The organism is Aquimarina sp. AD1 (genome assembly GCF_003443695.1).
GTDB classification, from domain to species: Bacteria; Bacteroidota; Bacteroidia; order Flavobacteriales; family Flavobacteriaceae; genus Aquimarina; species Aquimarina latercula.
The window spans coordinates 5,342,375-5,400,045 of sequence record NZ_CP031966.1 but is presented as its reverse complement, the minus strand read 5'-3'; the positions used below and the strand labels follow the sequence as shown (position 1 = coordinate 5,400,045).

Genomic DNA, 57,671 nt, shown 5'->3' with positions numbered 1-57,671 from the left:
ATAGTCCAGTCCGGAACGTTAGCCTTTACCATAACACCAGAATCTAGTAGTACTGGTGAAGATTATGATTTTGCTGTTTACGGGCCCAATGTTACCTGTAATGCACTCGGTACTTCTATTAGATGCTCATCTACTAATCCTCCAGCGGCTGGAGTATCTACTTTAACAGGACTTAATGACACTGAAACAGAAACTAGTGAGGGACCTGGTAGTGAAGGAAATGGATTTGTAAGATCTATAGATGCTCTTGCAGGAGAAGAATATTACATATTAATCGATAACTATTCGCAAAATGGTGGTTTTGATTTAGAATTTACAGGAACAGCACTTCTGCCTGATAGCCCTCAAAATGATTCTGGTACTTCTACTAGTTTAGACCTTACAGAATGTGATATCGCTACAGATCCTAATGACGGAATGACAAATTTTGATTTAGAAAGTAATACTGCAGCAATTCTTGGAACTCAAATAAATACCATTATTACGTATCACGCTTCTGAAGAAGATGCCAGCCTAGGAAATGGGGCATTAACAAGTCCTTATCTCAGTACACAAAACAATCAAACCATTTATGTAAGAATAGAAAATACAATCACAGAATGCTTTGTAGTAGACACCTTTCTTTTAATAACAGATCCTGGTCCCCCTATAGCTATTCCTACTCCATTTATAGTATGTGATACTAATGATGATGGTAATGACACAAATGGATTTGTTTCTTTCTTATTAGGTAATAAGGATTCAGAAATTCTTAATGGATTAAATCCAACGGATTATACATTAACCTATCATCTATCTCAATCTGACGCTGATGCAGGAACAAATATTATTGATAAAACAACGCCATATATTAACATTTCTAATCCACAAACACTTTTTGTTAGAGTTCAAGAAAATACTTCCTTACTTTGTTTAAGTACCACTAGTTTTGAGTTACAAGTTGATCCACTTCCTGTTGCAAATGCTTCTACACTTACACAATGTGATGAATATAATAATCCAACCGATGGTATTACTCTATTTAATCTCAATCAATCAATTGATCAAATCACTAATGGCAACCCTAATCGAACAGTTACATTTTTTGAAGACCTAACAGCAGCTAATATGGGAGCACCCTCAATTACGAATACAGATGCTTATCAGAATTCAACAACAAATCAACAACTATTTGTTCGAGTTACTGATGACACCAATAACTGTTTTAGAATTGTTACTTTAGATCTTCAGGTAAGTATCACTACTGCCAATAATGCTTCTATAGCTGCATGTGACGATGATGGTATTGAAGATGGTTTTACAGAATTCGATTTAACACTTGCCAATGCTCAAGTACTTTTTGGAATCAATAATCCTAATTTATCAGTTGTCTACTACCAAAATATTGATGACGCTTTAAGTGAAACTAATCTTATAACCGTATATACAAACACTACCTCAGGAACCCAAGGAACGGATATAGTTTATGCTCGTATAGAAGACAATTTAAATCAATGTTATGGTATTAATCAGGTAACACTTTTTGTAAACCCCTTACCTGATATTGAGGAGTTAGCAGAAGCTTTTTTGTGTGAAGGTAGTAATGTAACTATCGATTCAGGATTACAATCTGGAACCTCTAATAACTTCGATTATTTATGGTCTCCAAATGGCGAGACTACAGAAAGTATCAGTGTATCGCAAGAAGGAACATATACAGTTTCGATTACCAATCAAATCACAGGATGTTCTAAGGATAGAATAGTTTCTGTTACGAGCTCTTCTCCAGCGACTATTATACAACCTATTGAAATTAATGATGCTTTGGATAACAACACGGTAGCTATTAATGTTTTAGGATCGGGAGACTACGAATATGCAATTGCTTTTAATGATGCTAATATCCGAACGTATCAAGATAGTCCAATCTTTACAGATGTCCCTCCAGGATTCCATACAGTATACGTAAGAGACAAAAATGGTTGCGGACCAGAAGCCTCTCAAGCTATTTCCGTAGTTGGTTTTCCTAAATATTTTACTCCAAATGGAGATGGTTTCCATGAAACTTGGAACGTGGGCGGAATTTCATCGCAGGTTTTAGGTAATTCGATTATTTATATTTTTGATCGAAGTGGCAAGTTGTTAAAACAGCTAGTCCCATCTGGAAATGGCTGGGACGGAACTTATGGAGGAACACTTATGCCATCAAGTGAATATTGGTATAGGGTAGAACTTAGTGATGGAAGAGTACGAAAAGGCAGTTTTTCATTAATACGATAAACTTTCCCTAAAACTTCGATTCATCATAAAAAATCATAGTAGTATTCTTTATCTTTATTCAGAAAAGACAGTCTATATATAATGAAGTTCGAACTCAAGTCAGATTTTAAACCAACAGGAGATCAACCTGGAGCTATAAAGCAGCTTGTTAATGCCTTAGAAGCAGGAGAAAGATACCAAACATTACTAGGAGTAACAGGTTCTGGTAAAACATTTACAGCGGCTAACGTTATTTCTGAAGTACAACGCCCAACATTGGTATTAGCACATAACAAAACATTAGCAGCTCAATTATATTCTGAGTTTAAACAGTTTTTTCCAGAAAATGCTATAGAGTATTTTGTTTCTTATTATGATTATTATCAACCAGAAGCATATATCCCAACAACAGGTACCTATATCGAAAAAGATTTATCAATTAATGATGAAATTGAAAAGTTAAGATTAAGTGCTACTTCTTCCCTGCTTTCTGGGCGAAGAGATGTACTAGTAGTTGCTTCAGTTTCTTGCTTATATGGTATTGGAAATCCTGTTGAATTTCAAAAGAATGTAATCTCTATACAACAAGGGCAATTTGTATCGAGAACTGCCTTGTTACATAAACTAGTTCAAAGTTTATACTCTAGAACTGAAGGAGAATTTAATCACGGTAATTTTAGAATTAAAGGAGATACTGTAGATATTTATCCTAGTTATGCTGATGATGCATTTAGAGTCCATTTTTTTGGTGATGAAATAGAAGAAATAGAAGCTTTTGATGTACAAACTAATGAAATTATAGAAAAATATGATCGCCTAAATATATATCCTGCTAATATGTTTGTTACCTCTCCAGATATATTACACGGAGCAATCGATCAAATCGCATTAGATCTGGGTAAACAAGTAGAATATTTTAAAGAGATTGGAAAGTTTCTTGAAGCTAAAAGACTAGAAGAACGCACTAATTTTGATTTAGAAATGATCAAAGAATTAGGATATTGTTCAGGAATCGAAAACTATTCTCGCTACCTGGATGGTAGAGAGCCTGGAACCAGACCATTCTGTTTATTAGATTATTTCCCAGATGATTATTTAATGATCGTAGACGAAAGTCATGTAACGATACCACAAACACATGCGATGTATGGAGGAGATCGGTCAAGAAAAGAAAACCTTGTAGAGTATGGTTTTAGATTACCAGCTGCGATGGATAATCGTCCTTTAAAATTTGAGGAGTTTGAAGCTCTTCAGAATCAAATAATTTATATCAGTGCAACACCGGCAGATTATGAATTACAAAAAAGTGAAGGTACATATGTAGAACAAATTATTCGTCCGACAGGATTATTAGATCCAATTATAGAAGTACGTCCAAGCCTTAATCAAATTGATGATTTAATTGAAGAAATGCATAAGCGTATTGAAAAAGACGAACGTATATTGGTTACTACTCTTACCAAAAGAATGGCCGAAGAGTTAACAAAGTATCTTACCAGAATTGATATTCGTTGTAGATATATCCATAGTGATGTAGATACATTAGAACGGGTAGAAATCATGCAGGATTTACGAAAAGGGCTGTTTGATGTATTGATTGGGGTTAACCTACTTCGTGAGGGATTAGATCTTCCCGAAGTATCCTTAGTTGCTATTTTAGATGCTGATAAAGAAGGCTTTCTACGTAATAATAGATCGCTAACGCAAACCATAGGGAGAGCTGCTAGAAATGTCAACGGATTAGCTATCATGTATGCGGATAAAATTACAAAAAGTATGCAAGACACTATTGATCAAACTAATTATCGTCGAGAAAAGCAAATTGCTTATAACACCAAACACGGTATTACTCCTAAAGCAATAAAAAAATCACTGGATAATGCGCTTGCTGGTAAAAAAGTAGAACCGTATCAATTCGAGACAGCTCCATCATTGCAAGCAGCAGAAGAAGAAACTGCTTATTTCACAAAAGAACAGTTAGAAGCTCGAATTCGTAATGTGCGTAAAGAAATGGAAAAATCTGCGAAGGAACTGGATTTTATGACTGCTGCAAGATTACGAGATGAAATAAAAATGTTACAAGCTAAAATTCAGGATCAAAAAGTATAATGCAGTTGGCAATATTCTTAGAATTAGATAACTGTTATTTACTTAAACAATAAACTAAAAAAATAGAACGAATATGGTTTCCATAGAAAGATTCATAGAAGGCATTCCGAAAACAGAATTGCATTTACATATAGAAGGAACTTTTGAACCAGAATTAATGTTCGAAATAGCAAAAAGAAATCAAAAGAAGATTCCTTATGATTCTGTTGCAGCTTTAAAAAATGCTTACAAGTTTAATAATCTACAAGAGTTTCTGGACATCTATTATGCCGGAGCTAATGTATTGATTGAAGAGCAAGATTTTTATGATCTCACTTGGGCCTATCTTACTAAAGTTAGCGAACAAAATGTGGTTCATGTAGAAATATTTTTTGATCCTCAAACTCATACAGATCGTGGAATTTCTTTTGATACTGTTATCAAAGGAATTCGCTCAGCTCTCGAAGACGGAAAAAAGAAACTAGGTATTACCTATCAGTTGATTTTATCTTTCCTAAGACATCTGGACGAAACTTCAGCCTTTAAAACTTTGGACCAAGCCTTACCTTACAAAGATTGGATAAGTGGTGTTGGATTAGATTCATCTGAAGTAGGCAATCCTCCTTCAAAATTCGAAAGAGTATTTGAGAAATCTCGAAAAGAAGGTTTTCTTACCGTAGCACATGCTGGAGAAGAAGGGCCTGCATCATACATTTGGGAGGCATTAGAACTATTAAAAGTCACTCGAATTGATCATGGTAATCGTTGTTTAGATGATGACAAATTAGTAGACAAATTAGCTACTTCTCAAATACCTTTAACGTTATGCCCTCTTTCTAATTTAGAACTAAAAGTAGTCTCTGACTTGAAGCAACATCCAATAGTCAAAATGATGGACAAAAATTTACTTGTAACTGTAAACTCTGATGATCCTGCTTATTTTGGGGGGTATATGAATGAAAATTACATCGATATTGCAAATGCTTTAAATCTTTCAAAAAAGCAAATAGCTGATTTAGTCAAAAATAGTTTTAAAGCGAGTTGGTTACCTGATCAAGAAAAAGAAAAAAGAATATCAGAAGTTGAACACTATTTGATAAAAAACTCATGAATATAGATCCTTTCCAATTATTTACTAAGTGGTATGCCGAAGAGCTTGAAAAAAGCACAAACAGTCTTCCTGCTGCTTGTTGTATATCTACCATTGGATTAGATGAGTATCCTAATGCTCGATTTGTATCTCTAAAAGAGCTTAAAAATGACGCCTTTATAATTACTGGACCACTTCAATCCAGAAAAGGAATGGAAATCGAAAAATCTCCAAAAATAGCAATTACTTTTTGGTGGGAAACTACTCAAAGACAGATACGAATTCAAGGGAATGCTTCTAAAATAAGTAATAGTGAAGCTATATCTTATTTTAAACCAAGAGCTAAAGACTCTAAAATTATATCGACAATTAGTGAACAAGGGAATATTGTTGAAAGTATAGACACTTTTAAACAAAAGTTTTATGAAGCTGAATCAATTTATAAAAATAACGATGTTGTAAAACCTGAAAACTGGGGAGGATATGCTATACAGCCTATTAGAATCGAGTTTATGGAATTCAAGACGAATAGATTTCATCATAGAACTCTTTTTCAATTGAACAATAAGGAATGGACAACAACAATATTGCAACCATAATTATTAATAAACATATAATATCTAACAATAATATAAGTCTATAATAAAATCATACATAAAAAGTATAGACTGGATATTTTTGGAATTACTAATAGCTATCAAAAAAATGGATAAAATTCAACATATAGAAAATGAAATTTCTGAATTGAGAAATCAGTTGCAGAATCATCAACTGTACAAAAACTTGAGAACAATAAATGACATTAAAACCTTTATGGAAAATCATGTATTTGCAGTTTGGGATTTTATGTCACTTTTAAAAAGCCTTCAAATAAACTTAACGAATGTTCAAATTCCTTGGACGCCTTCAAATAATCCAACACTTTCAAGGTTTATAAATGAAATTGTCCATGGAGAAGAAAGTGACATCAATGAAATGGGAGAACCAAAAAGTCACTTTGAAATGTATTTGGACGCTATGAATCAAGTAAAAGCTAATACAAATGAGATTAATGAATTTATAACAAAAATTGAATCTGGACATTCGGTTTTATATTCATTAAATGAAATTAACATTGATAAAAGAGTAGCAGATTTTGTAAAGTTTTCATTTTCTATTATTGAAACTAACAAACCTCACTTAGTCGCTTCTTCTTTTACATTCGGACGAGAAGACCTCATCCCAGATATGTTTATAGAAATATTGAAACAGTCTGATTCCGAAAACAATACATACAACAAGCTTAAATACTATCTAGAAAGACATATCGAACTTGATGGCGATGAACACGGCCCTCTGTCACTTAAAATGGTAGAAGAACTATGTGGAAAGGATGAGCAAAAATGGAATGAAACATTACTAGTGGCAAAACAATCCCTAGAAAAAAGAATCTCACTTTGGGATGCTATAAATGATTTAATTACTCAAGAAAAACCTGTTTATACAATTTGAAAAATGGAGATCATAATTGCAAAAGGTAAAAACAGAAATATGCTGACTTGCATAAGAGAAGATGGGACTTCTACAACTATAAATCTCGGACCAGATATTCCAAATCACGATATTGCCCATTATGTCGTTGAAAAAAAATTCCATTTAAGAAATGGATTTTATGGAAAAATTCAATCAGGAATGACTATACAAGAGTTATCTGACAAAGAGGTTATTAAGAATCTTGGCGCAGAAACCTGGTTATCTGAAATTATGGCTAGAAACTTACAGTCAATAGGCTCTGGAGCTGCAAAAACAGAAGAATTCATTGAATTAATAAACTGGGAAGCTAAAAAAATTGATGGAATTAAAGTCCCAAAAATGAATCTAACAGATATTGAAAAAATAAAAGAAAATTTTGATCAACTCTGTAAAAAATGGAATCTGATTCCTGAAAGTGATGAGCTAATACTATTATTCTAATAAAAGATGATTCACTAAGAAACTGCAATTTTTAGAGAAAGAAATTACAACAGTATTGTTTATCAAATTAAATGGTTCTCAAAACCAAAAAAAAGCTGGTAAAAAACCAAACAAAGACCATATTATCATATAGTTATAACAAAAAATAACAATTTAAAATTTCGCAAATATTCCCTACCTTTAACAGTAACGAAAATACTCACACATCTTTTGTTAGGCACTCTACTCAAAAAGGTTCCATACAAATCAAACACTTCGTTGGTATGAAAAAGGCTTTTTTTTTAATATTACCTATCGCAATTATCTTTAATGTAAACGCTCAAGAATACTTAAGTGCAGAAAAATCTGATCCTATCAGAATGGGATGGATGCAAGGGTATCCTCCTCCTAAAGAAAAAACAATCTCGGCCTCTGACGGGAGTTTTTTTAAATTTCCAGCACTTAGATATAGTGTTTGTCATATGCGAAAATTTCTGCCTACTACAACAGTAAAAGCAGCTGCATCCGATAGGTATCAATTCGAAACAAAATTAGACCCTAAAATAGATTCAATAGAGTTCACTCCTTTAAACAGTAATAAAAAAATGAGTTGGTTGATATCTTTGAATGAGAATTATACCGATGGAATCTTAATAGTACATAAAGGCATTATTGTCTATGAAAAATATTTTGGAGCACTAAAAGAAGATGGTTTACATGCTGCTATGTCCGTGAGCAAAACATTCACAGGAACACTTGGCGCAATGCTAGTTACGGATGGTGTTTTAAATGAAGATACTACCGCTGTAAATTATATTTCAGAATTTAAAAATTCTGCGTTTGAGACCGCGACGATCAGAGAAATACTAGATATGCGCACTAATCTTAAATATAGCGAAGACTACTCGGATCCCAATGCTGAGATTTGGGCTTTTTCTGCTGCTGGAAATCCATTACCCAAACCAAAATCATATACTGGTCCAACAAATTATTACGAATACTTACGAACCGTAAAAAAAAATGGTGAACACGGAGAAATATTTGGTTACAAAACAATTAACACAGATGCTATGGGATGGATTATTTCTAGAGTGACTGGTAAAAGTATTCCACAATTATTATCAGATAAAATCTGGAAACCATTAGGAACTCATTACGATGGCTATTTTCAGGTTGATGGTTCCGGAATCGCATTTGCTGGAGGAGGGTTTAGTGCTAATATGAGAGATCTGGGCATGTTCGGAGAAATGATTCGCAATAAAGGATATTTTAATAACAAACAAATATTATCTCGCGAAACGATAGAAAATATTATGAAAGGTGGTAACCAGGAATCCTTTAAAAAATCAGCGTATAGTTCTTTGACTAATTGGAGTTATCGAGATATGTGGTGGATAACTCATAATGAACATGGAGCATTCGCAGCTAGAGGAGTTCACGGACAAACCATTTATATCGATCCTAAAGCGCAAATGGTTCTAGTCAGATTCTCATCTCATCCTGAAGCAAAAAATTCGAAAATAGATCCAACTTCGTTACCAGCGTATCATGCAGTTGCAAAATATTTATTGCAGAAATGAGGATATTTAACTTTAAATTCTTAAGCTCTAAATCTATATTTTTTTATTTGATTTTATCTGCTTCAATGTCAATAATAGCTCAAAAAAATAATGCACTTCATTTTTTAAATAAAGAACATCTTGACATTCAAGGATATCTACAGTCAGGAATAAATGCCGTTGCAGAAACTAATTTATTTTGGAATTTAGCTGATGTTCCTGAATTAGATTTTAACTCAGATACGGAATGGTTAGAATTATATATGAAACCTGGAATTGGTTTAGAATACAAAACCGAATCAAGTAATATCCTTTATACTAAAGTATCCGCAGTAGGCTCTTATACTTGGGGGATTGATGCATTCGACGCACAGAATACCGGACGCATTACATTAGAGGACGCATATTTAGGCTATCGTTTTAATATATTAGATAGTATATCATTTGATGTTTCAGTTGGATCTAGGCCTCTGAAGTTAGGAACTGGAATGTTAATTTCTAATGGTGCTTCAAGCGGTTTTGAAAGAGGAGCATTAAAACTTGGACCAAGAAAAGCATGGGAGAAATCTGCTATTATAGAGGTTATCAAAAATCAATTAAATAGTAAAATATTTTATATAGCACCTAATGAATTACCTTCTAATGATACTAACAATGAATTAATTGGATTAGACTTCAATTATTCCTCTTCTAAAAACAAATATCTAGGTATATCTTACATTAACGTATTACAATCCGACGCCCCATACCCCAAAGCTGCTTTAAATGGAGATGGCCCTCCCATAATTACAATTGGGGACAGGAAAGGATTAAACGCCTTAAATCTATATGGAAAAACAAATCCTGTTAAGAATTATGTAGAGAATCTATATATAGCAATGGATTTGGCATATCAATGGAATACAGCAATAGACTTAATAGCTTGGGGAGGAAGAATACAATTAGGATATAGTATCGCCAAATTACCTTGGAAACCAACATTTATGTATTCTTATCAAGTATTTTCGGGTGATGATCCAGACACCTTTAATCAAGAACGATTTGATCCTTTATATTTTGAAGGTTCTCCAAGCGCTTGGTCAACAGGTTCAAAATCTTCTATGGTATTTATTAACTCTAATGTACAATCTAACGGAATTACTGTCAGGTTACAACCGTTTTCAAAAGATATAATTACATTAAGGTATGCACATATTACTGCACAACAATCACGTAGTCCAATTCAATTTGGACAAGCTGCTCGTATTGAATTTTCTGACGAAATTCCTACCGTTATAGCTGGTGTTACCAACAATAAATTAGCAGATGATATATTTATTGAATACAATAAAATAATTGGTAAAAATCTATTTATCAATGCTGGTTTTAGCATTTCTTTTCCCGGTAAAGGAATTCGCTTAATAACAAACAACACTTCTAATTGGACTGGAGGTTTTATTAATTTTGTGTTTAATTATTAAAAAGAAACATAGTAACGTTTGAAATTTTTCAAAAACATATCCGCAATTTTCAATAGAAAGCTATTCGCAAAAAATCTATTTTGTGGAATAGGAAATTCTGAAATACAGGAAAATGCTATCTGGTTTTATAAATATCCATTTGAGCCTTCAATCATCTATCCAGAAAGATTAGTGCACGCTAGTGAAATTGAATCTATAGGTATGGAATTTGGAGCTATTAAAATCTTTCTAAAAGATGATATAGTTTTTATATCTGCAGAAAAAAAGGAAACATTAAAAGCATTTGCAGAAAGAAATGCCATTCCTTTGTCCCCTTATAGCTGGAATTGGGATTGGATCTTAGAACCTTACCTAGATACTGAGTTAACTAAAGAACATGGAGAACTACTTATAACTAGGCTTCAGGAGAATAATTTTAATGAAACTGAAATTATTAAAATACGAAATGAAGTAGAAAAATCGATGTACATTTATAATTTTGATACATTATTATGGGAATGGAATAGCTTATCTTTATTAGACGTCCTTTCTGCTATGCGAGCTACCTATAAAAAAGAAGATTTTAGAGCTTTTTACAAAAGAGCTCTAGAAATCGAAAAACGTAACTAAAACAATTATTGATTACATTTTTCGATTATTAAAAGTTCTCAGGTCTAGGTTTTATTCTTTACCTAAAATATCTCGTACAATTTTTAAATGATGTTTAGTATGAATCTTCAAAAAACGTTTTGCTTGTTTCTTATTTAATTGACCAAAAACTGGATGGATAAAATTCACGTTTTGATCTAATTTTTCTAGTTCTGATAGGTTTTCTCGGGCTTCTTCTAATTGAGATAATATATCTTCTGTTTTTATAGTATTAGGCGGTAAAACAGCTGCAGGGGATTTTGCTCTTCCCCTAGGGATATATCCAAGTGTAAATGAAAAAACTCGTGTTAAACTAAAACGTTTTTCGTAGACAGTTGGATCAGAATTCTGTAGTATATTATGAATTCTGTTTACTACCTTAAGCGTATGATCCAGATGCCATGCAACTGGCACTTTAGAGACATTGGTATTTACGCTGTCTCTAAATTGAATCAAATATGCGATATCATATAATTGACTATCCATAAATCCTTTCTTAACATCATTATTATCTCCTTGTCCATACCCCCAGAAAGCCAAGTTACAAATAACAGAAAACGTGAATAATAGTGTTCTCATTGTGTTCATGGTGACTTTTTTATGTTAAAATTCAAAACGATATCCAAAATCGGGAAAAAACCCTATTTGATTTACCTCATCTATATTATTGATCAATCTATTATATCGTCTTGCAAATAGATTTTCATTAGCAGTTACATTCTGTAGATCAACATAAAATTGATGAGAAGTTTTCTTTTTACTACTATTAATTTTATAACCAAACTTAACGTCCCATCTAAAATATCTGTCATTTTGTTCACTAAAAGCAATATCCTCTTGCAAAACCTCAAAACCAGCCGCTTGTGAAGCAGGCAGATCAACGGGTGTATAATATCTTCCACCAGAAAATGTTACTCTAGTATCAAAAAACAAAACATCTTTTTTGTTTTTACCCATCGCAAATTCTTTACCTGCAAGCATATTAATAACATACCCATTATTAAAAGGAGTATTTCTTTCTACACCATCACTTCCTTCATATTTGCTTTCGAATATTGATGTCGTTAATAATCCGTAATATCCTTTATTAAAAAATTTTTCTAACGTAAGCTCTATTCCTTGATTAAAACCAGTTCCTTCATTTAGGAGAGAAGTTCTATCATTATCAAAACCAAAATCCGCTCCTTCTGTTAAAGAAGAGTAACTAGATGGAAATGATTCTACAGCTGCATTATCTATATCTTGATAATATACTTCTGCTTTGCCTCTCCAACTATTGCCTAGTTTCACATCGTATCCTAATACAAAATGATTACTTCTCACAAAATCTAACTCTTTATTTGTTTGTAGAATTTCTCCATTCACTTCTTCGTTTAAAAACAAAAGAGGTAGCGGAACAGGCTGATGATGCAGACCATACCCAAAACTCAAACGATGATTTTGGGATATCTTATAATTTAATCCTGCTCTTGGCTCTATTACAAATTGTTCATTTAGTGTACTATATTGGCTATGAATACCACCATTTATAGTTAGCTTTTCTGTTAATCTAAATTGTCCCTGAATAAAAGGCTGTATAATTGTAAGGTTTTCATCTAAATCTCTAAAAGTAAATATATCTGGATCTCCATCATTATTAATATCAGGTTGTTCCGTTCTATCACGAAACAAAGATTCTACACCAATATTCTCTAATAACACTCCAGTTCTTAAGGTGCTTTTATTACTTAATTTTACGTTATAAAGGGTTGAGAAAGTAAATCGGTTTTCTTTATTATCCGCTTCTGTATATCGAATAACTCTTTCCTGTGGAGTCTCTTTATCTATAAATCGATCCGCAACGAAATCATTTGCCGTAAATGATCCAGACAAAATTGTCTTAAGATATGATTTGTTGGTAATATTAATTTGATGCTTTAAACCTATCACACCAAATCTAGATTTTACAAAAGAATTCTCATCTTCTGCAGCAAACAGATCATCCTCATCAATATCATCTCCAAGAAAATCAATATCAGAAAAACCGATGATACCAAATAATGAAAAATTACCTAATTTACTTTTCCCAAAATCAAGATTAAAAGACACATCACTATAGTTAGGAGCAGCAGAAGTTCCTCCTGCTCCAACTCCTAATAAACCAACAAGCGAATATCTTCCTGCGACTAAAAAAGAACCATTATTCTTTCCTAACGGACCTTCTGCCATTGCTTCTATACCTGTAAAAATTCCTACCTGAGCAGTATATTCGTAATCGTCTTTATTTCCTTTTCTAAAGCCAAGATCAAAAACTCCTCCTATTGCATTTCCATACTCTGCCGGAAATGCGGAAGTAATAAAATCTGAATTCTTTAACAGATTAGGATTCAAAGCAGATACAGGACCTCCAGTTGTTCCCAATGTACTATAATGATTAGGACTAGGAATCGGAACTCCTTCTAATCTCCATAATAAACCTGTAGGAGAATTTCCTCGAATTACCACATCATTTCTACTATCATCAGGAGCTGATACTCCAGCAAAATTCGCTGCTAGCCTACCCACATCACTTCTTCCACCAGAAAAACGAGTTACTTCTTCTAAACTAAATTGCCTTGCTGATACTGATGTTAATTTATTAATAGATCTGGCTTTATTAGTATCAGATGTAATTATTACCTCGTCTAATCTATCAAAAGCTTCAATCAAAGCTACATTTACTACGGCATCTTTACCAGATGTAACCACTATATTTGGTAGTGTTATAGATTCAAAACCAATATAACTTACACGAATTACTTGTCTTCCTAATGGAACTCCTTCTAAAGTAAAAAAACCATCAAGATCTGCAATAACACCATTAGCTTCTTCGGTATTTAATAACTCTACAGTGGCGCCGATTAGAGGAGTTTCTGATTGTTTATCCAAAACAATTCCTTTTATAACACCAGTTTGTGAATAGCTTATCGTTGTACATAAAAGAGTAAACAAGAAAATATATTTTTTCATAACCTTTTTGATTTTACTCAAATCTGCTAACTTGATTCTAATCCTTCTAATTAAAATAGTAGAGTTGTTAAATTATCAATTGAGTTGTCTAAAACTCTTATTGGATCTTTTTTATTGACTTATCAATTGACATTTACAAACGAAATAACTTTTCATACAGTTCAACTCTTATTTTGACAGTTCGGTGTAAAGTGTTAGACAATTTGATTCGTAGTTATGTATCTTTAACAGTACTATTATAATTTCTATGGTAAAAAAAACTACATTAAAAAAAATAGGAATAAGGATCATTATAATTAATGTGGTTTATTTCTTAATCAAACTAACAATAGTTCACGAAGAAAAGGAATCAATTTTTGACGCTCCTGCCATTTTTTATTATTGTAGTGCATTTTTTTTATTTATGCTTGCCTGGGAAAGTAATGATTGGCTGGTAAAAAGACAGCAATCAAATAATGGTGAAGATCTTGATTTAACAAAAGGATTACAAATATTAGTTATTAATTTAGCTATTTGTCTTCCCATTTCTGCATTAGTATATTATCTCGCTATTTTTCAATTTGATCAAATTTGTCAAATTGATGCAGATGACCCCTGGTTGCGATTTAGAATTGATTTTTTTAGAGCGGCTATTCTAGGGTTTGCTTTAATAATCTTCAATTTATTCTATCATTCTTTACAACAGAAAAAAGAAATGGAAAATAGAATGAATGATTTACAGAAAGAGATTATGACGTCTAAATATAAATCCCTAAAAAATCAAATCAGTCCACATTTTCTTTTTAATAGCCTAAATACTTTAACCTCTTTAATGTATGAGGATAGAGATTTAGCATCTGATTTTGTATCTAGATTGGCAACTTGTTATCGATACATTCTCGATAATCGTGAAGAGGATTTAGTGAGTTTAGAAAAAGAATTAAGCTTTTTAGATTCTTTTATTTTCATGATGAATGTTAGACATCAAGGAGCTTTAAGCATTACAACACATATTACAGTTAACCCAAAAGATTTTGTTATCCCTACCCTTTCCTTACAAATGTTAGTAGAAAATGCTTTAAAACACAATTACTATTCTAAAGAAAAACCTTTAGAAGTCACCATAATTTCGACAGAAAAAGATGGTTTGATCGTTCAAAACAATCTACACGTAAGAACGCAGAAAGAAGAATCAACAAAACTTGGTCTAAAGAATATAAAAAAACGGTATTCATTTTATACCAATCAAAAAGTAAATATCGAAACCCAACATGGATACTTTAAAGTAACCATTCCTTTAATTCCTAAAAACATTAAAGAAGTTTCCATTATAAAAGTATCCTAAAATGACAGCAGTAATTGTTGAAGATGAAAATTTTGCCTCTAAACGACTTGCTTCTTTAATAGAAGAGTTGGCTCCTGAAATAAATATTATAGGGCAAATTACATCTGTAGAAAATGGCCGTAAATGGTTTGATAATAATCAAAAACCAGATTTAATATTCTTAGATATACAATTAAACGATGGATATGGATTTGATATTTTGGATATGCTAGAAGATCATCCTCCTGTTATTTTTACTACAGCATATAATGAATATGCTATTAGAGGTTTTAAATACAATGGATTAGATTATTTATTAAAACCGATAGATCGGAATGATCTTAATAATGCCCTAAATAAATATAGAAAATCACAATCCAATAGTGACCCCATTTTTGACGAACAAAAATTAGCAAACATCAAAAAGCTATTTAATAAAGAGTACAAAAAACGATTTATGATTAAGGTTGGAAATCAGTTCAATACTTTTAGTGTAGAAGATATTGCCTATTTCAAATCTAACGAAGGATTAATATTCCTTTATTCTCATAATGGTCAACAATATCCTATTGAATATTCTATTGATCAATTGGAAGAAATTCTAGATCCCGTTCATTTTTTTAGGATTAATAGAAAATTTATGATATCGGTAAAATCAGTCATAGAGATTCACAGTTATTTTAACAGTAGATTATTACTAAAACTAAAACCTCAAGAAGAAGAGCAAATTATTGTTTCTAGAGAAAGAACTTCTAATTTCAAAAAATGGCTGGATCTATAAATTCGAAAAAATCATATTAAGCATGAATAACAAAAAGGTATTATTAACAGGTATTACTGGTTTTTTAGGTTCACATACCGCTATACAATTATTAAATAAAGGATATGAGGTAATCGGTACTTTAAGAAGTATGGATAGAGCCAAAGAAATCAAAGAAGTTATAAAAAAGAAGACCCCAAATATTGATAAACTAAGTTTTGCAGAAGCGGATTTATTAGATAAAGATGTATGGTATGATTTGGTTAGCGAGGTTCAGGATGTTTTACATATTGCCTCTCCATTTCCAAGAGAATTACCCAAAAACGAAGATGATCTTATCATACCAGCTAAATCAGGAACTTTACATATTCTAAAAGCCGCTTCTATGCACGGATTAAGAAGAGTGGTTCTTACCTCATCATCTGGTGCAATTATTTATGGAAAAGACAAATCAAATCGAAAAGGTATTTTTGACGAAAACAATTGGACCGATGTTTCCAATATAAATGATTCTACTCCATATTTTAGAAGTAAAACTATTGCAGAACAGGCAGCTTGGGATTTTATTAGAAATGATACTAGCGGATTAGAGTTGACTACTGTATGTCCTGGAGCTATTTTAGGTCCTATACTTGAAAAAGATTTTGGAACTTCTGCCAATATTGTTATCAAAGCTATGGATGGCAGCTCACCTGCAATTCCAAAAATTGGTTTTGATATGGTTGATGTAAGATCAGTTGCGGATTTACACATAAGAGCTCTAGAAACTCCTGAAGCAGCAGGAGAACGGTTTGTTGGCTCTGCAGGTTATATGACTTTTCAAGAAGTTGCTAATATATTGAGAGAAAATTATCCAAATAAAAAAGTTCCTAAGTTTACTTTACCAGATTTTGCAGTACGGTTATTTTCTAATATCGACAAAACAATTAAACCAATCTTGATTGACTTGGGTACAGAAAGAAAGGTAAATAATAATAAAGCCGTAAAACTTTTAGATTGGAAACCAATACCTGTCAAAGATGCTATTATTGCTTGCGCAGAAAGCGCTATAAAATTAAGTTTAGTTTAATATTTTTTTGCTTGAGTAGTCTTTAAATTTAATCATTCATTATCTCGATTTTTATAATGAATTTTATAATTATTCAAGACATTATAACAAGACCGAACTAAACATCAATACCCTGTTTTAAAAACACTTAACCAGTGGATAAAAATTAACAGATGAGTAGTCAGGTTTAGAAGAATTAGAGTCAGAAATAGTAAAAAAATAAGATTTTTCCTTCAATATACAAGGGGAAAATCTCACAAAATTAAGACTCAAAATAGATCTAAGTTAACAATTAATTTCTTAAATTCGTGAACCACACAAACCATCCGAATTTCAATCGGATAATGATTCACACAATTTTATTAGGGCTTAAAAATAGTACATCAGATCATTTGTAGTATTCAATTAATATTATCAAATACGCCCCAAAAATGAAATTAATTTTATTATCAATATTTACTAGTGTTTTTGCTTTAGGCACCTTAAAAACTAGAACAGAGAATAATACCGATGGTATTTTTATAACTTCTACTGATCCAATATCAGGTAGAACATTAATGATAGAAGAAGATGAATACTCAATCTGGGTTTATGTTTTAAACCCTGACAAACAAGGTATTGATTTTGATGGGTTTCTTTGTTCTGTAGTAGATCCAGAATCTATTACTATGAGCCCTAAAGAAGCTACAAAAAATGGAAATGCACCTCCTCTAACGACAGATTATGCAAATAAATATAGCTACATTAAAAATCTTAAGTCCAATGATATTAAGGTTTATTGGAAGTACAACAGGATAGAAATCAAGCTAAAAAAAGAAACATATCTTATTATGGATTTAGAAAGTAAAACAAGCTATTCTAAAGCCCTTTCTAAAGATTGTTATTACGGTAATACATTATAACTTATTAAATGATTGTTTTCGAATCATCCCATTTTTGAAAACAATCATTTGTAAATTATGTTATTTCCTATTCCTTTTCAGAATCATCATCCTTTTTTTTGGGTTTAAGTCGCTTGGCATCTTTAAGGCTTTTAGAAATCATCCATTCTAACTGACCATTAACACTACGAAATTCATCATCTGCCCATTTTTCTATTAACTTAAAAGTTTCTGGGGATATCCTAAGAACAAATGATTTTTTCTTACTCATAAATTACGAATGTAGTGTTCCTGTATTAATAACAGGAGTCGCCTCCTTATCACCACACAAAACTACCATTAAATTACTAACCATAGAAGCTTTTTTATCTTCATCGAAATCAATTATTTCGTCCTGAGATAATTTAAGCAATGCATCTTCTACCATCCCCACAGCTCCTTCTACTATCTTTTTACGCGCTGCTACTATTGCTACAGCTTGTTGCCTTTTTAACATAGAACTTGCTATTTCTGGAGCATAAGCCAAATACCCTATTCTAGCTTCCATAACTTCTATCCCTGCAATAGCCAAGCGTTCCGTTATTTCACTTTCTAAAGCTTCATTTACCTCATCCATACCAGATAAGAGAGTTACCTCTATCTGTCCCTCTGCAAAATTATCATAAGGATATGAACCTGCTAATTTTCTTACTGCCGCATCTGTTTGTACCCTCACAAAATCTTCATAATGATCTACATCAAAAGCTGCTTTATAAGTATCACTAACTTTCCAAACCAAAATCACATTTATCAAAATAGGATTTCCAATTTTATCATTAACTTTTACTCGTTCGCTATAAAAATTTCTAGCTCTTAAAGAAATCCTTTGTTTCGAATAAAAAGGGTTAGCCCATAGAAAACCATTTTCCTTTACTGTTCCTTTATACGCTCCAAAAAGCACCATTACTTTAGAACTATTAGGGTTTACAATAAAAAAACCTTTGATTACCAATACAATAACTACTATTAAAGTCAGAAATAGAGGATTTTTTGTCACAACCATACCAGTAACAACTCCTACTATTAACAATAGTAGTACCATCAACATCATGTAACCATTACTTGTCTTTATATTTTTTTCTTTTTTCATAATAATATCATTTTGATATCACAATGATACGAAAAATTTTCGTAATTATAAAATTTGACAAAGACTAAGCAAACAACTAATTGCTAACATTTGCCTTTAAAACATAAAAAACGCCCTTGATATAAGGGCGTTTTCGTAACATTAACTAACTAACTCAAATCTCAAAAAACAACTTATGAAATTTCTATTAAACGTTTAGGCTGTACCTTGGCTTCTTCTTTTTTAGGAAGTTTCACTAATAATACTCCATTATCATAAGAAGCTAAAATATCCGCGATATTTACTGTATCTGGCAAATTAAATGAACGTTTAAACGTTTGATAACTAAACTCTTTTCTTGTATAATTATCTTTTTCTTCTTTCGCCTCATTTTTAGTTTCCGAAGAGATTGTTAATACATCATTATCTAATTCGATATTAAAATCTTCTTTTACTAAACCTGGTGCAGCCAATTCAATGATAAAATCATTATCGCTCTCTTTTACATTCACTGCTGGAGTATTAAAACCTATTTTGTGCTCATTGGCGATACCACCAAACCAATCGGTATTAAAAATATCGTCGAAAATAAGTGGTAATCTGTCTGTTCTTTTAATTAAACTCATTGTATTTATTTTTTTAAAGTTATTCTAGATTTAAATTCAATGAGTATATAGCAATTAGAGTTCCATTACTATTTTTGTGTCATTTTGACATATTTTCATATGGAAATAATGACACAATGTCAAATCATTATGACAAAACCAAAAAAAAACCTTCAGAGGATATCTGAAGGCTATATTTATTATGAATAATTTTCTTCTTTAATTATAAAACCTAGTAAAAATCTCTATTAAGTCCTTTGGAGGTATTACTTTATTGGGATATTTATGCATTTCCTTTAAAACCGTATCAACAGCTTCTTGTCGTAATCCCATATGCAAGCCCATTTCTTTGATTTTATCTACTTCCGAAAGAGCTGCTTCTTGATCCACATTCATTAACAACACTAATCTATGAAACTGAAGTATTCTTTGAGATTCTGGCTGTAGATTTCGTTTCTCAGCACTATTTCTCACTAAATAACCAATCTCTTCTTCTGATATCTCTAATTGAGAAGCCACAGCTAAAATAAAATTATATTCTTCATCTTTTATTTTTTTATCAGCCTTAGCAAAATCAATCATTTCTGATAACAAACTTAATTTCTCTTCCTTACTATACATATTTTACTATATAATTTAAAAATGCAAATATCCTATAAACATATTTGTTTTGGAACATAAAGGATATTTTTTTCTTGAAGTCAATTAAAAAGGTACCTTTGTTCTATGGGATTAACAAATAATGATATTTTCAAAAAATTACGAGTAGCTCACAAACTGCGAGATGATGAAATTGTAAAAATTTGTTCATTAGTAGATTTTAAAGTAACAAAGAGCGAACTTGGTGCAATTTTCAGAAATGAAAATCATCCTAAATATATGGAATGCGGGGATCAAATTCTTCGTAATTTTCTTAATGGACTTGTTATTCATTTAAGAGGACCGATGCCTGAAAAAAAAGACAAAAAGCAAACAGCTAACAAAAAATCCTAAAAAAACTTCGGAAATAAATGCTTAATTTGGTAAATCATTGAACTAAAACAATCGACAACCAATTTAATTAAGTATCTATGCTAACAAAAGAGGAGAAGCAAATATTCCGAGAAGAATTATTCAGACATTTAGATGGTATAACCGTTGCTCCTGTTGCCTATTCACTCTTAAAAAAAGGAATAACTGATTATATCGTTACTAAAAAAAGTGTATCCATTTCTGAAATCATAGAAGAATTTGGAGGAAATGCAGGATATATAAACGTAGCACTCAGAATGCTTTCTTCCCAAAGTTGGTTGATCTATGAAGTTAAGCAAAATACGATCAAAGTATCCCTAAATGAGTATACAAAAATAGCATTTGATTATTTCTATTTATATGAAGGTGTTGTTGATCTTTTAGAATACTCCGGTAAATTTCATCCCAGAAAATTCGAATTAGAGCCATTTCACAAATTAGAAAAATTAATTACTCAGTATAAAAACTCATTTAATCTTTCTTTTTCCGAAGATGCCACTACAAATAGAATACAGCATCAAATCTTAAAACATATCGAAGGGATTTTAGTAGGCCCTACTATTGTACATCTTGGAATGGGCGGAATGTTTCATAAATATTTTATGGAAGCTTCTTTTAGCGCAGATGAATATCACAAGTTTCCTACAAGTTTTGATACGATCCTTTCTTTTTTAAGCAATCTAGGATGGTTTAGCAAAAATAATGACAACTACACTTTTACTAACAAAGGTTTGTTTTTTGCTAAAAGAGCAACAGCATATGGCGTAACAGTTTCTTACATCCCAATGTTTAGACAGATGGATCAATTATTATTTGGTGATCCAAACGTTTTATGGAACACTGAGAAAAGTTCTGACGAATCCCATGTAGACCGCGAAATGAATGTATGGGGCAGCGGAGGAGCTCACACCACCTATTTTAAAAAAATTGATGAAATTATTATTAGTCTATTCAATAAACCTTTAGAAGAACAACCCAAAGGGATTCTTGATATGGGTTGCGGAAATGGAGCATTTCTTATTCATCTTTTCGAAATCATTGAATCAAAAACATTAAGAGGTAAACACCTAGATAACCATCCTTTATTTTTAGTTGGTGCAGATTATAATAAAGCAGCACTAAAAGTTACAAGAGCAAATTTAATTCAAGCAGATATCTGGGCAAAAGTTATTTGGGGTGATATTAGCGATCCTGATCTTCTCGAAAAGGATTTAAAAGAAAATTACAAAATTGAGCTAAAAGATCTTTTATCTGTTAGAACTTTTCTAGATCATAACAGAATATGGAGTAAACCAATATCAACATTAAATACGTCTAGTGAATCTACAGGGGCTTTTGCATATAGAGGAAAGTTACTACAAAATGATGATGTAGAACGTAATCTAAAGGATCATTTTAAAAAATGGGAACCACATATTGCTAAATTTGGTTTAATCGTTATAGAATTACATACTGTACCTCCACACATAGTCTCTAATAATATCGGAAGCACAGCGGCTACAGCTTATGATGCCACCCATGGATTTTCTGATCAATATATTTTAGAAATCAATTCCTTCCTTAAAGTTATCGAAGAAGTAGGATTACAAAGCGATCCAAATCATTTTTCTAAATTCCCGAATTCTGAATTGGCAACCGTAAGTATACACTATATTACAGGAAAGTAAACGCATAAAAAAAATCCTGGTTGATGAATCCAGGATTTTCTATTTCTTTACTTTTATACCTTAAGAGGCAACTACCCTCACTGGCATCGTATAAAATTTAACTCCAGTGCGTGGTTTAGCTTCTATCTTTTGATAATTTAGCCTGTTTTTAATGTAACCTTTAATGACATCACTATCAGAGTTAACAGAAAGGACTACAATTTCACCTTCATCGTTTAAAGTAAAAGTAACACTAGCCTCAATCTCATCTTCTATTTTAAAAGAAGGCTTTTTTAATAATTCTTTAATTTCCTGAGTGAAATTAGTTTCTGACTCTGTTGGTTTTGTACTTGCAGTTGCAACACTACTGATTGCAAAAGCTGCTGCTAACAGCATAACATTTAATTTTTTCATTCTATTCGTTTTTATTGATTTATGCTTATAAGACTACTAGGCATCAAAGATTGTTACATCCCAAAAACATCTTTAACAACAGATTAACAAACTAACAAACAATAGTTTGCGGAATTTATAATCAAACAAAAAAACTTAATTCTATTTAGGCTAAACAACTACTATATTGTTTTTCAACATTAATCTTAATACATCCATCCATACCAATTATAAGATTGAAAACTATATATTTTAAAATATGATTAACAGAATCCAATTCGTAAAAACTTAATTTCATTTATTAAATAAAAACACATAAATCTTCATCAATCATAAAGCTTATGAAACAATTAAATTCAATCTTTTACACAGTATTCTTTTTAGCAATTCTGTACTCTTTTAAATCTTATGCCACAGATCCTAAGGATACAAGAATGTTGCATACACCAGCAATTAGTCAATCACATATCGCATTTATTTATGCAGAAGATCTATGGGTTGCAAATTCTGATGGCTCTCAACCTCGTAGATTAACCATAGATAAAGGAATAGAATCCAATCCTGTTTTTTCGCCTGATGGCAAGCACATTGCTTTCAATGCAGAATATGATGGAAATGTCGATGTTTTTATCATTCCTGTAGAAGGAGGTATTCCTAAAAGACTGACCTGGCATTCTATGAGGGATACTACTTTAGGTTTTTCTCCAGATGGTAATGCTGTGCTATTTAATTCACAAAGGGCTATTCATACCAATCGATATTCTAAACTTTATACAGTTCCGGTTACTGGTGGTTTTCCTACAGAACTAGAAATACCGAATGCATGGCATGCCACCTATTCTCCCGATGGAAAGTATATGGCATATACACCAATAAGAGAACGTTTTCAGCAATGGAAAAACTACCGAGGAGGTACAACAGCAAATATATGGTTGTTCTCGTTTGGAAATAAATCAATTATAAAAATTCCGCAACCTAAAGGAGGAAGTAATGATGTACAACCTATGTGGAAAGATGACACTATATTCTTCTTAAGTGATCGCAATGGGGAATTTAATCTATTTTCTTATCAGATAAACTCAAAAACAATAGAACAACTTACTCAATTTGATAAGTTTCCTATTACAAATGCTGATTTAGGAAATAATAAAATAATTTTTGAACAAGCCGGTTATCTTCATACATATAATATCAGTACAAAAACGAGTACTAAACTAACTATAGGTATTGCCACAGATCTCTTAGAATTACGCGATAGATATGTAAAGAGTTCACGATACGTGCGTTCCGCTGATATATCTCCTTCTGGAAAAAGAGCAGTTTTTGACTATAGAGGAGAAATTATAACCGTTCCTGAAAATAAAGGAGATTCTAGAAACTTAACTCAAAGCGCGGGAAGTCATGAAAAATATCCTTCTTGGTCTCCTGACGGAAAAAACATTGCTTATTTTTCTGATGATTCTGGAGAATATGAATTATATATTAAATCGCAAGATGGAAAAGGAGATTCTCGAAAATTTAAAATCCCAGGAACAGGTTTTTACGCTTATACCAATTGGTCTCCAGATAGCAAAAAAATTAGCTTTTCTGATAATGGTAGAAATTTATATATCCTAGATGTCGATTCTAAAAAAGTTTCAAAAATTGCCAGTGATGAATACTATGTTCCAGGAGCTTTTAGAAATATTTTTGGGGATTGGTCTCATGACTCTAAATGGATTGTGTATTCAAAAATCATAGATTCTAACTTTGAGCAAGTATTCTTATACAATATACAAGAATCAAAATCATACCCCATAAGTGATGGATTAAGTAATGCTACCAATCCTGTTTTTGATCCAAGTGGGGATTATATTTATTTCTTTGCCTCTACTGATGCTGGACCTGTTGTTAACTGGTTTGATCAGTCCAACCAAGATATGACAGCTACCAACTCTATTTATCTAGCTACACTCAGAAAAGATATCATCTCTCCTTTTGCTAAAGAAAGTGATGAAGAAGAATCTAAACAAAAAGATGAGTCTGCAGAAGATGAAGACTCTAATAAATCCGTGCAAATTGATATCGATGGAATACAAAATAGAATCATTGACATTCCTATAAAAGCCGGTAACTATCGTGAATTAAATTCAGGGCAAGCAAATAAGATTTTATATATTTCCTCAAACCCTTCAGATCGTTCAATTCCTTCATCACTACATGAATATGATTTAAACGAACGTAAGGACATCAAGATAATGGAATTGGATAATTATGCTATTTCTTCTAATGGCAAAAAAATGCTTTATCAAAAAAATAATAGTTGGGGAATTACAGAAATAGCTAAAAAACCAAAAGTCGGAAAAGGAATCTTAAAAGTTAGTGAAATAGAGGTAAAAATGAGCCCAACGAAGGAATGGGAAAATATTTTTGAAGAAGCTTGGAGGATTAATCGTGACTATTTTTATGACCCAGGAATGCACGGTTCTGATTGGAAAGGAATGAAAAAGAAATACCAACAGTTCTTACCTCATCTTTCCTGCAGAAATGACCTTAACAGAGTTATACAATGGATGTGTAGTGAACTATCTGTAGGTCATCATAGACTACAAGGAGGTGGAGAAAGACTGAATACACCTGAGAGAATTCCTGGAGGTCTTCTTGGAGCAGATTACGAAATAACAAACAATAGATATCGATTTAAGAAAATTTATGGTGGATTAAATTGGACTCCTGATTTAAGATCACCGCTAACAGAGCCCGGAGTTTTAGTAAATAAGGGGGATTATTTATTAGCTGTAAACGGAACAAATATCGAAGGTACTATGAACCTTTTTAGTGTTTTTGAGAATACCGCAAATAAAATTACCGAAATTACCATAAGTCCTAATAACTCATATAAAAATTCTAGAGTTGTAAAAGTAACGCCTATAGCTAGTGAGTATCGATTACGTAATCGAGATTGGGTGGAAGGAAATCTAAAAAAAGTACACGAAGCTACTAATGGTGAGGTAGCGTATGTATATGTTCCAAATACTGCTGGTGCTGGTCATGAATATTTTAAAAGATATTTCTTCCCACAAGCCAATAAAAAAGCGATTATTATTGATGAACGTTTTAACGGAGGTGGTCAGATAGCGGATTATTATATCAATTTATTACTAAACCCTTATCAATCTCATTGGAATTTCAGGTATGGAAAGGATCTAAAAACACCAAGTGCCTCTATTCAAGGACCTAAAGTAATGATCATTGATGAAACTGCTGGATCTGGTGGAGATATGTTACCATGGATGTTTAGAAAATTTAAAGTAGGACAAATGGTAGGTAAACGAACTTGGGGAGGTTTAGTTGGAGTTTTAGGATTTCCAGAATTTATTGATGGTGCAAGCGTTACCGCTCCTAATGTAGCAATTTGGACAGAAGATGGTTTCATTGTAGAAAATGTTGGTGTAGCGCCAGACATAGAAGTAGATCAATTACCGTCTGAAGTAATTAAAGGAAGGGATCCCCAATTAGAAAAAGCAATAGAAATAGCCTTGAAAGAACTAAAAAATAATCCATCTAAAGAACATAAAAGACCTCCATATCCTAAAAGAGCAAGTAATTAGTTTTAACCCGAATTAGGTATTTCATAATAAAGGTCAGTCAACATTCATAACGTTAACTGACCTTATTTTTTATTATATAAAATTATTTTTCTAAGCTAAAACGATAGATAAGTATTTACAACAATAAATGTGAAAATTGATTTTTAAACTAAGCCGCTTGTTCAAAAGCTATATAATTAACTAATTTTCCTTTTTTGTCTCTTACAGGAAAACCTTTAATATGACATAAATATGTAGATCTATCCTTTTTATAATTAACAATAGAAACTTCGAACGGTTCTTGATTATCAATTGCGGCTCTAATAATCTTAGATGTTTTTAGATCCGTTTGTTCACCTTGAAACATTTTTGGAGAATTACCCACAACCTCTTGCGGTGTGTATCCACTCATTTTTTCAATATTACGAGTAGCATATACTATTTTAAGATCCGCATTAGTAATAACTATAACAGATTTTTTATGAACAAGCTCATTATGATATACGTTCTCGAAATCCCATTTTTTTGTTATTTTATTTAAAGAATCAAGATCGTTCTTAAAATTATTCAAAAACCAATTATGTTCTCCATAGAATTCCCAACTAGATAACGGAAGAACTAATGCCGGAATCGAATTGTAATATTCTGCCATCATTGTATCATAACCCTCAAACTCTTTCATAACCTGTGTTTTAAGCAAATTTATAGATTAAAACCAAAACCATAGATTGAACAAAAGTTAATTATACAAGTAAACAAAAGTTAAATTTTATCCTTATTACCACTTAAATTGCAATGTTGCATACCAAGTTAAAGGATCAGATGGTATAATTCCAGGACCTGGATATCCCGTAGCTCTTTGCGTAAAATAACTCTCATCTAGAAGATTATTAACTCCTGTTTCTAATTTAAACTTCTTATATGTGTAAGAAAAAGAAACATCTAAAATTGAATAAGATGGAATCTCACCAATAATACCATTTCTATTATCTCCATCTAAAGCTACAGAAGCATTAGAAACATCAGTAAATTGCTCAGAAAGGTATGTATATTGAAGGTTTGCTAGAAAATTCTTATAACCAAACTTAAGTCCCGTTTTTAGGTTAATCTCTGGTATAAACTCTACTTTGTTTCCTTCTACCCCCGAAAGATCAGACGATGTATATTCTGAACTGGTAAAAGAAGTGTTAGCAAAAAGATTTAATCTATAATTTTCATTATCTCCAGAAAATGTATTCCAAATATTCCAATCTACGAAACTCTCTACTCCATAAATAAACGCATCTCCGATGTTTCCTCTTACGCGTTCAGCCCTATCATTAAAAACAATGCCTATTCTATCATCATACACCAGCCCAAAAACACTCACATCATATGACAACATATTATTTAATCTACCTCGTACTCCAATATCCGCGGTAAAGCCTTCTTCATCTCCTATGTTTGGATCCACTCTAAATGTTGGACTTACTACTCTTATATCACTAAAAGTAATAGATCTATAATTTTGTGAAACATTCACATAAGTTTCTAGAGAATTATTAAGTTTATAACTAGACCCTATTCCGAAAAGAAAAAAAGATCGATCCAATTCTCTATTATCCGTCTCTGTGTTATTAGCAATAGGGTTACCAGCATTATCAAACACTACATTATTAAAAGTTCCTTCACTCTCTGTTTTAATATATTCAAATCTAAATCCTGGAGTAATAGAAAACTTCTCTGATAATTTGAAAATATTTTCTCCAAAAATAGCGAGGTTAACATTGGGGAAATCAAAAGAAGATTGATTAGGGTAATCAGGAAAAGTCTCATCCTGAAAGTTAAAATCAGGCCCTGACCCAAGACCTCCTGATCCTTGTCTAGAATCATTGGATGCTTTATAAAACTTCGAACCAATAAGAAAAACAGATTCCTTATCTAGCAAATCATATCTAGTAAGTAATCTTGCCTCTGCTCCCCAATTTCTAAAATTATCAACAATAAGATCTCTAGAATTCACAAAATTGCCAGACCCATCTACTTCATCAACATCTGTAATAGGGTTTGTATTAAGACTACCAGGAATTCCTCTAAAACCTACTGCAGATCTAGAAGCATCCAAACCAAATAGATGAAGACTAAAATCTGTCCTATCAGAAAATTCATGTTCTAGTTTTAAAGAAAATAATTTCCAATTTACATCAAACCAATTCCTAGTTCTATTACTAAATGTAGGATCTATGTTAAATTGAGTATCTGTTAAACCACCCGGTTGTTTAGCCAAATAGTCTAAATAGGTAAACTCCCCGATCAACTTCGTTCTACCCGATAATTGATAACCCAAATGAACATAGGCATTCTTAGAATCAAACTCGGAGTTAGCTCTAAACCCATCACCTTGCTTATAATTGAAATAGGTATAATAACTAAACTTACCAACAGTACCTCCTAAACTATTGAAACTGGTGAAAAGGTTATAGGAACCTAAAGTTTGACGAGATACTAATTCTATTTTCTTGTTTGGATTTGGCTTTTTCATTTTAAAATTCAACAAACCTCCAAACTGTGTTCCATATTGTAATGAAGCAGCCCCTCGCACAACTTGTATTTCTTCAATAGCTTCTGCAGGTGGTGTATAGTAACTTTCTGGATACCCTAATACATCAGCACTAATATCATATCCGTTCTGACGGGTGTTAAAATTTGCTGTACGATTAGGGTCTAAACCTCTACCTCCTATATTAAGTTGTAATCCCCCCGTACTATTCTCATAAATATTTAATCCAGCGACCTGCGCATAAATTTGCCTTGCATTATTAGAAGCTAAATTACCTTGAACATTACTTAGTAAAACTACCTCACTTTTTTTACCTGCATATATTGCAGTTCCTTCTACAGGTTTTAAACGTTTAAGTCCAAATACTTTTTCTCTTCGTTGTGTTACTACTACCTCAGACAACTCTTCTCCTAATGTTTTTAGAACAAAATTAACTTCTAGGTCATTATCCACCTTTACTTGTCGCTCCAAAATTTCATAATCAAAGCTAAAAACAGATAAATAGTAATCCCCTTGCTCCACATCCACAAATTCGAAACTACCATCTCCTCTTGTAATTGTTTGTTCTCCAGTAGATCTATTATACACCTCCGCACCTTGAATTGGTCCATTATTTTCATTTAAAACAACCCCCTTAATCTTGTATTGCGCCGATACAACTGTAGTTAACAGTAAAAAAAACACAACTACTTTACAATCCCTTAATCTCATCCTTGAATGGAATAATCCACGTTTTATGTTCAAATGACTCTTTTTGTTTTCCAAGATCCACTGTGGGATCAATATATTGACTACTTAATCTACCATTAAGCGCCACATAACTTTCTACAAATACCTGCACATTCTGATGCCCCTGTTTTTCAAAATGTTTTTTTAAGTAGTTTGCATACTCTAATATAAAATCTGGCTGTGTTGCCATTTGTTTTTGCTGAAAAGGAGTTAAAAAATCATCATTATCAACATAAAATCGTTTTCCAGTTTTTTGATCTACGATTTTAAAATTAGCGTAACCTGCCTTTTCCATTAACATCACACGCCAAGAGAAACGATACCCCTCTTCTGTCCAAAACAATTCTCCGGGATATAGCATATACCGAAACGGCAAAAGTAATTGAATCACAAAAAATATTCCTACTATCGACACAATAATTTTTGTTCTTACAGATCTTATAATTAAAGCTCTATTAGTATCAAAACCTATTTTCTTAATATTGAATATTCTTGAAATGAATTGTAATATCTTGTGATGTATATTCCCACCAAAAAATATCAATGCACTTACAATCATCACATACGGAAACATTCCTATTGGAAAAAGGACTCTAGTCAAAATATGAAACATAACTACCATTATAAAGCCGAAAACTCTAGTCTTTCTAGATAGTAATAAAAATGGAATTGTTAAATCATAAATAGCACCAGTATAACTAAATGTATAATGTACCCATTCTTGTTGCATTAAATCACCAATTAAAGGAATATCATATTTAGAAGGCAACCATATTTTAAGCGGCATAGCAGTTAATAACCAATCTGAATTAAGCTTTGCAAGGCCAGCGTAGAAATACACTATTCCAATAAGTAACTTAAGCGTATCAATTGTCCAAACTGGTATTTTCTGAAAAGACATCCCTCTTATTTTAGCATCCAATGAATAATAAGCGTTAGCTGGTAAAAAGATTAACAAAAAACTTAGAATACTAATAAAGTAGTAATGGTTAAGATACGTAGTCTTATCCATCAATTCTATATATGTAAAACTTAAAAAAAATACTATGATTGCAATTCTATATTTATACCCAATCATGACAAGTAGAGCAGAAACAGCACATAAAACAAAAATCAGATATGTATAACTGCCAATGGGTTTAATAAAATCAAACCCATAATACGAGAAGAAAAAAGTTGGTTGAACATATAATTTATCTATCCAACCGTAACTCCAAAAACGAATAATACTAATAAACATCATTAAACCAAAAAAAATACGAAAGACTGCAAGTGGTGCAGCCTCTGTATTTTTTTTAAGATATTCGTTTAATTGAAAATTCATAAGAGAACGAGATTACATTTAATCTCCATCGGCATCTACAAAATCAATATTTACAGCTATAGCCTGAAGCATATCTACTTTTAGAAAAACAACATTCTTTTGCAATTCATCATACGTATTAAGCATTAAACTATTATTTGTTCTCACTTGCTCAGAAAAATCTTCGTTTAGGTTCGTCGCTATTGTTCTAGCTGAATTAAATTGATTATTAATCAGACTACTTAAATCCTCACCGTCTTTAATAGTATTAAGAAAATCTAGGTATGTCTTTAAACTCTGACCTGTAGCATTACTACTAAAATCCTTTCCGTTAAAGAAATCTTGTAATGCGTCAAGATTCGCATTAAAAAGTGTTTTTGATAAATCGCCTTTATAAATCGCTTCTACTCTATCATCTAATGGATTCCCAGAAAATACACCTGCCGGAATACCTATTTTACCTGCACGCAAATGTTTTTCATAATGAAATATGAAATCATTTACTAACTTATCTAATGAACTTGTAGCAGATGAACCATTATTATTTACAAAAGAACCTCTAAAAGTACCTGTCCAATCGTTTAACACCTCAGATGTCATATCATCCATTCTGGTAACAAGATCAGTAAGGTAATTTTTATAATTTGTACCTGTAGTGGCGTCGGTATAGAAACCAACAATAGCGGCATCAGAATCAGAAAGACCATTAATTAAATAATCCAATGAACCAAAACCTTGTTCATCTTGCTGAGAAACAGAAGTAAGATCATAAGTTCCTGAAGATATATTTGCTTCTATATTTGTAGCACTAACAGGATATACATTCATAAAGTTTCTAAAAGAAATCTCTTCTGCTTTCCCAATTTCAAACATACTAACAGATTGCCAAGAGATAAATGCAGTTGACCAAGCCTGTCTTAAAGCTACCAAATTAGATTCATCCGTCGTACCTACAAAATCCGATGTAGCTACTTTTAATGCAGCCATATTTGTAGAAAAATTTTGATATGCTGGAATTACAATATTATCCGCCACATTTTCTAACATAGCCTTTCTATCAAAGTTATCTGTCGTTTCTCCACTATCATCACTTGATGAGCAGGCAGCCAGAATAAGAACCAAAACAACCACTGTCAAAAACCCAAACTTCTTCATCTTATTTTTATTTATTCTTAATAAATTTTTGCAAATGTAAAAAAAGAGGAGGGATTATTACAAAGTCCTTCCTCTTTTTTATCATTTTTATATTTTGTTTAATTTTTAGCTCCCAGCCTGTGCTACGGTAAAATCAAACTTAGATGCTATTGTTTCTGACATTGTATCTAAGGTTTCTGGTGTTACATCCCATAAACCATTTGTTCCTCCCATAAGATCGTCTATCAAGCTTTGTACCTCTGTTCTAGTGAAATAAGGAGTATTACTATCTGAATTTCTTGTAAACTGTAAACTATAAACAAATCCGAATCCTTCGGAAAGGTCGTGAAATGCACTTGCATAATCCACTGTACCAGCTTCTAATGCTGCTTTTCCTTGTTGTAAATAATAAACCGCTCTTACTGCAATAACTTCAGAAATTTTTTCTCTAAGAATTGCCGCTTGTTCATCACGTACGGTATAGTTTTTAGCAACAATAGCAGCTCTACCTAGTTTAAATGCATTATAAATATCATCAGCTATTCCTGTAAAATCAGCATCATCTTCTACTCTACCAACATACTTATTAAGAAAACTATCATCATCTCCAATAGTTGCATTAGGATTCGCTGGATCTACAGAAGCACCGTAAACATATCCATAAGCTTCATCCCATTTATGCTCCATAGTAGTATACATACTACCATCTGCTACTATTCCATTATCATTATTTGTTACATTATCAGCTTCGTCAAGAACAGCCGTACCTAAGTAGTTATTTAATGCTTGATCTGTCATTAACGCACCGATCAAACTCTTAGCAAATGCTTGATTATACTCTAATCCTTTAGCATTTACATATCTATTAGATCCACCTCCAGCTTCTTGAAGAACTCCTGGATTACCAGCTGTAGCAGTTATCGCCCAGTTAGGAAAAACCTCATCAACCTGACCATTAATCCAAGCATCAAAATCAGCTTTTATCGCTGCAGCTTCTGTAGCGTTAGAAGAAAAATAATCTCTTGATGCTGCTGTTTTACTTCTTACACTTTTATCAGAAGCATTTAAATCCGCATCTTCAAAATCATCTGCATTTTCTTGATGATCAAACATTGCATCTATAATAGCTTCGGTATTTGTATTATCAACAAATTGGCTGATAATTACCTCTGCCATTGCTATTCTAGTAGTTTGACCACTAAAGCTTACAGTACTTTCTCCTTCTCGTAGGAATTCATATGTAGCAGGCACTTCTACTTGCGTGATTGGAGTTGCGTCATCATCAGAAGAACAAGAACCTAAAACGATAGTTCCCGATATGCATACAATTTTGAATACACTTTTAATTTTCATTGCTTTTTATTTAGACTTATTACAAATAATTAATAAAGTGCAAATATATTCAACCAAATATATCTGGCAAATTTTATTTATACTAAATCTAAATAAATTTAAATTTTTAACAATTAGATAAAAAAACTAGTAATCCTAAATGATTATCTAACCGTTCTATTCATAAACCAGTTTCCAAAATTGTTTAACTACTGTAGTTAATTTGTAGCGTATTTTTTTCTAAGTTCTCTTGTCCAATTAATTAGAACTTCCATTTCTTCTTTTTCTAAATCACCGTGGATCCAAGTATAGGATGAAAGTGGCATTTCTCCTTCTTCTACCTCTTCAATCAACTCATCCAGTTTATGGTCTTTTTTCTTATCAGAATACCCTTCCCAATCAGAAACATTAAAATGTTCTTTTCCTTCTTCCACATGATCTGCTAACCAATAAGAAACTGGTGCTATTTCTGCATACCAAGGATATATGGTTTGATTGCTATGACAATCGTAGCAATTACTTTTTAATATTTCCTTTACCTTCTCTGTTGGCTTTGTATCATTTTCAAAATAAGCTACCGATTCATATCCTGACTCGTTCTTATCTGGTCTAACAAATTGCATAATTACTAATACTACTAACAATAACAGCCCTACTTTTTTTAATACATTTTTCATTTTATTACTCTATCTATTTAATGGTATTTCGTAAATATCTTAGTTGCTTCATTATGAGAAGACTCAAAACTCATAGTTCTTACATTAGTATCAGCCTGTACAGTGGTAAAGTAAGAAAGCATTCTCTCCGTAGGCATGTTACCTGTTAATTCATCTTTTGCCATTGGGCATCCTCCAAATCCTTGTATTGCTCCATCGAACCTTCTGCAACCGGCTTTGTAGGCCGAATCTACTTTTTCATACCAGGTTGTAGGCGTTGTATGTAAATGTGCGCCAAATTCTATATCGGGATATTTTGGGATCAAGTTAGCGTATAAATACTCTATAATTTCTGGATTAGAAGTACCTACAGTATCAGAAAGTGATAAAATTTTCACTCCCATATTACTTAACTTCTCTGTCCAATCACCCACAATCTCTACATTCCAAGGATCTCCATAAGGGTTCCCAAAACCCATGGATAAATAAGCTACTACTTGTTTATTAGCTTTATCAGCAATATTTAAAATTTCCTGTAAAGTTTCTACAGATTCTGCAATGGTCTTATGCGTATTACGCATCTGGAAATTTTCCGAAATCGAAAAGGGGTATCCTAAATAATCAATTTCTTTATGCTGCACTGCATCATTAGCTCCGCGAACATTAGCTATTATCGCTAATAATTTACTTTCTGTTGCCGAAAGATCTAATTTTGATAAAACTTCTGCTGTATCTACCATCTGCGGAATCGCTTTTGGAGAAACAAAACTACCAAAATCTATAGTATCAAAACCACAACGCAACAACGATTGGATATACTGTACTTTTTTTTCTGTAGGGATAAAATCCTTGATGCCTTGCATAGCATCTCTTGGACATTCAATGATTTTTACTTTTTCGGCCATTTATCAGCTTCTATCTAAAAGAAATTCAATTAAGAGTATAAAAATATGATTATTTTTCAGAAAACAGGATAAAAATTCCTATTCCAATAAAGACAATTATCTGCATCCATTTTAAGAACTCTCCAACCCTTGAATTACTTTTAACAAAATCCGAAATATAACCAGCCATAATTGCTATCCCTCCAAAAACAAAAAAAGACACTACGATAAACAAAAAACCTAAAACATAAAACTGCGTTACATTACTTAACTCTTGACTAAACAAAAACCCAGGAAAAAAGGCTAAAAAGAATATAGACACTTTAGGATTCAGTACATTCATTATAAAACCTTGCCTAAACAATTGCCCAACACTTTTTTTCTCAACCGAATCCTCAGAAAGCTGAATAGATCCTTTACTTCTCCATACTTTATAAGCTAAAAAGAATAAATACAAAGCCCCCATTAGTTTAATCACAAAAAACAATATCTCACTTTGTTTAATTATAACAGAAACACCAAAGGCAACCAATGTTGTGTGAACCAAACATCCGGACATCAAACCTGCGACAGTAGCAAGACCGTATTTTTTTCCATTAACAATACTTTGCATCAACACATAAATATTATCAGGTCCTGGAGAGATTGATAAGGCCAATGTGGCAATTATAAACGTATACAAGATGTCAAAATTCATTCTTAATTTTTATGAGATTACATTTCATTGACAAATCCTTCAAAAATATGCATATCGTTTTAAATTAGTTCCTAATAAATCATAATTAAAAATTAGGGTTATTTAGTAATCAACTGTTTAGAATATATAACACAAATCAAAATAACCAACAAACTCACAAATGAAGAAACGTATACTAAACTCTATTATATTACTCTTAGTATTTACAACATATAGCCAAACTACTGCCACATATGATATTGTTTTTACAAGTAATTGGGCATCTCACGGAACTTTACCCGGTAACGCACATTTTACAGAATTAGTAGGTGCTACACATAATAACAACATTGTTTTCTTAGAAATGGGTGGTTTAGCCACTCCCGGAATTGAAGACGTTGCAGAATTAGGTCTTTTCGGTGACTTCTCTAACGAAGTGAACACCGCAATTGCCGCAAATAATGCAGACCAATTTATAGAAGGCCCGAATTTATTCCCTACTTCTTCTAATCAAACAATTAAAATTAATGATCTTACTGTTAGTTCTGATTATCCGCTAGTTAGTCTTGCCTCTATGATTGCTCCTAGTCCTGACTGGATGATTGCTGTAAACAGCATATCTCTGATAGATAATGGAGGGCAATGGATTCCAGAGATTTCTATAGATCTTTTCCCATATGATGCCGGAACTGAAGAAGGAACTGGATATAGCCTTAACAATAATGCTACTAACCCGCACGAAGCTATTTCTATGCTTTCTCCATCAAATTCACCATTTAATTCTGATAAAATTGGCACTATAGTTTTTACCCAAAAACAACTTAACGTACAAGATTTTAACACACAAAAAGATGACATCACTATTTCGCCAAATCCTAGTGATGGTAATATCTCTATTCAGACTAACCATGCATCAACCTTAAAAGAAATTGAAATTTATAATGTTTTAGGTAAACAAGTTAGACGTTACAATTTTAAACAGAGTAATAGTAATATTAATCTAAACTTAAGTAATCTAAACGCTGGAATTTATCTAGTGCGACTTCATACTAATTCGGGAACAACAGAAACTCAAAAAATAATTCTGAGATAGTTTACAATCCTTTTTGAACAACCATTTTATTGATATTTTTTATCAATTTTGGCCCTTCATAGATAAAACCAGTATAAATCTGAACTAGGCTTGCTCCTGCTTCTAATTTTTCAATTGCATCCGCAGCTGTATGAATACCTCCTACTCCAATTATAGGAAAAGCTTGGTTACTTTTTTCTGATAAATATTTTATCACTTTTGTACTTCTGCTCTTGATTGGTAGCCCACTTAATCCTCCATTACCAATATCTTCTAATCTTTTCTTAGAAGTCTGTAATCCTTCTCTATTAACAGAAGTATTACTAGCAATTACACCATCCAATTTTGTTATCTTAACTAGTTCTATTATTTCATCTAATTGAGTGTTGTTTAAATCGGGAGCTATTTTTAGTACAATTGGTTTTTGTGCCGAAAATGTAAGATTTGCTTTTTGAACAGTTCTAATTAACTCTTCTAAATATTCTTTGTCATTAAGTTTTGCATGACTCCCAACATTAGGACAACTAACATTTAGTACAAAATAATCAACATATGGGTGTAATGCATTAAAACAAGCTAAGTAATCTCTCGTATAATCCTCGGGAGCTGTATCTGTGTTCTTTCCAATATTACCACCTATTATGAGTTTACCTTTATTCTTTTTTAATTGAGTAATCGCTGATTCTAATCCTTCATTATTAAATCCCATTCTATTAATGATCCCAGAATCTTCTTTTAATCGAAATAACCGTTTTTTAGGATTACCTTCCTGAGCTTTCGGAGTAACCGTTCCGATTTCAATAAAACCAAACCCAAAATTAGCTAACTCGTTATACAATACTGCGTTTTTATCAAATCCAGCTGCTAATCCAACAGGGTTTTTAAATTTCAATCCAAAAACTTCTCTTTCTAATTTGGAGTTTTTGACTTGATATAAACTTCTAAAAATACCTGATACAAAAGGAAACTTTGATAGCGTTCTAATCATTTTGAAGGTAAAGTGATGTACACCTTCTGGATCATATTTAAATAATATTGGTCGAACTAGGGATTTATACATGTAACAGCTTCTTTTGGTTTGCAAAAATACGTGTTACAAAAATTTTACCATACAAATATTTAATTTTTATAATATTCATTAGATTCAATAACAATCCATTCTGATCTGTTTATTTTTTTGAAAGGTACTTAATGGAGTGTTTAATTTATTTTCAGTTATACTTTCCAAAACGTCAAGAACTTCATCTTGCATATTAACAGACCCGCATATCATGATCAAACCATCTTTCTGAAGAACATCCACTATCACACTGTACTCTCTCTGTATAACATTTTGAACATATTCATTATTATCTTCTCTAGAATAAACCCCTTGAAAAGCGTACAATTGCTTTGTTAATTTACCTCGTTTTAGATAATCTTCATATATCTCTTTAGATTCTCGAGTTCTTCCACCCCAAAACAAATGAGTTTTAGCATATTTATTCTCACCCGCAATCATTCCTAAAAAAGGAGCTATACCTGTACCATTTGCTATTAAAACTGCATTCTTTGTATTCGTAGGTAAATAAAATTTTTCATTACGTTTAATTCTACCTTTTAAGATATCTCCCTTATTTAATTGGCTTAAATATGAGGAACAAAGACCTAAATCATGCTTTTTAACACTTAATACAATACCTCCATCTACTTTTCCTATTGAATAAAGTCGTTCTACTGTATTTTGATCTGAGCGAATAGCTAATAAATCTCCGGATCTAAAATCAATAGAAGAATCTTTTGATTGTAACCGAAGTAAAAATGTATCATCAATATTCAATGGTGTTCTATCGATGACTTCAAAAGCATCATATTCTTTATCAACAAAATCTTTAAAAACTTCAATCTCTAATGCAAGCCCTTCAGATACACTCCATTTTTGAATCCAATACTGAAAATTATCTGTTGATTTGTTATTTATTTTTTCTATCGGTAAGCTAGCAGTAAATTTAGAATGCTCTCTAAACAATTCATCTACATCTTCTGCAAATTTGCAAAACTCAGGATATGCTAAAGATCCAAAACCTACTACAGAAAATCGAAGCTCATTAATAGGTTCTATACTATTGAACAACTGATTAAATTTTTTAGCATTTGTAGGAGCTTCTCCTTCGCCATAAGTAGCAGTAATAACAATTATGTGTTGCGCTCTTTGATATGTTGTATATGAATTAAGTTCTTCTACAAAAACTGTTTTACCTACTGAAAATAGTGCTTTTCTTAGATAATTAGCAAACGTATACGTAGAGCCATTTTCTGATCCTACTAAAATTATATAATCGCTTGTATCCTTATTCCCTTTATTACATATCAGTTTACTCCCGTTACGACGTTTAATAGTCATATAAAAACCTGAATACATAAAAAACAAAATGACTACACAAGTAATCAATAAGACAAAAGACCATAAAACATTACCTTTACCTGTATGTAAGATAAGTGCGTAATATGTTGTTAATTTCACAAACGGGTATTCTTGCTCACTAAGCACATTGCCATTAAATTGATTTACAATAAGTTCTTTATTAATCAATTCTAATCTAAAGTAATCCTCTATATCATCAGAAAATGGAAATTCTATGTTCTTAACTTCGGCAAGAGATATTTTTTTAAAAACTGGAAAATCTGTAATAGCAATTACATCAGTTTTCTGATCTCCTTGAAAATTAATTTGGTGGGTGGATGTATATTTCGGGAGTAGAGAAAACTTTTCAATAGATAAATATACACCAGTCAATGCTACAATAAGAATTGGCACAAAAAACCACCTTCCTAAAACAACATGATAAAATTGATTTGCATATTCTTTATTAACCTTTGAAAAAAGTTGTAAAACGCCTCCTTGTCTCTTAGCAATAAGAACAATACCCGTAATCACAATCACAACTAACAATAAAGAAATAAAACCAACAAAAAAACGCCCGAAACTTTTGAGGAATAAAGATCGATGGAGATTAGTAGCAAACTTAAAAATTCCGGATTTACGTTTTGGTACACCTAACTTCTCTCCTGTTCTTGGGTTTATATAAATTCTTTCGTCATTTCCCTCTTTCGTTACTACAGAAGCAATTACAAAATTTGTTTCATCTACGGTAATTGCAATAATATCATCATACTCTTCCCGTAATGCCTTAATAGTTTCAGAAATCGTTACCTCTTTAATGTTATCTACTACATATGGTTTTGCAATATCAGATATTGGTTCTAAGGCAAGAATTACTCCCGTTACTGAAGCAATAAATAAAAAAATAGCAGAAGATATAGCCAAAAGAAGATGGCTATATCTCCACAACGAAATAGTCATTATATTCTATATATTATTGAGGAAGCATTCTTATATATCTAATAAAACCCTTCCCTGCCACTTTAGACTTAATCGTTTCAGTAGTTAATTCAAACTCAACATCATCCTTATAATATTCTTGATCTTCTACCGCAGTTTCAAAACGAATTTTATATCCAGCATCAATTTTATCCTTAGGTATTTTAATAATACTTATAGTTCTTTCTCCTCCAGCTATGGTAGCACCAGAAATCGCATCTATATCTGGCCTCCTTTTTCCATAGAATTTCCACCACTCTGTAATATCACTATACCACTCACTATCTTTTCCTTGCACATATAAAGTCTGATCATACTCCCCATCTGGTTTCATAAGTGAAATTACCACATAGGCAGCTTCTCCTGTATAATTAACCATCTGAATCATACACTTAAGATTCTGAGTCTTCGTTTCATTAGTAAAAGAGACCAAAGTAAAAACAGCTAATGCTGTTAAGAATACTATTTTTAAAAGTGTTTTCATTTATTCAAATATTTTATTTCCAACAATCTACTCTTGCAGAAAATCTAACTCAATGTTTTGTTTTTGTAATAATTCGTTTTCAGATGCTAAATCAAAAACGGTTTCATTAAAACTCGTTTGCATGTTTTTATCAGCTCCTTTCTCTAAAAGAAATTTTAACACATCAATACTCTTTGCCTTCATTGCAGCCAAATGTAGTGCTGTGTTACCTTCATCGTTTTTACTATTTAATGGAATATTTAATTTCTCAATTTTTTCTAAAAGAGCTACATCATTTTCTTTTACTGCCAAATGCCATAATGTTTCTCCTTCTGCTTGATGTTCTGTAAAATCAACTCCTTTTTCTAATAGTAAAGTAATTTTTTGATCGAACTCTTCTGAAGTTTTTTTATCGTATGACTCCAAAGCATAATATGCTAGTGAATTCCCTTCTGTATCCTTTAGCAATGGATTTGCTCCATTATTTAGTAATAAATTAACGACGTCAATATTATTTCTTCCAACGGCTTTCATCAATGGCGTTACACCAATTTTATTAGACTGATCAATATCTTTTACGTATTTAATCAAATATTTAATCGCCTTTAAATCATTTCTAGAAACGGCATTTGAAAAAGGAGTATCACCTTTACCATTTGCTTGATTAATATCTACCCCTTTTTTTATAAAATAATCGAATATATCTTGTTCCTTATTCTTAAAAGCTAATGCATGCAACGAATTTACTCCATCAGTTGTTACTACACCTGGGCGAATACCTACATTTTCTAAGTATTGATAAAGCTCTAAATTATTGGCACTATTCCGAGTACCTTGACTGGCAAATATAAAAGCATTTCCTCCTTTAGTATTCAAAGTTTTATAAGCCACACCCTTTTTAATAAGCAACTCTAAAATCTTCGTATTACCCTTTTTTGCAGCATAATTGAAAATACCATTACCATTATCATCCTGACTGTGTATATCAATGCCTTTATCAACGAAATATGTGATCAAAGTTTCATCTTCCAGAAATGGTGCTACAAGTAATAATGGATTGGCACCATCGTTATTTTTTTCTGTCATCGGATTAGCACCATTTTTTATACAAAAATCATATAGTTTTGTGTTTTTTTGACCGGTAACCGCTGCAAAATTTAACAATGAGTATCCGTGACTATCAATAATATCTGTTCTCGCTCCTTTTTCGAGTAGAAACTGCATCATTTCAAGATTATCCCGATAAATTGCCCAAAAAATATAGGTTCTACCATCGTGAGTTTTCTTATTAACATCATTCCCTTTCTTGGTCAATAGATATTCTATAGTAGAATTCCTCACTTTTTCTAAAAGTGCGTATGAAATAGCATCAAAAGCAAACCTATTTAACGCTGCTGGATCATTGCCTGCAGCTATATCCTTATCTATTTGTTCGATACCAGGATTAGACTTCCAGTATGTTCTGTCTAAAAAAACATTTTCTTGTGCTTGTATTTTCGAACAGATCAGCACAAAAATAGTAACCAACCATATATTATGTATGTTTTTCATATTATGTTTTTTTTACAAATGATTCTATGATAGAATTAATGTCAGCTTCGACTGTATAATCTTCTGTAAAAAGATGTTTATATAGTGCTTTATTTTCTACTTTCTGCTCTAATGACAGGTCTTTATTTCTAGCAAAAATTTCATCCCATTTACCACGCACCATCGCCCACTTATCACCATGCTCTTTCCACCAATTAGCAGCAACTTCACAACGTTTATTATCCACACGCTTATATACATTATACCCTTTTTCTTTTGCAATAATCACATCTTCTTTACCCTTTTCTCTTATGATTTTATCATTGTCCTGATCATGGACCCATCCTGTTTTTGTGATTTCATGGCGGTTTCCTCTAATGGTAACATTATAATCACTTCTAGTAGTATACTCTCTCCTTGGTAATGGTGCGGGTGTTGTGTTTTCCCAAAAGCTTTTTCCATCAACATGAACCCAACTAGCTGAACCTTCATAACGAGGGCTATCATCTACTTGAAAAACTTTTTGTGACCATTGTCCAGATACTTCGCTTTTTGGTTTTTGCACATATTTCCAATTATTATCCCCATCATAGAGATAAAAATTTAGATTTTCGTATTCCCAATCTTGTCTCCAATGTTTTACAATATGTGGATCAGCAGGATTACCAACTTGTAAAATATGCTGAATCGATATTTTATCATCTTCATCAACAATTAATTGTGCCCATTCTAATCCTTTTGATATTTTATTTTTAGAAGGCTTGTATAAAGAATCATTCGTGTAATTAAATGTCTCTGCAAAGTTAAAAGTGACTTCATAGCAACCGCACATTGACTTTATAGCGGTAAGATCATTTTCTTTTTTGTCTGTTTGCCCCATAACTAAACTTGACATAAATAGTGACGAAACAATTGCTAATTGACTGATTTTCATTTTAATAATTATTAAAAAATTTAAGATATAAAAATTTAACTACTCTTATTTAGACTGAATTAAAATAAGATTATATATTTGCCAAAATTAATCATTATTTTTAATTAATCTAAATTAATGAACAAATTCATTGTTTTTATATTATTATTAAGTAGTACTATCTATAGTCAAACAAATATTCCTCATAGGGAAAGTGATTCTTTAAAAACTGAAAAATTAGAAGAAGTCATTCTTACTGCAACAAGAACAGAAAGACAATTATCCTCTATTCCGCTTCCGGTTACTTTAATCTCCGGAAATACTATAAAACAATCAGGAAGTGTTAGAATTGATGACATTTTAGCAGAACAAACAGGGCTTATTCTTGCTACCGATGAAAGCGGTTTTGAAGGTATCCAGATACAAGGAATAGATTCCGATTACACTTTAATTTTAATGGATGGTGTTCCTTTAGTAGGAAGAAGTTCAGGAAACTTTGATCTTAGTCGACTTACAGTAGGTAATATCAAACAAATTGAAGTTGTAAAGGGGCCTACAAGCAGTCTTTATGGATCCGAAGCGTTAGCAGGTGTTATTAACATCATCACAGAAAAACCAAAAAACGAAAAACTTAAAGGACAGGCTTCTTATCGTATTGGATCATTTACCGCCCAAGATATGAACTTATCATTTCAGCATAAGAAAGGAAAAGTAAGATATGCTTTATTCGGAAATCGTTTTTCTAGAGATCAATATACCTTAAATCCAGATAACAGTGAGCGTTCGATAACAGTTAATCCTATTGAAAACTATACGGTTAATGGTAGGTTTTATTATGATGTGAACGAAAAATTAAAACTAAGTGCTTCTGGGAGATACTTTAATCAATTACAAGATTCTGGCTTTACTTTTACGGATACTAATGAAGATGGACAAGAAATCACAGTAAATGCGCAAGGAGAAGCAGTAGAAAGAGATTTAAATGCTCTATTAAAATTAGATCAAAAATGGTCAGAAAAATTTAATACTACTTATGAATTTTACTACACAAATTACATTGCAGAAGATATCAGTAGAAATACTGAAACTAATGATATCGTATTCAATAATTTGTTTGATCAAAAATTATTTAGAGGCGAAATACGTGCTAACAACATTATTAAAAATACTGGAACCATAACCACCGGTGCTGGTTATCAATATGATTTTCTAGATCGTACTTTATTTGAAAACGAAGTTAGTTTTAACTCACAGTATATATATGGGCAATTCGACATGAATCCTTTAGAAAATCTTAATATTATCATTGGAGCTAGATTCGACAACCATTCTGAATACAATAACCAAGTAAGCCCAAAGTTTGCATTTAACTATAAAATCACTGATCAACTCTCGATTAAAGGATCTACTGGCTATGGATTTAAAGCTCCAGATTTTAGGCAGTTATATCTAAACTTCACAAACCCTTCTGTAGGTTATTCTGTTTTAGGTTATCAAACAGTACCAAGAGAATTACAACTTTTATTTGATCAAGGTCAGTTAGCATTGGGAGAAAATTTAACTCCAACTCAAGGACAAGCCAGAGTAGATGAACTTATCCAAGCATTTGATAAAGATCTTAAAGCAGAAAGTTCTATTGGATACAACATTGGAATTAACTATAGACAATCCAAAAAACTCATTCTGGATATTAATTTCTTCAGAAACGATTTTAGAAACCTTATAGACACCTTCGTACTGGCAAGAAAAACTAATGGCCAAAATGTATTCAGCTACCAAAATTTTGATGAAATATACACAGAAGGAATAGAGTTTAGCGCAACCTACAACATTTTTGACAACTTAGAAATTAGTGGTGGTTACCAGCTTCTATATGCCTTTAATAAAGACATTAAAGAACAAGTAGAAAATGGAGAACTATTCGTACGAGACGAAAACTTAACATCCATCGTACTTGCAGAAGAAGATCATTACGGTTTTTTTAATAGATCAAGACATAATGGAAATCTAAAAGTGTTTTGGGATATCCCACAATGGAAATTAAATGTAAATGCTCGTGCCATCTACCGAAGTAAATATGGGTTAGGTGATACCAATGGAAATGGAACATTCGATGCATTTGATGATGATGCTGTAGTAGTTGATGGATTTGCAACTCTAAACATAGCCGCGAGTAAGAAATTGTTCAAAAGTTTTGAAATACAAGCAGGCGCAGACAACGTACTTAATTATCAAAATATCAATATCCCCGGTAATCCTGGAACCAGAGGATACATAAGAGTTAATTACCAATTTTAATATTTATAAAAATGAAAAGAGGATTTTATTTATTACTAACGTTTAGTCTTACCATAGCTTCATGTAGCAGCGATGATGATTCATGTGCAGAAACTGTCTTTTTTGAAGATGCGGATGGAGATGGATTAGGTAACGCAGCAACATCACAACTTGCATGTACAGCTCCAGAAGGGTTTGTTTCAAACTCAGATGATAATGATGACACGCAAGCCCTTGCTGATCTTATATCAGAAACAACTAGCAATTTACCAGCACCTCAAGAAGGTGGACAAGGACAACCAATTTCTGGTGATTTTACGCTATTTGATTTAGACACAGGAGCGATCACCACAGATGAAAATAATTGGGATATTGCTTTTAGAGCAACAACAATTATTGTTAACGGAGGCGTCTCGCAAGGAACTACGGATGAACCTAGCAGAACCGGAAATGCAGCAGCTTACATAGCTACTGGTACAATGTCGGATATCGCTTCTGTAGATTCTAGTCTATTTGTTCAAGATGCAACAGATGCACTTGCTATACCATCTGGAAGTGACGAAGGTTGGTACAACTATTCTGGATCTCCATTATTCTTAATTACTCCTTTACCAGGGAAAATCTTAGTAATACGTACTTCAGAAGGAAAGTATGCTAAAATAGAAATTCTTAGTTATTATAAAGATGCTCCGACTAGTCCTGATGCATTTGTTAACGAAAGTAGATTTTTTACATTCAATTATGTATACCAACCTAATAACAACATCACGACATTTTAAAAATTCTGAATTAATATTTACAACTAATTACCCCTAGAAGCAATAATCCTATCGCTTCTTTTGTAGAAAACCTTGCTTGGCAAGGTTTTCTTATTTTTTAAAAACAACATATTATAATAATACCGTATTTTTGAAATCTTCTGACAAAAAAATGTTGCTATGATTCCGAAAAAACATATTATTGATCGATTTATTAGTTATGTAACTATTGACACAGAAAGTGACCCTAATAGTGATACAACTCCCAGTTCTGAGAAACAATGGGATCTAGCAAATAAATTGGTAGAAGAATTAAAATCAATAGGATTACAAGAAGTAACTATTGATGAAAATGCATATATCATGGCAACCTTACCTTCTAATGTAGACCATGAAGTACCTACCATAGGTTTTATTTCGCATTTCGATACTACTCCGGATTTTACGGGAGCAAATGTAAATCCTCAAATTATAGAAACCTATGATGGAAAAGATATCGTTCTTAACGAAGAAGAAAATATCGTATTATCTCCTGATTATTTCGAGGATCTAAAACTATACAAAGGTCAAACATTAATTACCACAGACGGAACTACACTATTAGGAGCTGATGATAAGGCAGGTATCGCTGAAATCATCTCTGCGATGGAATATCTGGTACAACATCCAGAAATCAAACACGGTACAATACGTGTTGGCTTTACTCCTGATGAAGAAATAGGTAGAGGAGCGCATAAATTTGATGTCTCAACATTTGGAGCTGAATGGGCATACACTATGGATGGTAGCCAAATTGGTGAGTTAGAATATGAAAATTTTAATGCAGCAGGTGCAGTGGTAACTATTAAAGGTAAAATCGTACATCCAGGATATGCTAAAGGTAAGATGATCAATAGCATGTATATCGCACAAGATTTTATCAATTCTTTGCCAAGATTAGAGACTCCAGAACATACCAGTGATCGAGAAGGCTTCTTCCATTTATATTCTATGAATGGAGAAGTTGAAGAAACTAAACTTCAATACATCATCAGAGATCACGACAAAGAACATTTTGAAGCTCGAAAAGAGATGATGGCAAAATTGGGAGATGAACTAAATAAACAATATGGAAAAGATGTAGTTGATGTAACGATCAATGATCAGTATTATAACATGAAAGAAAAAGTGGAACCTGTAATGCATATCGTAAATATTGCAGAAGAAGCTATGAAAGAATTAGGCATTACTCCTCTTATTAAACCAATACGTGGAGGAACAGATGGATCGCAATTAAGTTATATGGGATTACCATGCCCTAATATATTTGCTGGTGGACATAATTTTCATGGAAGATATGAATATGTTCCTGTAGAAAGTATGATTAAAGCTGTAGAAGTGATTGTAAAGATCGCCGAACTTACAGCAAAAAGGTAATTCGCAATTCATCGAGATTTAATAACTTTTAACGATTTTACATTTTTTTCTTATCTAAGAATAAAAACAATGTACCCACTATAGTAGTAGATTTATGTGATAACTATTTAATCACTTTAAAACATAAATCATGCAAACTACAGACAAGGTCGTAGATACTGCCGTATCTGCGACTACAGAAACAGGAGGTGCAATAATGAGCTCTCTAGGCGGTTTTTTCAATTCTATACAAGAAGGAGTTGGTCAATATGGACTCAAAATTGTTGGAGGAATTGTTGCATTAATTATCGGACTTTGGATTGTAAAAATGATCATGAAAGCTATAAAAAAAGCTTTCGATAAAAGCAAAGTAGACAGTACCCTAAAACCATTCTTAGTTACCTTAGTAAATTTCTTATTAAAAGTATTATTATTTATTTCTATAGCAGGTATTGTAGGTATACCAACAGCTACATTTGCAGCATTACTAGCAGCAGTAGGTTTAGCCATCGGAGGTGCTTTTAATGGATCTTTAGGTCATATGGCAGCTGGAGTAATGCTACTTGTCTTTAGACCGTTTAAAGTAGGGGATCTTATCGAAACGGGAGGTAAACTTGGTTTTGTAAAAGAAATCTCGGTCTTCGTTACGATTTTAGAAACTTTTCAAAATAAAACGGAAATTATCCCGAATGGGGCTATCACTGCCGGTACAATTACAAATTTAACAACCATAGGTAATCTAAGGGTGGATATGCCTTTTGGAATCCAATATGGTACAGACATCGAAAAAGCAAAACAAATTGTGATGGATGTAATGAAAGGCGATAATAATGTAATGGAAAATCCAGCTCCTAGAGTAGCAGTAAATAATTTAGGTGCAAATGGCGTAGAATTATTAGCATTACCTTATTCTACCTGTGATGACTATTGGGATGTATACTGGGATACTAGACAAAGAATTGTAGAAGCTTTAGGTACCGCTGGATATGCAGCTCCACTACCACAACGAATCGTCACTATGAAATCTTAATCAACCTATACTTATATATATTACACAAAAAAGCGCCGTATTTAAATACGGCGCTTTTTTTTAATAAGAGCATTTGTTATTTTTTCTTTTCAGCCGGTGGTGCATTTAATTTCTGGCTCATTTCTAAAGAAATAGCAGATTTATCAAATGTTAATTTACCAGCTCCAGTTTCTATAACAACTGCATTATTTTTTTCGCTGAAATCAAAGACTTTTCCGTGAAGACCACTTTTGGTAACTACACGATCTCCTTTTTTAAGCTCTTCAGCAAATTTCTTCTCCTTTTTCGCTTTTTGCATTTGTGGGCGTATCATAAAAAAGTACATCACTACAAATATTAAAAGTATAAAAGGTAATTGTCCTCCAAATCCTTCCATAGATATTACTCGCTAACTGGAGTTCCGCTTACTGGTTTAGCTTTTGGAGTTACCATTGCCTTAATCTTAAGGATTTCTTTTCCTGCTTCAGTATTTGCAGTAATAGTAACTTGCTTGTTTTGAGCGTTTGGCTTACCGTTAGAGTTAAACTTTACTAACATTGATCCTGTAGCTCCAGGAGCAACTGGTTCTTTTGTCCACTCAGGAACAGTACAACCACAACTTCCTTTTGCGTTTACAATTACTAAAGGCGCTTTACCTGTATTAGTAAAAGTAAATGTATGCTCCACTACATCACCTTCATTGATTGTTCCAAAATCGTGCTCAGTTTCAGAAAAGCTCATTACAGGAAAATCTGTGTTTTTTGCATCACGATCTGCAGCATCAGCTACATTTTCTTCTTTAACTTTTTCTGCTGCATTATCTTTACAAGACATAAATGTCAAAGCAAAAACACCAGCTAAAATTAAGATTCCTTTTTTCATTACTTGGGTTTTTAATTAATTGAGGGTTAAAAATACTATTTTTTTTGAACTACATAAGTCCACGGCCAACTTTATTTAATTTACCGTTCTCTTGATATTCTTTAGATATTTTATCCAGAATTCCATTGATAAAGATACTACTCTTTGGGGTACTATATTCCTTAGCAATCTCTAAATATTCGTTAATTGTTACTTTTACAGGGATTGACGGAAATTTTTGGAACTCACAAATTGCCATTTTAATGACCGCTTTATCCAACTCTGCGATTCGGTCTTTATCCCAATTTGGAGTCTTTCCTTCTATTTCTTTTGCAAATTCTACTCCGTTAAGCGCTGTTTTCCTAAAGATATCTTTTGCAAATTTTTTATCATCAGCATCTTTATAGAGTCTAGGTAAAGACATATGCTCATCATGAGTTTGCTTTACCTTTCTAAGCATCTTGATAATCCCTGTATTAATTAATGGCAAATCATCTATCCAAGTAAGCTTCTTATCTTCGATATATTCATATAATTTATCATTAGGAGCTATAATTTCTTTAAAAACATCTAAAATAAAATCCTTATCCTCTTTAAAAGAACTCATTTTAGTATCCATATAATCCGAATACAACTCACTTGTACTAATCTCTTTCCAAAGAATTTTAACGTACTCATCATCCAGATCCCAACAATTCATTTTCTTGTGATCCATAGCTTCCTTAAGCTCTGTATTCTTTTCTAATAACAAAAGAACTTCGTTATTAATAAATTTTTGATTTGGATTCTTTTCTTCTGAAGTTGCTAAATATTTTTTTTGACTCTTTTCTAAAAAATCAACAGCATGCTTTCTTATTTCTACCAAAAGTTGAAGATTTATAAGAAACAAATCGTACATCTGATCAATACTAAATAGCAAGAATTTTTCTTCTTTATCTAGATTATCACTTTTCGTCTGCTCTAGTGCGTAGAGGGACTGCATTACTTTAACTCGAATATGTCTTCTGGTTAACATAAGAAATTACAAAGAACATTAATAAAATGGGCGAAAGTGAGTCTCACTTTCGCCCTGCAAAAATACTATTATTTTTAATCTACCAATTCTAAAATTCACTTTTTATACAGTAAATTTTAGATTCTCTCGGCTATTGATTTTTTTTGGCTGCAATTCTTTCATCTGCTATACTAACAGCAGCAGCATTTGTTGTCATACCTGTTGCCTTTGCCTTATTCAAAATATCCAAGGTAGTATTATAAATATTTTCAGTTTTTTTCATGATTTGGTCTCTACCATATCCTTCTATTTCTGCATATACATTTATTATACCTCCGGCATTAATCAAAAAATCTGGAGCATAGACAATTCCCTTTTCTTGTAATAAAGGACCGTGTATATCTTCTGAAGCCAATTGATTATTTGCTGCTCCAGCAATTACTTTTACCTTTAATTTATTAATAGTCTCATCATTAATTGTTGCTCCTAATGCGCAAGGTGCATAAATATCAGCAGTTTCAGAATATAAATCTTCTCCTTTATATATTTCTACTCCATATTTACCACTTACTTCTTCAAGTCTTTCTTGATTGATATCCGTGATAATTACATTAGCTCCTTCTTCTGCTGTTAAACGTACAAGCTCTTCTCCTACATGACCAATACCCTGAACTAGTATTTTCTTACCTTCTAAATTATCAGTCCCGTAAGAAAACTTAGCCGAAGCTTTCATTCCCATATAAACTCCATAAGCAGTAACAGGAGATGGATTTCCTGCTCCTCCTTTTGATTCAGAAATTCCAGTTACATATGGTGTTACCTCTCGCACAGTATCCATATCTGATGTTTCCATACCAACATCTTCTGCCGTATAGTATTTACCACCTAGTGTATGAACAAACTCTCCAAATCGTCTCATAAGAGCTGGAGTCTTCATTACTTTTGGATCTCCTATAATCACAGCCTTTCCTCCTCCAAGATTTAATCCTGTAATAGCCGCCTTGTAGGTCATACCTCTTGACAATCTCAATACATCATTAAGAGCATCCCATTCTGTTTGATAATTATACATTCTAGTTCCTCCAAGAGCTGGTCCTAAAATTGTGTTATGCACCCCAATTATTGCCTTTAATCCTGTATCTTTGTCTTGACAAAAAACAACTTGTTCGTGATCGTTAAAAGACAATTGTCCAAATACAGGAGCTTGTTTTTTTAATTGATTCGCAGTAAGCACTTCGGTTATCATTTTCAGAAATTTTAAAATGTTATAATTATATTATAGTCAAAATAGAAGCGCTAAAATACGGTATTTTTACGAATTTAAAATTTTTTGTTGTTAAACTTTAAGAATTTGTTAATAATTGAGTTTCTAAAAATCAATACTTTATGCGTGCATTACGCCATCTAAACAAGTACTTCCTAAAATATAAATATCGCCTCCTTATTGGATTAGTAATTACCATAATTGCTAGAATTTTTGCAGTTGCAGTTCCTAAATTCGTTGGTGATTCGGTAGATATAGTAGAACAATACATCAATAATAGCATCACCAATATAGAGGATGTAAAAACGGGATTAATCACCAATATACTCTTGATTCTTGGATCTGTTTTGATCGCTGCTTTTTTTACTTTTTTAATGCGACAAACTTTTATTGTAGTATCTAGATTTATTGAGTTTGATCTAAAAAATGAAGTCTTCCAACATTACCAAATATTATCACTTAACTTTTATAAAAAAAACAGAACAGGTGATTTAATGAGTCGTATTAGCGAGGATGTATCCAAAGTAAGGATGTATGTGGGTCCTGCAATCATGTATAGTGTTAACACCATTACTTTATTTGTCGTAGTTATTGGTTATATGATTAGTATTGCTCCCCAACTAACCCTATACACGGTTGCACCACTTCCTATTTTATCTATTTCTATATATAAATTAAGTGTTGCCATACACAAAAGAAGTACAATTGTTCAGCAATTTTTAGCTAAACTAACCACATTCACACAAGAATCTTTTAGTGGTATTTCGGTCATCAAAGCCTATGGAATAGAATCTCAGACATTATCGAACTTTACAGATTTATCAAACACCAATAAAGAAAAAAATATAGATCTTGTAAAAGTGCAAGCTCTATTTTTTCCGCTAATGGTTTTACTTATTGGTGTTAGTAATATCATGGTAATCTATATTGGAGGAAAACAATATATTGATGGAACCATTCAAGATCTTGGTGTAATAGTAGAGTTTATTATTTTTGTTAACATGCTAACCTGGCCGGTAGCGACCGTGGGTTGGGTAACCTCTATTATACAACAAGCAGAAGCTTCACAAGTAAGGATTAATGAATTCCTAAGTCAAGAACCAGAAATCACAAACAGTGTCACTGAGCAAACACCCATAACAGGAAATATAGCATTTAACAATGTTTCTTTTACCTATGACGACACCAATATTACTGCCTTAAAAAAGGTGAATTTTGAAATTAATTCTGGACAAACCATTGCAATAATTGGAAAAACAGGATCAGGAAAATCAACAATTCTTGATTTACTAGGGAGATTGTACGATGTTTCTGACGGAGAAATTAAAGTTGATGGAAGATCTATTAGAAAACTAAATTTAGTAAATCTTAGAGAATCCATTGGGTACGTGCCGCAAGATGCTTTCTTATTTAGTGACTCTATAAGAAATAATATAAAATTTGGTAAAACTGATGCCACTGAAGTTGAGGTAATTCAGGCTGCCAAAAATTCTGCTGTCCACAAAAACATTGAAGGATTTAGTAAAGGATATGATACCGTGTTAGGAGAACGAGGAATTACTTTATCAGGTGGACAAAAACAACGTGTTTCGATTGCCAGAGCAATTATCAAGGATCCGTCCATCCTTCTTTTTGATGATTGTTTATCTGCAGTTGATACCGAAACAGAAGAAGAAATACTCAATAATCTCAATAGAATTTCCAAAAATAAGACCACTTTTATAGTAAGTCACCGAGTTTCTACTGCTAGGAACGCGGATAAAATCATTGTTTTAGACGAAGGCGAAATCATCCAACAAGGCACTCATAATCAACTATTAGACGTTGATGGATATTACAAAGAGTTATATTTAAAACAGCTAAGCGAAAAAGAAATTTGATATTTTGTTGTACGATTAACAATTTTTTTAGATTTTTGATTCCATCGTAACAGACTAATTAATTAAGAAATAAGGATTATGAGCGATAATGAAATGTTGGAGAAAGAGGAAATTTTCTCAAAAGTTTTAAGAGCAGGAAGAAGAACATATTTCTTTGATGTAAGATCAACAAAAGCTGGAGATTACTATCTTACTATTACAGAAAGTAAAAAATTCACTAATGATGATGGATCTTTTCACTACAAAAAGCATAAAATCTACTTATACAAAGAAGACTTTGTTGGTTTCAGTGAAATACTAAGTGAAATGACTGATTTCATAGTTAATGAAAAAGGTGAAGAAGTGATCAGTGAAAGACATCAAAAAGATTATCAAAAATCTTACGAACAAAATACAGAAGTATCTGCAACAGCAAATGAAGAAGTTACAGCTTCTACAGAAAGTTTTACAGATGTAAGCTTCGACGACATATAAGGCATAATAACTTATGTTAAACTTATGCAAACCGCTTCAGTCTCTGAAGCGGTTTTTTTTATTTTCGAAAACTATTAAACGCTACAATCGCTCAAACAAACTAAAATGAAGCACTTCTTTACTATCATCTTATCACTATTATTCTTTTCTTCTTTTGCTCAAGAAAACCTTTCGTTAGAATATTATTTACCAAAAGGAGTTTCCTATAATCCTGAAATACCAACACCGCAAAGTGTTTTAGGTTTCGTTCCAGGAAAATGGCACGTTACTCACGATAAATTAGTAGAATACATGAAAGTTTTGGCGAAAGCTTCTCCGCGTATTACCATAGAAGATAGAGGAAAAACATATGAAGATCGGCCTATCATCTTACTAACTATTACTTCAGAAAAAAATCATCAGAATTTAGAACAAATACGAAATCAACATATTCAATTAACCCAAAATAGCAAAACCGCTAACGACATTGCATCCATGCCAGCAGTGGTATACCAAGGTTTTTCTATACATGGTAATGAGCCAAGTGGCTCAAACGCAAGTTTAATTGCTGCTTATTATTTAGCCGCTGGACAAGGAAATCAAGTTGATGAGTTATTAGAGAATGTTGTAATTTTATTTGACCCATCGCTTAACCCTGATGGTTTACAGCGTTTTGCTTATTGGGCAAATACTAATAAAAGTAAAAACATAAGCACAGATCCACAAGACAGAGAATACAGTGAAGTATGGCCTGGAGGTAGAACAAATCATTACTGGTTTGATATGAACCGTGATTGGTTACCAGTACAATTACCAGAATCAAGAGCTAGAATTGAGACTTTTCATAAATGGTATCCCAATGTTCTCACCGATCATCACGAAATGGGCTCTAATAGTAGTTTTTTCTTTCAACCTGGAATACAATCTAGAACGCATCCATTAACACCTAAATTAAATCAGGAGCTTACCAAAAAAATTGCTAACTATCACGCAGAAGCTTTTAATAAAATAGGGTCATTATATTTTACAGAAGAAAATTTTGATGATTTTTATTATGGAAAAGGATCTACATTCCCTGATATTAATGGAGGAATTGGTATTTTATTTGAACAAGGAAGCTCTCGAGGACATGCGCAGGAAACAGACAACGGAATATTGACATTCCCGTTTACAGTAAGAAATCAATTTACTGCTACACTCTCTACATTAGAAGCGGCAAAATCCATGCGCACAGAATTACTTAGATATCAAAACAACTTTTATAATAATGCTAGAAAAGAAGCGCAAACAGGATCTTACATTTTTGGAAATGAAAAAGATGCGGCTTCTACCTATCACCTTGCAGAAATCTTAAAACGTCATAAGGTTCAGTTTTATGATTTAAAAAATGATATCACTGCAAACGGTAAAAAATTTAAAAAAGGATATAGCTATGTAGTTCCTAAAAATCAAAAACAAAGCCGTTTAATCAAGGCTATGTTTGAAAAAAGAACAAAATTTCAAGACAGTTTATTTTATGATGTATCTGCTTGGACATTCCCATTAGCCTTTAATTTAGATTATACTGAAAAAACAACTACCTCTGACCTAGGAGCAGAAATTACTAAGTTGGACTATAAAAAACCTAAAAGCATTAATAAAAGCAACTATGCATACCTTATGGAATGGCATGAGTATTATACGCCTGCCGTATTATATAAAATTTTAAATAGCGGATTGAGGGCTAAAGTAGGCATGAAACCTTTTTCTATTGAAAATAAAAACTATGACTACGGAACAATTATGATTCCTATTCAGAATCAAAGATTAAACTCACAGGAAATTCATGCATTTTTACAAAATCTTGCTTCAGAAAATCATGTAAATATTACAGGTGTATCTACTGGTTTAACAACAGGAATTGATCTAGGAAGTAATCAATTTAGAGCATTATCATTGCCAAAAATCGCATTGTTAACAGGAAGCGGAATCACACCATATGATGCTGGAGAAATCTGGCATTTAATGGATCAACGTTACAACATTCCTATCACCAAACTAAATACTGAATACCTAGAAAGAAGAAACTTATCTAGATACACTCATATTATTTTACCAAACAGCTGGAATCAAACAATGGGTAAAAATGTTATTGACAAGATTAAATCTTGGATCAGAAACGGAGGAACACTAATCGGATATAGAAACGCAGCTCAATTCTTTAAAAACAATGAGCTTATGAAAATCGAATTTTCTAAACCAGAAAACGATGCTAAAAACATTTCGTTTGAGCAAAGAAGAGATTTCTTTGGAGCTCAGGTAATTGGAGGGGCGATTTTCCAAGCTAAAACCGATAGATCACATCCAATAAATTTTGGTTATAAAAATGATGAAATATCACTTTTTAGAAACACAACCTTATTTATCAAAGCTAATAAACAGAGTTACTACAACCCTATTCAATATACAAAATCACCACTGCTAAGCGGATATATCAGCAAAAAGAATTTGGATTCATTGGCTAATACGGTACCATTTAGACATCAAAGTTTAGGAAGAGGGAACACTATTTTATTTACCGACAATACTAATTTTAGAGCTTTTTGGTATGGTACTAATAAGTTATTAATGAATGCTATTTTCTTTAGTGATGAGATGTAACTAAACAGCTATTTGTTTGAGTAACTTCCAGGAAAAAGAACATTATAAATAAAATATTTTTATAGAAATATAATTTATCAAACCCATGAATACTTATCTAGGACGTATAGTTATTTTTTTATGGGTATTATCGTTATCCTCTTGTAAAAGTGAAAATGACCAGAATGACCGATACATTTTCTTTATTCATAATAGATTTCTAGAAACCCATGAACTACATGAAGTTCACCCAGAATTTGGAAGAACAGAATACCAAGAAATCATTTCGGAATTTAAAAAAAGTGGCTTCCAGGTTATTAGCGAAAAAAGAAATAGCAATGTCAATGCTAATACGTATGCAAATAAGATTGTAAATCAAATAGATAGTTTATTAGCAAACAATATTAACCCTGAAAAAATAACTATTGTAGGCACTTCTAAAGGTGGCTACATCGCTCAATATGTATCCACTATAGCTAATAATCCTGACCTCAATTTTGTGTTCATAGCAAGTTTTAAGGATCGTGATATTATAGAAATTCCTGAAATTAATTATTGTGGAAATATTTTGAATATTTATGAAAAAACAGATCCATTTGGAGTCTCTGCCATAACTAGACAAAAAGAATCTACCTGTAGTATTATCCATTTTAAAGAAATAGAACTTACTACCGGAATGGGCCATGGATTTCTTTTCAAACCATTAAAAGAATGGATAGAACCTACCATACAATGGGCTTCGGGGAAATATGAATAAATTACAATCCGTATTTATTCGAAGATGTTTTCATAAACGAAGAATTAAGAAATAATGATTTTTCTAAACTCTTCATAATGATGTAATACTTCATTTGGAGCTTCTGTTTGTGGATAATGACCAATAGCCTCTAATAACACAACATCAGCATTTGGCACTATTTCTTTATAGAATTCTGCCATATGCTCACCCGAAATAGGATCAACAGCGCCATCAATTAATCGTTTAGGCATATCGGTATATTGTATCGCTTCTCTCCAGCGAATTTTATAAGTATCTCTTTCTTTTAGGTATTTTATCAACTTAGGTATTACATTCTTACCAGAATTATAAGCTATTGTTTCCCAAAAATCATCTATCTCTTTTTCACTAGGTTGTGTATCGCTTCCAAATATTTTTTTGAAGTTTTTAGCCAATGTATTTCTACCCATAAAATGTTTAAGAATAGCACCAAAAGGAGTGAGTAACATTTTTTGAGTTAATGTAGGAAAATTAGTTTCTGGAAA

The 57,671-nt window shown here is 32.2% G+C and carries 50 protein-coding genes (2 of these 50 running past the window's edge); 25 read left to right on the top strand and 25 right to left on the bottom strand.

Annotated elements, in window-relative coordinates:
* The 9 genes from D1815_RS23270 to D1815_RS23230 all read left to right on the top strand — a co-directional run.
* Positions 1 to 2,259, top strand: the 3' portion of a protein-coding gene (locus D1815_RS23270; protein WP_118389747.1) for a T9SS type B sorting domain-containing protein. It extends 222 nt beyond the left edge of the window; 2,259 of the gene's 2,481 nt are visible here — the last part of the coding sequence; its start codon lies off the left edge, out of view; the stop codon is at positions 2,257 to 2,259.
* 81 nt (positions 2,260 to 2,340) lie between these two features.
* Complete coding sequence (uvrB, locus tag D1815_RS23265) at positions 2,341 to 4,347, top strand: excinuclease ABC subunit UvrB (protein WP_118389745.1); 2,007 nt, start codon at positions 2,341 to 2,343, stop codon at positions 4,345 to 4,347.
* Positions 4,348 to 4,420: 73 nt separating this feature from the next.
* Complete coding sequence (locus D1815_RS23260; RefSeq protein WP_118389743.1) at positions 4,421 to 5,437, top strand: adenosine deaminase; 1,017 nt, start codon at positions 4,421 to 4,423, stop codon at positions 5,435 to 5,437.
* A complete protein-coding gene (locus D1815_RS23255; protein ID WP_027392254.1) occupies positions 5,434 to 6,015 on the top strand; it encodes a pyridoxal 5'-phosphate synthase in 582 nt (193 codons plus the stop codon). Before D1815_RS23260 ends, D1815_RS23255 begins: the two co-directional genes overlap by 4 nt.
* A gap of 106 nt (positions 6,016 to 6,121) precedes the next feature.
* Positions 6,122 to 6,907, top strand: coding sequence for a DUF3050 domain-containing protein (locus D1815_RS23250; RefSeq protein ID WP_118390119.1), 786 nt, complete (start codon positions 6,122 to 6,124; stop codon positions 6,905 to 6,907).
* 39 nt (positions 6,908 to 6,946) lie between these two features.
* Positions 6,947 to 7,369, top strand: coding sequence for a hypothetical protein (locus D1815_RS23245; RefSeq protein WP_162897379.1), 423 nt, complete (start codon positions 6,947 to 6,949; stop codon positions 7,367 to 7,369).
* Between the two features lie 263 nt (positions 7,370 to 7,632).
* Entirely contained in the window at positions 7,633 to 8,928 is a 1,296-nt protein-coding gene (locus tag D1815_RS23240) for a serine hydrolase (RefSeq protein WP_118389738.1), read from the top strand.
* A gap of 65 nt (positions 8,929 to 8,993) precedes the next feature.
* Positions 8,994 to 10,367: a hypothetical protein gene (locus D1815_RS23235; protein ID WP_118390117.1), complete on the top strand. Its 1,374-nt coding sequence runs from the start codon at positions 8,994 to 8,996 to the stop codon at positions 10,365 to 10,367.
* 18 nt (positions 10,368 to 10,385) lie between these two features.
* A complete protein-coding gene (locus tag D1815_RS23230; RefSeq protein ID WP_118389736.1) occupies positions 10,386 to 10,976 on the top strand; it encodes a hypothetical protein in 591 nt (196 codons plus the stop codon).
* 51 nt (positions 10,977 to 11,027) lie between these two features.
* Here the strand turns inward: D1815_RS23230 and D1815_RS23225 are convergent, their stop codons facing one another.
* Both D1815_RS23225 and D1815_RS23220 read right to left on the bottom strand, forming a co-directional pair.
* On the bottom strand, positions 11,028 to 11,573 hold the full coding sequence (locus D1815_RS23225; RefSeq protein WP_158594414.1) for a DUF1569 domain-containing protein: 546 nt from the start codon (positions 11,571 to 11,573) through the stop codon (positions 11,028 to 11,030).
* Between the two features lie 24 nt (positions 11,574 to 11,597).
* Positions 11,598 to 13,982, bottom strand: a complete 2,385-nt coding sequence (locus tag D1815_RS23220; protein ID WP_118389734.1) for a TonB-dependent receptor — start codon at positions 13,980 to 13,982, stop codon at positions 11,598 to 11,600.
* Between the two features lie 247 nt (positions 13,983 to 14,229).
* On the opposite strand from D1815_RS23220, the gene D1815_RS23215 reads away from it, so the two are divergent.
* The 4 genes from D1815_RS23215 to D1815_RS23200 all read left to right on the top strand — a co-directional run bounded on the left by D1815_RS23215 (position 14,230) and on the right by D1815_RS23200 (position 17,995).
* Positions 14,230 to 15,306 (top strand): sensor histidine kinase, encoded by a 1,077-nt coding sequence (locus tag D1815_RS23215; protein ID WP_118389732.1) that lies wholly within the window; start codon positions 14,230 to 14,232, stop codon positions 15,304 to 15,306.
* Position 15,307: 1 nt separating this feature from the next.
* On the top strand, positions 15,308 to 16,066 hold the full coding sequence (locus D1815_RS23210; RefSeq protein ID WP_118389730.1) for a LytTR family DNA-binding domain-containing protein: 759 nt from the start codon (positions 15,308 to 15,310) through the stop codon (positions 16,064 to 16,066).
* Positions 16,067 to 16,088: 22 nt separating this feature from the next.
* Complete coding sequence (locus D1815_RS23205) at positions 16,089 to 17,114, top strand: aldehyde reductase (protein ID WP_027392261.1); 1,026 nt, start codon at positions 16,089 to 16,091, stop codon at positions 17,112 to 17,114.
* Between the two features lie 410 nt (positions 17,115 to 17,524).
* A complete protein-coding gene (locus D1815_RS23200; RefSeq protein ID WP_051336020.1) occupies positions 17,525 to 17,995 on the top strand; it encodes a hypothetical protein in 471 nt (156 codons plus the stop codon).
* A 67-nt stretch (positions 17,996 to 18,062) separates the two neighbouring features.
* On the opposite strand, the gene D1815_RS23195 is transcribed toward D1815_RS23200, so the two are convergent.
* The 4 genes from D1815_RS23195 to D1815_RS23180 all read right to left on the bottom strand — a co-directional run bounded on the left by D1815_RS23195 (position 18,063) and on the right by D1815_RS23180 (position 20,308).
* On the bottom strand, positions 18,063 to 18,245 hold the full coding sequence (locus tag D1815_RS23195; protein WP_027392263.1) for a hypothetical protein: 183 nt from the start codon (positions 18,243 to 18,245) through the stop codon (positions 18,063 to 18,065).
* Positions 18,246 to 18,248: 3 nt separating this feature from the next.
* Positions 18,249 to 19,103: an SPFH domain-containing protein gene (locus D1815_RS23190; RefSeq protein ID WP_027392264.1), complete on the bottom strand. Its 855-nt coding sequence runs from the start codon at positions 19,101 to 19,103 to the stop codon at positions 18,249 to 18,251.
* A gap of 173 nt (positions 19,104 to 19,276) precedes the next feature.
* Positions 19,277 to 19,708 (bottom strand): Hsp20/alpha crystallin family protein, encoded by a 432-nt coding sequence (locus tag D1815_RS23185; protein WP_027392265.1) that lies wholly within the window; start codon positions 19,706 to 19,708, stop codon positions 19,277 to 19,279.
* Positions 19,709 to 19,906: 198 nt separating this feature from the next.
* Positions 19,907 to 20,308 carry a hypothetical protein gene (locus D1815_RS23180; RefSeq protein WP_027392266.1) on the bottom strand — a complete coding sequence of 134 codons (402 nt, stop codon included), beginning with the start codon at positions 20,306 to 20,308 and terminating at the stop codon, positions 19,907 to 19,909.
* Between the two features lie 105 nt (positions 20,309 to 20,413).
* Here D1815_RS23180 and D1815_RS23175 point away from each other — a divergent pair, with 105 nt between their 5' ends.
* Both D1815_RS23175 and D1815_RS23170 read left to right on the top strand, forming a co-directional pair.
* Positions 20,414 to 20,680, top strand: coding sequence for a DUF1456 family protein (locus D1815_RS23175; protein ID WP_027392267.1), 267 nt, complete (start codon positions 20,414 to 20,416; stop codon positions 20,678 to 20,680).
* Positions 20,681 to 20,757: 77 nt separating this feature from the next.
* A complete protein-coding gene (locus D1815_RS23170) occupies positions 20,758 to 22,365 on the top strand; it encodes a class I SAM-dependent methyltransferase (protein WP_118389728.1) in 1,608 nt (535 codons plus the stop codon).
* Between the two features lie 60 nt (positions 22,366 to 22,425).
* On the opposite strand, the gene D1815_RS23165 is transcribed toward D1815_RS23170, so the two are convergent.
* Positions 22,426 to 22,758: a hypothetical protein gene (locus tag D1815_RS23165; RefSeq protein WP_108803578.1), complete on the bottom strand. Its 333-nt coding sequence runs from the start codon at positions 22,756 to 22,758 to the stop codon at positions 22,426 to 22,428.
* A gap of 320 nt (positions 22,759 to 23,078) precedes the next feature.
* Here D1815_RS23165 and D1815_RS23160 point away from each other — a divergent pair, with 320 nt between their 5' ends.
* Positions 23,079 to 26,327: a S41 family peptidase gene (locus D1815_RS23160; protein ID WP_118389726.1), complete on the top strand. Its 3,249-nt coding sequence runs from the start codon at positions 23,079 to 23,081 to the stop codon at positions 26,325 to 26,327.
* Between the two features lie 148 nt (positions 26,328 to 26,475).
* Here D1815_RS23160 and D1815_RS23155 read toward each other — a convergent pair whose 3' ends face one another.
* The 8 genes from D1815_RS23155 to D1815_RS23120 all read right to left on the bottom strand — a co-directional run bounded on the left by D1815_RS23155 (position 26,476) and on the right by D1815_RS23120 (position 35,580).
* The gene (locus tag D1815_RS23155) at positions 26,476 to 26,988 is read right to left on the bottom strand and encodes a PAS domain-containing protein (protein WP_027392271.1); all 513 of its coding nucleotides are present in this window, start codon (positions 26,986 to 26,988) and stop codon (positions 26,476 to 26,478) included.
* A 96-nt stretch (positions 26,989 to 27,084) separates the two neighbouring features.
* On the bottom strand, positions 27,085 to 29,556 hold the full coding sequence (locus D1815_RS23150; RefSeq protein WP_118389724.1) for a TonB-dependent receptor domain-containing protein: 2,472 nt from the start codon (positions 29,554 to 29,556) through the stop codon (positions 27,085 to 27,087).
* Positions 29,537 to 30,898: an HTTM domain-containing protein gene (locus tag D1815_RS23145; protein WP_118389722.1), complete on the bottom strand. Its 1,362-nt coding sequence runs from the start codon at positions 30,896 to 30,898 to the stop codon at positions 29,537 to 29,539. The genes D1815_RS23150 and D1815_RS23145 overlap by 20 nt, the downstream gene beginning before the upstream one ends.
* A gap of 18 nt (positions 30,899 to 30,916) precedes the next feature.
* Complete coding sequence (locus D1815_RS23140) at positions 30,917 to 32,032, bottom strand: imelysin family protein (RefSeq protein ID WP_118389720.1); 1,116 nt, start codon at positions 32,030 to 32,032, stop codon at positions 30,917 to 30,919.
* Between the two features lie 105 nt (positions 32,033 to 32,137).
* On the bottom strand, positions 32,138 to 33,364 hold the full coding sequence (locus D1815_RS23135; RefSeq protein WP_118389718.1) for a DUF4856 domain-containing protein: 1,227 nt from the start codon (positions 33,362 to 33,364) through the stop codon (positions 32,138 to 32,140).
* 197 nt (positions 33,365 to 33,561) lie between these two features.
* Complete coding sequence (locus tag D1815_RS23130; protein ID WP_027392276.1) at positions 33,562 to 34,020, bottom strand: heme-binding domain-containing protein; 459 nt, start codon at positions 34,018 to 34,020, stop codon at positions 33,562 to 33,564.
* Positions 34,021 to 34,037: 17 nt separating this feature from the next.
* Entirely contained in the window at positions 34,038 to 34,904 is an 867-nt protein-coding gene (locus tag D1815_RS23125) for a hydroxymethylglutaryl-CoA lyase (protein ID WP_118389716.1), read from the bottom strand.
* A gap of 49 nt (positions 34,905 to 34,953) precedes the next feature.
* Positions 34,954 to 35,580 (bottom strand): LysE family translocator, encoded by a 627-nt coding sequence (locus tag D1815_RS23120; protein ID WP_118389714.1) that lies wholly within the window; start codon positions 35,578 to 35,580, stop codon positions 34,954 to 34,956.
* Positions 35,581 to 35,740: 160 nt separating this feature from the next.
* On the opposite strand from D1815_RS23120, the gene D1815_RS23115 reads away from it, so the two are divergent.
* Positions 35,741 to 36,652, top strand: coding sequence for a spondin domain-containing protein (locus D1815_RS23115; RefSeq protein WP_118389712.1), 912 nt, complete (start codon positions 35,741 to 35,743; stop codon positions 36,650 to 36,652).
* 1 nt (position 36,653) lies between these two features.
* On the opposite strand, the gene D1815_RS23110 is transcribed toward D1815_RS23115, so the two are convergent.
* From D1815_RS23110 to D1815_RS23090, 5 genes are all read right to left on the bottom strand, one after another.
* Positions 36,654 to 37,691, bottom strand: coding sequence for a quinone-dependent dihydroorotate dehydrogenase (locus tag D1815_RS23110; protein ID WP_118389710.1), 1,038 nt, complete (start codon positions 37,689 to 37,691; stop codon positions 36,654 to 36,656).
* 84 nt (positions 37,692 to 37,775) lie between these two features.
* Entirely contained in the window at positions 37,776 to 39,974 is a 2,199-nt protein-coding gene (locus D1815_RS23105; RefSeq protein WP_118389708.1) for a PepSY domain-containing protein, read from the bottom strand.
* A gap of 13 nt (positions 39,975 to 39,987) precedes the next feature.
* Positions 39,988 to 40,476: a DUF2271 domain-containing protein gene (locus D1815_RS23100; RefSeq protein ID WP_027392282.1), complete on the bottom strand. Its 489-nt coding sequence runs from the start codon at positions 40,474 to 40,476 to the stop codon at positions 39,988 to 39,990.
* A gap of 27 nt (positions 40,477 to 40,503) precedes the next feature.
* Positions 40,504 to 42,006, bottom strand: a complete 1,503-nt coding sequence (locus D1815_RS23095) for an ankyrin repeat domain-containing protein (RefSeq protein WP_118389706.1) — start codon at positions 42,004 to 42,006, stop codon at positions 40,504 to 40,506.
* Between the two features lies 1 nt (position 42,007).
* The gene (locus D1815_RS23090; RefSeq protein WP_118389704.1) at positions 42,008 to 42,919 is read right to left on the bottom strand and encodes a DUF6607 family protein; all 912 of its coding nucleotides are present in this window, start codon (positions 42,917 to 42,919) and stop codon (positions 42,008 to 42,010) included.
* Positions 42,920 to 43,036: 117 nt separating this feature from the next.
* Here D1815_RS23090 and D1815_RS23085 point away from each other — a divergent pair, with 117 nt between their 5' ends.
* The 4 genes from D1815_RS23085 (at position 43,037) to D1815_RS23070 (ending at position 48,358) form a co-directional block, all read left to right on the top strand.
* On the top strand, positions 43,037 to 45,196 hold the full coding sequence (locus D1815_RS23085) for a TonB-dependent siderophore receptor (protein ID WP_118389702.1): 2,160 nt from the start codon (positions 43,037 to 43,039) through the stop codon (positions 45,194 to 45,196).
* 11 nt (positions 45,197 to 45,207) lie between these two features.
* Positions 45,208 to 45,954 (top strand): HmuY family protein, encoded by a 747-nt coding sequence (locus D1815_RS23080; protein ID WP_027392286.1) that lies wholly within the window; start codon positions 45,208 to 45,210, stop codon positions 45,952 to 45,954.
* 159 nt (positions 45,955 to 46,113) lie between these two features.
* Positions 46,114 to 47,349, top strand: coding sequence for a peptidase T (gene pepT, locus D1815_RS23075; RefSeq protein ID WP_118389700.1), 1,236 nt, complete (start codon positions 46,114 to 46,116; stop codon positions 47,347 to 47,349).
* Between the two features lie 130 nt (positions 47,350 to 47,479).
* Complete coding sequence (locus D1815_RS23070; RefSeq protein WP_051336021.1) at positions 47,480 to 48,358, top strand: mechanosensitive ion channel family protein; 879 nt, start codon at positions 47,480 to 47,482, stop codon at positions 48,356 to 48,358.
* Between the two features lie 76 nt (positions 48,359 to 48,434).
* Here D1815_RS23070 and yajC read toward each other — a convergent pair whose 3' ends face one another.
* From yajC to D1815_RS23050, 4 genes are all read right to left on the bottom strand, one after another.
* On the bottom strand, positions 48,435 to 48,734 hold the full coding sequence (gene yajC, locus D1815_RS23065) for a preprotein translocase subunit YajC (RefSeq protein ID WP_027392289.1): 300 nt from the start codon (positions 48,732 to 48,734) through the stop codon (positions 48,435 to 48,437).
* A gap of 5 nt (positions 48,735 to 48,739) precedes the next feature.
* Positions 48,740 to 49,219 carry a DUF1573 domain-containing protein gene (locus D1815_RS23060; protein ID WP_027392290.1) on the bottom strand — a complete coding sequence of 160 codons (480 nt, stop codon included), beginning with the start codon at positions 49,217 to 49,219 and terminating at the stop codon, positions 48,740 to 48,742.
* 49 nt (positions 49,220 to 49,268) lie between these two features.
* Entirely contained in the window at positions 49,269 to 50,180 is a 912-nt protein-coding gene (gene nusB, locus D1815_RS23055) for a transcription antitermination factor NusB (protein WP_118389698.1), read from the bottom strand.
* Between the two features lie 163 nt (positions 50,181 to 50,343).
* Entirely contained in the window at positions 50,344 to 51,438 is a 1,095-nt protein-coding gene (locus D1815_RS23050) for a Glu/Leu/Phe/Val dehydrogenase (protein ID WP_118389696.1), read from the bottom strand.
* A 140-nt stretch (positions 51,439 to 51,578) separates the two neighbouring features.
* Here D1815_RS23050 and D1815_RS23045 point away from each other — a divergent pair, with 140 nt between their 5' ends.
* The 4 genes from D1815_RS23045 (at position 51,579) to D1815_RS23030 (ending at position 57,165) form a co-directional block, all read left to right on the top strand.
* Positions 51,579 to 53,336 (top strand): ABC transporter ATP-binding protein, encoded by a 1,758-nt coding sequence (locus D1815_RS23045; protein ID WP_118389694.1) that lies wholly within the window; start codon positions 51,579 to 51,581, stop codon positions 53,334 to 53,336.
* Between the two features lie 78 nt (positions 53,337 to 53,414).
* Positions 53,415 to 53,810 (top strand): PUR family DNA/RNA-binding protein, encoded by a 396-nt coding sequence (locus D1815_RS23040; RefSeq protein ID WP_027392294.1) that lies wholly within the window; start codon positions 53,415 to 53,417, stop codon positions 53,808 to 53,810.
* Between the two features lie 105 nt (positions 53,811 to 53,915).
* Positions 53,916 to 56,429 (top strand): M14 family metallopeptidase, encoded by a 2,514-nt coding sequence (locus D1815_RS23035; RefSeq protein WP_118389691.1) that lies wholly within the window; start codon positions 53,916 to 53,918, stop codon positions 56,427 to 56,429.
* Between the two features lie 85 nt (positions 56,430 to 56,514).
* Positions 56,515 to 57,165 (top strand): alpha/beta hydrolase, encoded by a 651-nt coding sequence (locus D1815_RS23030; protein WP_118389689.1) that lies wholly within the window; start codon positions 56,515 to 56,517, stop codon positions 57,163 to 57,165.
* Positions 57,166 to 57,209: 44 nt separating this feature from the next.
* Here the strand turns inward: D1815_RS23030 and D1815_RS23025 are convergent, their stop codons facing one another.
* Positions 57,210 to 57,671 carry the 3' portion of an alpha/beta fold hydrolase gene (locus tag D1815_RS23025; protein ID WP_205486649.1) on the bottom strand. 423 nt of this gene lie beyond the right edge of the window, so only the last 462 of its 885 coding nucleotides appear in the window; the start codon falls outside the window, past its right edge; its stop codon occupies positions 57,210 to 57,212.

Coding starts and splice junctions, on each gene's coding strand:
- D1815_RS23140 (WP_118389720.1), bottom strand. CDS start 32,032: ATGAAGAAGTTTGGGTTTTTGACAGTGGTTGTTTTGGTTCTTATTCTG.
- D1815_RS23160 (WP_118389726.1), top strand. CDS start 23,079: ATGAAACAATTAAATTCAATCTTTTACACAGTATTCTTTTTAGCAATT.
- D1815_RS23085 (WP_118389702.1), top strand. CDS start 43,037: ATGAACAAATTCATTGTTTTTATATTATTATTAAGTAGTACTATCTAT.
- D1815_RS23190 (WP_027392264.1), bottom strand. CDS start 19,103: ATGAAAAAAGAAAAAAATATAAAGACAAGTAATGGTTACATGATGTTG.
- D1815_RS23220 (WP_118389734.1), bottom strand. CDS start 13,982: ATGAAAAAATATATTTTCTTGTTTACTCTTTTATGTACAACGATAAGC.
- D1815_RS23245 (WP_162897379.1), top strand. CDS start 6,947: ATGCTGACTTGCATAAGAGAAGATGGGACTTCTACAACTATAAATCTC.
- D1815_RS23120 (WP_118389714.1), bottom strand. CDS start 35,580: ATGAATTTTGACATCTTGTATACGTTTATAATTGCCACATTGGCCTTA.
- D1815_RS23240 (WP_118389738.1), top strand. CDS start 7,633: ATGAAAAAGGCTTTTTTTTTAATATTACCTATCGCAATTATCTTTAAT.
- D1815_RS23090 (WP_118389704.1), bottom strand. CDS start 42,919: ATGAAAATCAGTCAATTAGCAATTGTTTCGTCACTATTTATGTCAAGT.
- D1815_RS23100 (WP_027392282.1), bottom strand. CDS start 40,476: ATGAAAACACTTTTAAAAATAGTATTCTTAACAGCATTAGCTGTTTTT.
- D1815_RS23050 (WP_118389696.1), bottom strand. CDS start 51,438: ATGATAACCGAAGTGCTTACTGCGAATCAATTAAAAAAACAAGCTCCT.
- pepT (WP_118389700.1), top strand. CDS start 46,114: ATGATTCCGAAAAAACATATTATTGATCGATTTATTAGTTATGTAACT.
- D1815_RS23035 (WP_118389691.1), top strand. CDS start 53,916: ATGAAGCACTTCTTTACTATCATCTTATCACTATTATTCTTTTCTTCT.
- D1815_RS23170 (WP_118389728.1), top strand. CDS start 20,758: ATGCTAACAAAAGAGGAGAAGCAAATATTCCGAGAAGAATTATTCAGA.
- D1815_RS23175 (WP_027392267.1), top strand. CDS start 20,414: ATGGGATTAACAAATAATGATATTTTCAAAAAATTACGAGTAGCTCAC.
- D1815_RS23260 (WP_118389743.1), top strand. CDS start 4,421: ATGGTTTCCATAGAAAGATTCATAGAAGGCATTCCGAAAACAGAATTG.
- D1815_RS23135 (WP_118389718.1), bottom strand. CDS start 33,364: ATGAAAATTAAAAGTGTATTCAAAATTGTATGCATATCGGGAACTATC.
- D1815_RS23095 (WP_118389706.1), bottom strand. CDS start 42,006: ATGAAAAACATACATAATATATGGTTGGTTACTATTTTTGTGCTGATC.
- D1815_RS23040 (WP_027392294.1), top strand. CDS start 53,415: ATGAGCGATAATGAAATGTTGGAGAAAGAGGAAATTTTCTCAAAAGTT.
- D1815_RS23180 (WP_027392266.1), bottom strand. CDS start 20,308: ATGTATAGTAAGGAAGAGAAATTAAGTTTGTTATCAGAAATGATTGAT.
- D1815_RS23080 (WP_027392286.1), top strand. CDS start 45,208: ATGAAAAGAGGATTTTATTTATTACTAACGTTTAGTCTTACCATAGCT.
- D1815_RS23155 (WP_027392271.1), bottom strand. CDS start 26,988: ATGAAAGAGTTTGAGGGTTATGATACAATGATGGCAGAATATTACAAT.
- uvrB (WP_118389745.1), top strand. CDS start 2,341: ATGAAGTTCGAACTCAAGTCAGATTTTAAACCAACAGGAGATCAACCT.
- D1815_RS23125 (WP_118389716.1), bottom strand. CDS start 34,904: ATGGCCGAAAAAGTAAAAATCATTGAATGTCCAAGAGATGCTATGCAA.
- D1815_RS23165 (WP_108803578.1), bottom strand. CDS start 22,758: ATGAAAAAATTAAATGTTATGCTGTTAGCAGCAGCTTTTGCAATCAGT.
- nusB (WP_118389698.1), bottom strand. CDS start 50,180: ATGCAGTCCCTCTACGCACTAGAGCAGACGAAAAGTGATAATCTAGAT.
- D1815_RS23130 (WP_027392276.1), bottom strand. CDS start 34,020: ATGAAAAATGTATTAAAAAAAGTAGGGCTGTTATTGTTAGTAGTATTA.
- D1815_RS23215 (WP_118389732.1), top strand. CDS start 14,230: ATGGTAAAAAAAACTACATTAAAAAAAATAGGAATAAGGATCATTATA.
- D1815_RS23195 (WP_027392263.1), bottom strand. CDS start 18,245: ATGAGTAAGAAAAAATCATTTGTTCTTAGGATATCCCCAGAAACTTTT.
- D1815_RS23115 (WP_118389712.1), top strand. CDS start 35,741: ATGAAGAAACGTATACTAAACTCTATTATATTACTCTTAGTATTTACA.
- D1815_RS23205 (WP_027392261.1), top strand. CDS start 16,089: ATGAATAACAAAAAGGTATTATTAACAGGTATTACTGGTTTTTTAGGT.
- D1815_RS23250 (WP_118390119.1), top strand. CDS start 6,122: ATGGATAAAATTCAACATATAGAAAATGAAATTTCTGAATTGAGAAAT.
- D1815_RS23200 (WP_051336020.1), top strand. CDS start 17,525: ATGAAATTAATTTTATTATCAATATTTACTAGTGTTTTTGCTTTAGGC.
- D1815_RS23070 (WP_051336021.1), top strand. CDS start 47,480: ATGCAAACTACAGACAAGGTCGTAGATACTGCCGTATCTGCGACTACA.
- D1815_RS23045 (WP_118389694.1), top strand. CDS start 51,579: ATGCGTGCATTACGCCATCTAAACAAGTACTTCCTAAAATATAAATAT.
- D1815_RS23185 (WP_027392265.1), bottom strand. CDS start 19,708: ATGAGTTTAATTAAAAGAACAGACAGATTACCACTTATTTTCGACGAT.
- D1815_RS23225 (WP_158594414.1), bottom strand. CDS start 11,573: ATGAGAACACTATTATTCACGTTTTCTGTTATTTGTAACTTGGCTTTC.
- D1815_RS23255 (WP_027392254.1), top strand. CDS start 5,434: ATGAATATAGATCCTTTCCAATTATTTACTAAGTGGTATGCCGAAGAG.
- D1815_RS23030 (WP_118389689.1), top strand. CDS start 56,515: ATGAATACTTATCTAGGACGTATAGTTATTTTTTTATGGGTATTATCG.
- D1815_RS23060 (WP_027392290.1), bottom strand. CDS start 49,219: ATGAAAAAAGGAATCTTAATTTTAGCTGGTGTTTTTGCTTTGACATTT.
- yajC (WP_027392289.1), bottom strand. CDS start 48,734: ATGGAAGGATTTGGAGGACAATTACCTTTTATACTTTTAATATTTGTA.
- D1815_RS23110 (WP_118389710.1), bottom strand. CDS start 37,691: ATGTATAAATCCCTAGTTCGACCAATATTATTTAAATATGATCCAGAA.
- D1815_RS23150 (WP_118389724.1), bottom strand. CDS start 29,556: ATGAGATTAAGGGATTGTAAAGTAGTTGTGTTTTTTTTACTGTTAACT.
- D1815_RS23235 (WP_118390117.1), top strand. CDS start 8,994: ATGTCAATAATAGCTCAAAAAAATAATGCACTTCATTTTTTAAATAAA.
- D1815_RS23210 (WP_118389730.1), top strand. CDS start 15,308: ATGACAGCAGTAATTGTTGAAGATGAAAATTTTGCCTCTAAACGACTT.
- D1815_RS23145 (WP_118389722.1), bottom strand. CDS start 30,898: ATGAATTTTCAATTAAACGAATATCTTAAAAAAAATACAGAGGCTGCA.
- D1815_RS23105 (WP_118389708.1), bottom strand. CDS start 39,974: ATGACTATTTCGTTGTGGAGATATAGCCATCTTCTTTTGGCTATATCT.